General features: G+C 71.5%; 46 protein-coding genes. 21 read left to right on the plus strand and 25 right to left on the minus strand.

Going from position 1 to position 43,901, the window contains the following annotated elements; genetic code table 11:
• The coding region (locus ACWGQ1_RS17145; RefSeq protein WP_452313436.1) for a putative immunity protein at positions 1 to 159 on the minus strand (159 nt) is incomplete at its 3' end.
• A 20-nt stretch (positions 160 to 179) separates the two neighbouring features.
• Complete coding sequence (locus ACWGQ1_RS17150) at positions 180 to 620, minus strand: DUF6194 family protein (protein WP_136036230.1); 441 nt, start codon at positions 618 to 620, stop codon at positions 180 to 182.
• A gap of 61 nt (positions 621 to 681) precedes the next feature.
• Here ACWGQ1_RS17150 and ACWGQ1_RS17155 point away from each other — a divergent pair, with 61 nt between their 5' ends.
• Positions 682 to 1,485: a MerR family transcriptional regulator gene (locus ACWGQ1_RS17155; protein ID WP_452313421.1), complete on the plus strand. Its 804-nt coding sequence runs from the start codon at positions 682 to 684 to the stop codon at positions 1,483 to 1,485.
• Positions 1,482 to 1,658: a hypothetical protein gene (locus tag ACWGQ1_RS17160; RefSeq protein WP_168387206.1), complete on the plus strand. Its 177-nt coding sequence runs from the start codon at positions 1,482 to 1,484 to the stop codon at positions 1,656 to 1,658. Before ACWGQ1_RS17155 ends, ACWGQ1_RS17160 begins: the two co-directional genes overlap by 4 nt.
• A gap of 6 nt (positions 1,659 to 1,664) precedes the next feature.
• Here ACWGQ1_RS17160 and ACWGQ1_RS17165 read toward each other — a convergent pair whose 3' ends face one another.
• The 8 genes from ACWGQ1_RS17165 to ACWGQ1_RS17200 form a co-directional block, all read right to left on the minus strand.
• A complete protein-coding gene (locus tag ACWGQ1_RS17165) occupies positions 1,665 to 3,047 on the minus strand; it encodes an NtaA/DmoA family FMN-dependent monooxygenase (protein ID WP_452313422.1) in 1,383 nt (460 codons plus the stop codon).
• Between the two features lie 83 nt (positions 3,048 to 3,130).
• Positions 3,131 to 3,388: a type II toxin-antitoxin system RelE family toxin gene (locus ACWGQ1_RS17170; protein WP_247982426.1), complete on the minus strand. Its 258-nt coding sequence runs from the start codon at positions 3,386 to 3,388 to the stop codon at positions 3,131 to 3,133.
• Positions 3,385 to 3,633 (minus strand): type II toxin-antitoxin system Phd/YefM family antitoxin, encoded by a 249-nt coding sequence (locus ACWGQ1_RS17175; RefSeq protein WP_247982425.1) that lies wholly within the window; start codon positions 3,631 to 3,633, stop codon positions 3,385 to 3,387. Before ACWGQ1_RS17175 ends, ACWGQ1_RS17170 begins: the two co-directional genes overlap by 4 nt.
• Before the next feature lie 47 nt (positions 3,634 to 3,680).
• Positions 3,681 to 4,391 (minus strand): nicotinamide riboside transporter PnuC, encoded by a 711-nt coding sequence (pnuC, locus tag ACWGQ1_RS17180; RefSeq protein WP_452313423.1) that lies wholly within the window; start codon positions 4,389 to 4,391, stop codon positions 3,681 to 3,683.
• A 5-nt stretch (positions 4,392 to 4,396) separates the two neighbouring features.
• Positions 4,397 to 4,936 carry a GNAT family N-acetyltransferase gene (locus ACWGQ1_RS17185; RefSeq protein ID WP_452313424.1) on the minus strand — a complete coding sequence of 180 codons (540 nt, stop codon included), beginning with the start codon at positions 4,934 to 4,936 and terminating at the stop codon, positions 4,397 to 4,399.
• A gap of 192 nt (positions 4,937 to 5,128) precedes the next feature.
• On the minus strand, positions 5,129 to 6,334 hold the full coding sequence (locus tag ACWGQ1_RS17190; RefSeq protein WP_452313425.1) for a hypothetical protein: 1,206 nt from the start codon (positions 6,332 to 6,334) through the stop codon (positions 5,129 to 5,131).
• A 66-nt stretch (positions 6,335 to 6,400) separates the two neighbouring features.
• Positions 6,401 to 7,318 (minus strand): DUF808 domain-containing protein, encoded by a 918-nt coding sequence (locus ACWGQ1_RS17195; protein WP_136031943.1) that lies wholly within the window; start codon positions 7,316 to 7,318, stop codon positions 6,401 to 6,403.
• Positions 7,319 to 7,367: 49 nt separating this feature from the next.
• Complete coding sequence (locus ACWGQ1_RS17200) at positions 7,368 to 8,090, minus strand: FadR/GntR family transcriptional regulator (protein WP_240745299.1); 723 nt, start codon at positions 8,088 to 8,090, stop codon at positions 7,368 to 7,370.
• Positions 8,091 to 8,226: 136 nt separating this feature from the next.
• On the opposite strand from ACWGQ1_RS17200, the gene ACWGQ1_RS17205 reads away from it, so the two are divergent.
• The 10 genes from ACWGQ1_RS17205 to msrA all read left to right on the plus strand — a co-directional run bounded on the left by ACWGQ1_RS17205 (position 8,227) and on the right by msrA (position 18,350).
• Positions 8,227 to 9,825 (plus strand): ABC transporter substrate-binding protein, encoded by a 1,599-nt coding sequence (locus tag ACWGQ1_RS17205; RefSeq protein WP_136031946.1) that lies wholly within the window; start codon positions 8,227 to 8,229, stop codon positions 9,823 to 9,825.
• Positions 9,826 to 9,903: 78 nt separating this feature from the next.
• Positions 9,904 to 10,860 (plus strand): ABC transporter permease, encoded by a 957-nt coding sequence (locus ACWGQ1_RS17210; protein WP_136031948.1) that lies wholly within the window; start codon positions 9,904 to 9,906, stop codon positions 10,858 to 10,860.
• Between the two features lies 1 nt (position 10,861).
• Positions 10,862 to 12,913, plus strand: coding sequence for an oligopeptide/dipeptide ABC transporter ATP-binding protein (locus ACWGQ1_RS17215; RefSeq protein WP_452313426.1), 2,052 nt, complete (start codon positions 10,862 to 10,864; stop codon positions 12,911 to 12,913).
• A complete protein-coding gene (locus ACWGQ1_RS17220) occupies positions 12,910 to 13,710 on the plus strand; it encodes an ABC transporter ATP-binding protein (protein WP_136035577.1) in 801 nt (266 codons plus the stop codon). Before ACWGQ1_RS17215 ends, ACWGQ1_RS17220 begins: the two co-directional genes overlap by 4 nt.
• A gap of 18 nt (positions 13,711 to 13,728) precedes the next feature.
• Positions 13,729 to 14,673 carry a dihydrodipicolinate synthase family protein gene (locus ACWGQ1_RS17225; protein WP_452313427.1) on the plus strand — a complete coding sequence of 315 codons (945 nt, stop codon included), beginning with the start codon at positions 13,729 to 13,731 and terminating at the stop codon, positions 14,671 to 14,673.
• Positions 14,673 to 15,605, plus strand: coding sequence for an ROK family protein (locus ACWGQ1_RS17230; RefSeq protein ID WP_452313428.1), 933 nt, complete (start codon positions 14,673 to 14,675; stop codon positions 15,603 to 15,605). The genes ACWGQ1_RS17225 and ACWGQ1_RS17230 overlap by 1 nt, the downstream gene beginning before the upstream one ends.
• A complete protein-coding gene (locus tag ACWGQ1_RS17235) occupies positions 15,602 to 16,288 on the plus strand; it encodes a putative N-acetylmannosamine-6-phosphate 2-epimerase (protein WP_452313429.1) in 687 nt (228 codons plus the stop codon). Before ACWGQ1_RS17230 ends, ACWGQ1_RS17235 begins: the two co-directional genes overlap by 4 nt.
• A complete protein-coding gene (locus tag ACWGQ1_RS17240; RefSeq protein ID WP_168442759.1) occupies positions 16,285 to 17,205 on the plus strand; it encodes a DUF4862 family protein in 921 nt (306 codons plus the stop codon). The genes ACWGQ1_RS17235 and ACWGQ1_RS17240 overlap by 4 nt, the downstream gene beginning before the upstream one ends.
• Positions 17,206 to 17,313: 108 nt before the next feature.
• Positions 17,314 to 17,808, plus strand: coding sequence for a peptide-methionine (R)-S-oxide reductase MsrB (msrB, locus tag ACWGQ1_RS17245; protein ID WP_136028559.1), 495 nt, complete (start codon positions 17,314 to 17,316; stop codon positions 17,806 to 17,808).
• Entirely contained in the window at positions 17,805 to 18,350 is a 546-nt protein-coding gene (msrA, locus tag ACWGQ1_RS17250; RefSeq protein WP_136028560.1) for a peptide-methionine (S)-S-oxide reductase MsrA, read from the plus strand. Before msrB ends, msrA begins: the two co-directional genes overlap by 4 nt.
• A 6-nt stretch (positions 18,351 to 18,356) precedes the next feature.
• Here the strand turns inward: msrA and ACWGQ1_RS17255 are convergent, their stop codons facing one another.
• The 11 genes from ACWGQ1_RS17255 to ACWGQ1_RS17305 all read right to left on the minus strand — a co-directional run bounded on the left by ACWGQ1_RS17255 (position 18,357) and on the right by ACWGQ1_RS17305 (position 30,158).
• Complete coding sequence (locus ACWGQ1_RS17255; protein ID WP_452313430.1) at positions 18,357 to 19,157, minus strand: alpha/beta fold hydrolase; 801 nt, start codon at positions 19,155 to 19,157, stop codon at positions 18,357 to 18,359.
• A 146-nt stretch (positions 19,158 to 19,303) separates the two neighbouring features.
• A complete protein-coding gene (locus tag ACWGQ1_RS17260) occupies positions 19,304 to 20,773 on the minus strand; it encodes a catalase (RefSeq protein ID WP_136028562.1) in 1,470 nt (489 codons plus the stop codon).
• Positions 20,774 to 20,840: 67 nt separating this feature from the next.
• A complete protein-coding gene (locus ACWGQ1_RS17265) occupies positions 20,841 to 21,260 on the minus strand; it encodes a Fur family transcriptional regulator (protein ID WP_136028563.1) in 420 nt (139 codons plus the stop codon).
• A gap of 79 nt (positions 21,261 to 21,339) precedes the next feature.
• Positions 21,340 to 23,370: a hypothetical protein gene (locus tag ACWGQ1_RS17270; protein WP_452313431.1), complete on the minus strand. Its 2,031-nt coding sequence runs from the start codon at positions 23,368 to 23,370 to the stop codon at positions 21,340 to 21,342.
• A gap of 4 nt (positions 23,371 to 23,374) precedes the next feature.
• A complete protein-coding gene (locus tag ACWGQ1_RS17275) occupies positions 23,375 to 24,361 on the minus strand; it encodes a glycoside hydrolase family 130 protein (RefSeq protein WP_452313432.1) in 987 nt (328 codons plus the stop codon).
• A gap of 15 nt (positions 24,362 to 24,376) precedes the next feature.
• Complete coding sequence (locus ACWGQ1_RS17280; protein WP_136028565.1) at positions 24,377 to 25,219, minus strand: carbohydrate ABC transporter permease; 843 nt, start codon at positions 25,217 to 25,219, stop codon at positions 24,377 to 24,379.
• Positions 25,216 to 26,115 (minus strand): carbohydrate ABC transporter permease, encoded by a 900-nt coding sequence (locus ACWGQ1_RS17285; RefSeq protein ID WP_136028566.1) that lies wholly within the window; start codon positions 26,113 to 26,115, stop codon positions 25,216 to 25,218. The genes ACWGQ1_RS17280 and ACWGQ1_RS17285 overlap by 4 nt, the downstream gene beginning before the upstream one ends.
• Position 26,116: 1 nt before the next feature.
• Positions 26,117 to 27,382 (minus strand): ABC transporter substrate-binding protein, encoded by a 1,266-nt coding sequence (locus ACWGQ1_RS17290; protein WP_136035998.1) that lies wholly within the window; start codon positions 27,380 to 27,382, stop codon positions 26,117 to 26,119.
• A 36-nt stretch (positions 27,383 to 27,418) separates the two neighbouring features.
• A complete protein-coding gene (locus ACWGQ1_RS17295) occupies positions 27,419 to 28,411 on the minus strand; it encodes a LacI family DNA-binding transcriptional regulator (protein ID WP_247637968.1) in 993 nt (330 codons plus the stop codon).
• Positions 28,412 to 28,519: 108 nt separating this feature from the next.
• Positions 28,520 to 29,437, minus strand: a complete 918-nt coding sequence (locus tag ACWGQ1_RS17300) for a J domain-containing protein (RefSeq protein WP_136028569.1) — start codon at positions 29,435 to 29,437, stop codon at positions 28,520 to 28,522.
• 67 nt (positions 29,438 to 29,504) lie between these two features.
• Positions 29,505 to 30,158: an IMPACT family protein gene (locus tag ACWGQ1_RS17305; RefSeq protein WP_447653374.1), complete on the minus strand. Its 654-nt coding sequence runs from the start codon at positions 30,156 to 30,158 to the stop codon at positions 29,505 to 29,507.
• Positions 30,159 to 30,238: 80 nt separating this feature from the next.
• Here ACWGQ1_RS17305 and ACWGQ1_RS17310 point away from each other — a divergent pair, with 80 nt between their 5' ends.
• From ACWGQ1_RS17310 to ACWGQ1_RS17320, 3 genes are all read left to right on the plus strand, one after another.
• Positions 30,239 to 31,504, plus strand: a complete 1,266-nt coding sequence (locus ACWGQ1_RS17310; protein WP_447653373.1) for a sensor histidine kinase — start codon at positions 30,239 to 30,241, stop codon at positions 31,502 to 31,504.
• A complete protein-coding gene (locus tag ACWGQ1_RS17315; protein WP_136028572.1) occupies positions 31,501 to 32,124 on the plus strand; it encodes a response regulator in 624 nt (207 codons plus the stop codon). The genes ACWGQ1_RS17310 and ACWGQ1_RS17315 overlap by 4 nt, the downstream gene beginning before the upstream one ends.
• Before the next feature lie 78 nt (positions 32,125 to 32,202).
• Positions 32,203 to 32,652, plus strand: coding sequence for a DUF2871 domain-containing protein (locus tag ACWGQ1_RS17320; RefSeq protein WP_136028573.1), 450 nt, complete (start codon positions 32,203 to 32,205; stop codon positions 32,650 to 32,652).
• A gap of 91 nt (positions 32,653 to 32,743) precedes the next feature.
• Here ACWGQ1_RS17320 and cycA read toward each other — a convergent pair whose 3' ends face one another.
• Complete coding sequence (gene cycA, locus ACWGQ1_RS17325) at positions 32,744 to 34,189, minus strand: D-serine/D-alanine/glycine transporter (protein ID WP_378803841.1); 1,446 nt, start codon at positions 34,187 to 34,189, stop codon at positions 32,744 to 32,746.
• 224 nt (positions 34,190 to 34,413) lie between these two features.
• Between cycA and ACWGQ1_RS17330 the strand changes: the two genes are divergently transcribed.
• Both ACWGQ1_RS17330 and ACWGQ1_RS17335 read left to right on the plus strand, forming a co-directional pair.
• Positions 34,414 to 35,886 carry an MATE family efflux transporter gene (locus ACWGQ1_RS17330; protein ID WP_136028574.1) on the plus strand — a complete coding sequence of 491 codons (1,473 nt, stop codon included), beginning with the start codon at positions 34,414 to 34,416 and terminating at the stop codon, positions 35,884 to 35,886.
• Positions 35,887 to 36,066: 180 nt separating this feature from the next.
• Positions 36,067 to 36,492, plus strand: coding sequence for a hypothetical protein (locus ACWGQ1_RS17335; RefSeq protein WP_136029013.1), 426 nt, complete (start codon positions 36,067 to 36,069; stop codon positions 36,490 to 36,492).
• A gap of 4 nt (positions 36,493 to 36,496) precedes the next feature.
• Here ACWGQ1_RS17335 and ACWGQ1_RS17340 read toward each other — a convergent pair whose 3' ends face one another.
• Positions 36,497 to 38,200: an AMP-binding protein gene (locus tag ACWGQ1_RS17340; RefSeq protein ID WP_247982410.1), complete on the minus strand. Its 1,704-nt coding sequence runs from the start codon at positions 38,198 to 38,200 to the stop codon at positions 36,497 to 36,499.
• A 423-nt stretch (positions 38,201 to 38,623) separates the two neighbouring features.
• Positions 38,624 to 39,091 carry an Lrp/AsnC family transcriptional regulator gene (locus ACWGQ1_RS17345; RefSeq protein WP_136029008.1) on the minus strand — a complete coding sequence of 156 codons (468 nt, stop codon included), beginning with the start codon at positions 39,089 to 39,091 and terminating at the stop codon, positions 38,624 to 38,626.
• Positions 39,092 to 39,203: 112 nt separating this feature from the next.
• On the opposite strand from ACWGQ1_RS17345, the gene ACWGQ1_RS17350 reads away from it, so the two are divergent.
• The gene (locus ACWGQ1_RS17350) at positions 39,204 to 40,445 is read left to right on the plus strand and encodes an aminotransferase class I/II-fold pyridoxal phosphate-dependent enzyme (protein ID WP_452313433.1); all 1,242 of its coding nucleotides are present in this window, start codon (positions 39,204 to 39,206) and stop codon (positions 40,443 to 40,445) included.
• A 184-nt stretch (positions 40,446 to 40,629) separates the two neighbouring features.
• On the plus strand, positions 40,630 to 42,057 hold the full coding sequence (locus ACWGQ1_RS17355) for a hypothetical protein (RefSeq protein WP_452313434.1): 1,428 nt from the start codon (positions 40,630 to 40,632) through the stop codon (positions 42,055 to 42,057).
• A 53-nt stretch (positions 42,058 to 42,110) separates the two neighbouring features.
• Here the strand turns inward: ACWGQ1_RS17355 and ACWGQ1_RS17360 are convergent, their stop codons facing one another.
• Positions 42,111 to 42,584, minus strand: coding sequence for an acyl-CoA thioesterase (locus ACWGQ1_RS17360; protein WP_136029001.1), 474 nt, complete (start codon positions 42,582 to 42,584; stop codon positions 42,111 to 42,113).
• 137 nt (positions 42,585 to 42,721) lie between these two features.
• Here ACWGQ1_RS17360 and ACWGQ1_RS17365 point away from each other — a divergent pair, with 137 nt between their 5' ends.
• Complete coding sequence (locus ACWGQ1_RS17365; RefSeq protein WP_136029000.1) at positions 42,722 to 43,336, plus strand: ClpP family protease; 615 nt, start codon at positions 42,722 to 42,724, stop codon at positions 43,334 to 43,336.
• The coding region (locus ACWGQ1_RS17370; RefSeq protein ID WP_452313435.1) for an ATP-dependent Clp protease proteolytic subunit at positions 43,333 to 43,901 on the plus strand (569 nt) is incomplete at its 3' end. The genes ACWGQ1_RS17365 and ACWGQ1_RS17370, both read left to right, overlap by 4 nt.

Here is a 43,901-nt window from a genome sequence, read left to right on the forward strand (position 1 = left end):
ACCCGCGGCGGAGAGCTCCCCCCGTGCGAAGGCCCTGGTCCTGGCGATGGCGTCGCGCGGGCGGTCATCGCCGGGGGCCTCCGCCTCGAACAGCGGCAGCACGCGGTCGGCGCAGTCCGCGGCCCACACGGCGACGGTCCGGCGCTGCCCCTCGGTCATGCCCTGAGCGGTACCCACCGTCACCGCCCTCGGCGCTCGGCCCGGCGGCGGGCGGTGTCGTGTGCTTCGCGGAGCAGGTCGAGCACGGTGTCGGCGGTCCGCTCGCCCGGTTCGATCACGCAGACCCACCCCGCGTCGCCGTACAGCGGATGGCGGCGGAACACGTCGGACGCTGTCGGCTCGGGGTCGGACGGCACCAGGGCCGCGGCGCGCTCCCGGCCGACGTGGATGTTGACGCGGAACCGTCCGGTCGCGGTGAGGTCCGACGACGCGTCGTCCGGGTAGTCCTTCGTGATGATGGTGCCGAAGGGCTGCGTGCGCTCGGGCATCCGTCCGTCGGGGGCGAAGAAGAAGTAGGCGTCGCCCCACGACAGCTCAGGGAACTCGCTCCCCGGCTGCGGTGTCATGGCGAGCGCGCCGTCGAACGATCGCACGGCCTCGATGATCTGCTGTCTGTCCATGCTTCAATAGTCCGGTTGCAGTGCTTATGGAGACTTAGCTGCGGAGAACAGGGGGTTATGGGTGAGCAACCCTCCAGAGCGGGTCAGGAGCACGGCGGAGATCGGCCGGAGCGTCGGCTATTCGGTGCAGCAGGTCCGCGACCTGGAGCGGCTCGGCATCATTCCCCCGGCGGTCCGCGCGGCGAACGGCTACCGGCGCTACGGTGCACGGCACGAGACCGCGGCGCGGGCGTACCGGCAGCTCGCCGCGGCTATCGGTCCGGTGGCGGCCCGCGCGCTCATGCCGATGCTCATCCGGTCGTCGGTCGAACGGGCCGCCGAGCGCATCGATGCCCTCCACGCCGACCTCGCCGACGAGCGCAGCCGGCTGCGGGAGGCGCTGCGCGGTCTGGAGGTCGCGGTGTCCGACGCCGACGACGTGTTCGACGACGCCGACGAGATGACCGTCGGTGAGCTCGCCCAGGCTCTCGGCGTGCGGACCTCGGCGCTGCGCCACTGGGAGCGCGAGGGGCTCATCCGCCCGATGCGCGACGGCAGGAGCGCCCGCCGCTACGGCTCGGGCGCGATCACCGAGGCCCGCGTGGTCGCCGCACTCCGGTCGGGCGGCTACGGGATCCCGGCCATCACCCGGATCCTGGAGGAGCTACGGGCGCACGGCGAGAGCGGAGGGCTGCAGAGCATCCTCGCCGCCCGACTCGACGCCCTCACCCGCCGCAGCGTCGCGCTGCTGGCGGCGGCGGGCAGCCTGCATGCACTGCTCGCCGACACCGAGCGCGCGGGCGGCACGGACACCGCGACGCCCGCCGGAGCCGGCGGTCCGGGAGGGGAGGATCCCGCGGCCCGCGCCCCTAGGCTGGACGTATGACCAAGAACATCTGGACCGTGCTCGGCGTGATCCTCGCTGTCGTGATCGCGTGGTGGATCGTCAGCGCCCTGTTCTCGGTGCTGTGGTTCATCGCGAAGCTCGCGATCGTCGCGGTCGTGGCCGTCGTGGTGTTCCTCGTGCTGCGGAACCTGTTCGCCCGCGACGCCGACTGACGCCGCTCAGGCCCGCGCCGCCGCCCCCACGCGGTACTGCGCGGCGCGGTGCGTGTCCTGCACGCGGTCGCCGCGCCCGTGGAGCTTGTGGCGCAGCGTGCCGGGCGTGTACTCCTCGGGGTACGCGCCGCGCTCGCGCAGCACCGGGATCACGTGCTCGATCACGTCCTGCCACGTGCCGGGCGTGACCGCGTAGGCGAGGTTGAAGCCGTCGATGTCGGTCTGCTCCACCCACGACTGCAGCTCGTCGGCGATCTCCTCGCCCGAGCCGACGACCGTGGGTCCGAGTCCGCCGATGGCGTTGTGCCGCCCGAAGTCGCCGACCGTCCACTCCCGGCCGAGATCCGCCTCCTCCTTCAGGTGCTGGAGCACCGACTGGATCGCGTTGGACTCCACGTTCCCCACGGGTTCGTCTTCGCCGTACTGCGACAGGTCGACGCCCATCCAGCCCGACATGAACGTGAGGGCCCCCTCGGGACTCGCATACGACAGGTACTCCGCGTGCTTCGCGGTCGCCTCCTCGCTCGTTGCCGCCGTGATCACGGTCAGCAGCGTGTAGATGCGGGCGTCGTAGCGGTCGCGTCCCGCCGCCTCGAGGGCGTCGCGGATGCGCTTCACGATGCCGGCCAGCACCTCCTTCGACGGGGCGGCGACGAAGATCGCCTCGGCGTTCTCGGCCGCGAACCGCACGCCGCGGGGGCTCGCACCGGCCTGGTAGATGACGGGGGTGCGCTGCGGCGACGGCTCGGAGATGTGAATGCCCGGCACACGGAAGTGGGTGCCCTCGTGCCGGATCGGGTGCACCTTGGCGGGGTCGGTGAAGATGCCGCGCTCGCGGTCCTCGACCACGGCGTCGTCCTCCCACGACCCCTCCCACAGCTTGTACAGCACCTCGACGTACTCGTCGGCGTGGTCGTAGCGGTCGTCGTGACCGAGCTGATCCTCCTGGCCCATGTTGCGGGCGGCGCTGGGCAGGTAGCCGGTGACGACGTTCCAGCCGATGCGGCCCTGCGTGAGGTGGTCGAGCGTGCTGAGCCGCCGTGCGAACGGGTAGGGGTGCTCGAACGCCGTGCCGGCCGTGATGCCGAAGCCGAGGTGCTCGGTCACGGCGGCCATCGCGCTCACGAGCAGGATCGGGTCGTTCACCGGCACCTGGGCGCCATTACGGATGGCGGCCTCGTTGGTGCCGCCGTACACGTCGTAGGTGCCGAGCACGTCGGCGATGAAGATGCCGTCGAAGGTCGCGCTCTCCAGCAGTGTCGCCAGCTCGGTCCAGTACGAGATCGTGTTGTACTGCCGCGACCGGTCGTCGGGGTGCCGCCACAGCCCGGACGACTGGTGGGCGACGCAGTTCATGTCGAAGGCGTTGAAGCGGATCTGTCGGGTCATGCGACCCATGAAACGGGACACACGGGGCCGCGGTCGAGCACCGCCGACACGCACCGAAACAATCGCGAGGGCGGCGGTCAGGGTCAGCGGTCGTAGACGTCGCGGCGGTGCCCGAGGGTCACGACCGCGACGATCAGCACCTCGTCATGCACGGTGTAAATGATGCGGTAGTCGCCGACGCGGACGCGGAGGCCGTCGCGGCCCTGCAGCGCCTTCGCGCCCGGCGGCCGCGGATTCTCACCGAGGAGGGCGATCGCACCGCGGATCCGATCGCGGTGCTGGTGATCGATCTTCTTCAGGGCGCGGACGGCAGCGGGGCGCAGTTCGATGCGGTAGCTCACGACCAGCCCAGGTCGGCCTTCACCTGGGACCACGGGATGCTCGGGCCCTCCTCGGCCATGGCCTCGTCGAAGGCGGCCACGTCCTCCGCGTCCTCGAGCGCCTCCATCATGCGTTCGTACTGCTCGGGACTGATCACGACGGCGGCGAGCTGCCCGCGACGTTCGATGAACACCGCCTCCTTCTGGGAGTCGGTGATGACCGTGGAGAGGTTGCTGCGCGCATCGGCGACGCTGATCGTGGACATAAGGCCATTGTACGTTTCGGGGGCTGAAATGTACATCCGCAACGAGGTCAGAGGGCGTCCTCGTCGAGGCGTCGGGGGCTGGGGTCGGGAGGCAGGATCTCGATCCCGTGGTCGGCACGGCGCTGCGCCCGCCACCAGATCACGAACCCGACCGCGGTGAACACGCCGTAGAACACGTACATGAGGCCGGTCGCGTAGTAGCCGGAGCTGAACAGCAGCGGCACGCCGACCACGTCCACGGCGATCCAGATGAGCCAGAACTCCGTCCACCCCTTCGCCATGCCGTACGTGGCCAGGAGCGAGCCGACGAACGTCCAGGCGTCGGCCCACACCGGCTCCCACGACCCGAGCGCGCGGAACACGGGGGTGAGCGCGACCGTGCCGACGATCATCACCAGCACGATTCCGACGCGGGCCCTCGTCGGCGCCCACCGCGGCACCACGCGGCCGCCCTCGGCGTTGCGCCAGCGGATCCAGCCGTACACCGCGACGGCGATGAACATGACCTGCCGGCCGGCCTGGCCGAGCAGGTGGGGGAGCGAGGGGTCGGGGCTGAGCGCCGAACCGAGGAACACGGTCAGCAGCAGCAGGTTGCCGACGATGCCGACCGGCCACGCCCACACCTTGCGCCGCATGCCGCCGAGCGCGCTCGCCAGTCCGAACGCGTTGCCCACCACTTCGCGCACCAGCAGGGTCTGCCCGCCCGGCAGCAGCCACTGCGAATCGAAGGCGTCGACGAGCCACTGCAGCAGGTCCACCGGCGTCAGTCCTCGGTGCCGGGGCGCGCGTCGGGCGAGGGGCGGTCGTCGAGCACGAGCTGCAGCATGCTGAGGTCGAGCCAGCGGCCGAACTTCGTGCCCACCTGCGGCATGCGTCCGACCTCGCGGAAGCCGAGGCGCTCGTGCAGCGCGATCGACGCCGCGTTCCCGCTCTCCACCCCGCCAATCATCACGTGCATCCCGGCGGTGCGCGCGTGAGCGATGAGCTCCTCCATGAGCGCTCGGCCGATGCCGCGGCCGCGCTGATCACCCCGCACGTAGACGGAGTGCTCGACCGTGAGCCGGTAGCCGCTGTGCGGCCGCCACTGCGCGTACGACGCGTAGCCGAGCACGCCGGTGTCGTCGGCGGCGACGATCACCGGGTACCCGCGGGCGGTCCGGTCGGCGAGCCACGCGGCGCGGTCGGCGCGGTCCACCGCCTCCTCGTTCCAGATCGCCGTGGTGTGCACGACGGCGTGGTTGTGGATCTCGGTGATCGTGTCGAGGTCGGCATCGTGGGCTGGCCTGAGCTGCACGGCGGTCATGGGGCGCTCACCAGCAGGGTCGAGACGGGGATGCAGTCACGTTCCGCACTCTATCGGGGGTGACCAGCGCGTCGCGTCATGGACAGGGTGGGGAACAGGCCCGCGGGGTCGAGGCCGACCGATTCGGCGCGGCCCGCCGGGGGTGAAGCGCAGCGCCCGGGCTGGTCGGGCGACCCGCCGTGGCCCCGGCGGTCAGCCGATGCGCTCGGAGTCGGACAGCGCAGCGCGGACGAGGATCGCGCGCCGCATGTCGGCCACGATCGGTTCCGAGAAGCGGGCGCGGTAGCGGCTCTCGCTCACGGCCGAGAACACGAACGGCAGCGCCGAGACGATGGCGACCAGCGTCGCCGCCTTGAGGAGGTTGACCGTGAGCGGAAGTGCCACGCCCTGCACCACGAGCGGCTGCACCACGAGCGCGTGCACCGACATGGGATCACCCAGCCAGGTCTGCGCGAGATCCGGAGGAACGGCGATCGCCCCGATGAGAACGAGCAGCACGGCGAGCAGCAGAGCAAAGACGGCCGCCTGGACGAGGTGCGCGAGGGTCATCGCGAGCAGCATGTTGATCCGCTGGGGACGGCCGACGGTCGACGCTGGATCCGTCGACGCCGGGCGACCCTCGGCCGGTGTGCCCCGCAGCAGGTCGCGCTCCTCGTCGACGGTGAGCGCGAGCGTCGCCGGGTCGACCTCGGTCGCGCTCACCTGCAGCACGACCGCGCCGGCGAGCGCGGCCACCACCAGTGCCAGGAGCCCGAGCGCGGACCACGACAGCACGGATGCCATCTGCCAGACCTCGACCGAGAAGAACGCGAACAGCACGAGCATGAGGATGACGGGAAGTGCGATGGTCGCCATGTGCCCGATCGCGGCGAGGTTGCGGGCTGCGAGCCTCGTGGCCCACGACAGCAGCGCGCCGCCGCCGAACGCGACCAGCAGCACGCTCCCCGCGACGATCGAGAGGGATTCCGCGACCGGCGCTGCGGGCGCGCCCTCGGTGACGCCTCCTTCGAGCATCACGCCGGCAGCGCAGAGAGCGATGACCACCATCGCGGCCGCCGTGCGTCGAACCCCGCGCAGGTGGCGGAGCGTGACGCGCACCACGGCGAACCCGGCCCAGGCGAGGACGAGACTGGTCAGCAGCGCGGCGAGGATCGCGAACGCGAGGCCCGTGCCGTCCTTGGTCTCCACGAGCAGGTGCAGGGCGAACGAGAAGTCGTCGATCCCGTCGCCCGCGAGGGTCCAGTAGACGGACGTGGCGGCGATGAGCGGCGCCGACCGCGGCACGATGTCATGGAACCAGCGACGCCAGGGCACGAAGGTCGGGAGCCCCTGCGCCCGGAACCACCGGTCTGCAGCGAAGGAGGTGACGGTGATCGGCGACGGCGGACGTGGGCGCATCGGTGAAATCTAACATTTCACCCCGAACATCCCCTGGTGCGACCGGTCTCCCCGGGTGCGACGCGCTCAGGCGTGGACGTCGGCGGGGGAGGTCTCGCCCTCGTGGAAGCTCGGCTTCTTGCCGAAGAGGCGCGCGATGCCCAGCACGATCCCGACGATCACGAGGCCCCACACGAGGCCGGCGATCGCGGAGATGAGGGTGTCGACGATCCACACCACGACGCCGCCGAGGGGTTCGAGCGCGTGCTCGACCGCGTGCAGCACGTCGGCCGGGGCGTGCAGGCCGACCTCACCGAGGTTGATCAGCACCAGGTGACCGCCGACCCAGAGCATCGCGACCGTGCCCAGCACGCTGATGAAGCGGAACACGGCCGGCATCGACCGCACGATCCGGGTGCCGGTGTGGCGCACCCGCTGCACCGGGTTCTTCGCCATCTTCAGCCCGATGTCGTCGATCTTCACCAGCAGCGCGACCACGCCGTACACCGCCACCGTCATCAGCAGCGCGATCACGGCGAGGATCGCCAGTGTCGACCAGACGTCGAGGCCCTTGTCGAGGCTGGCCAGCGAGATGAGCATGATCTCGGTCGACAGGATGAGGTCGGTGCGGATGGCGCCGAACACGAGCTTGCGCTCGTCGCGCGCGCCCTCGTCGGCATGACCGTGCTGCACCCCGAACCACTCGAGCACCTTCTCGGCGCCCTCGAAGCACAGGTACGAGCCGCCCAGGATCAGCAGGTACGGGAGCACCCACGGGGCGAATGCCGTGAGCAGCAGCGCGATCGGGATGATGATGACGAACTTGTTCACCAGCGACCCGAGCGCGATCTTCCCCACCACCGGGAGCTCACGCGCCGGCGTGATGCCCTGCACGTACTGCGGGGTGACGGCGGCGTCGTCGATCACGACGCCGGCGGCCTTGGCGGAGGCCTTCATGGCCGCGCTCAGGATGTCGTCGACGACGGCGAGCAGTCCAACGGACATGGCAGTCCTCTTTCCGGTGGGGGGAAGGTCAGACTACCGACTCCCGGGGTCAGGCCCGTGCGTCCTCCGCGGTGGCGAGCACGCGCTGCAGCGGCTGGTAGTGCTCGATCACGGCCCGGCGGTACCGCTCCACGTCGCCGGCGCGTGCCGCGTCGAGCATGTCGCCGTGCGCCTGGGCGGTCTGAGTGATGTCGTCGGGCTGGGCGATGCCGAGCTGCGGGAGCACCGCGGTGTGCACGTCCCAGAATGCGCCGACGAGCTGTCCGACCAGGCGGTTGTCGATCGCGCCGAACAGCCGCGTGTGGAAGGCCCTGTCCTCTTCGAGGAAGTACTCGCCGCGCCCGGCCTTGTCGACCATGTCGGCCACGAGCTCGTCCAGCTCCGGATCCTCCTGTGCCTGGGCGGCCTCGACCACGCGCTCGGCCATCGACAGGTCGAGGGCGAGGCGCACCTCCACCACCTCGCGCAGCGCCTGCAGCGACCCCTCGGGCGAGAGCACGCCGCGGAACACGAGCGCCTCCACCATCGGGTCGAGCGACATCGGGCCGACGTAGGTGCCGTGGCCGTGGCGGACGTCGACGATGTCGAGGGTGGAGAGCGTGCGGATGGCCTCGCGGACGGAGGAGCGCGACACGTCGAGCTCCTCGCACAGCTCGGCCTCGGTGGGCAGCGGGTCGCCGGGGGTGAGCCCGCGCGTGAGGATGAGCTGCTTGATCTGGTCGGCCGTCGTGGCACGGCGCATGCGCGATGCCCTCCCCGTGGTGGACTTCATGGGGCCCCTCTCGTGCCTGACAGAAAACGCTCCGATCATCTCACTCTTGTGATCTGATCGAACGTGTGTTTAGAGTACATCAGACATCAGACATCAGATGTCCTTAAGATGTCCCCCCCTTCACCCTGGAGCACACATGAACCGACACATCACCCGCCGCCGCGCGGGTCGATTCGCGATGGCGGTCGCCGGCACGGTCGCCGCGTCCCTCGCCCTCGCCGGCTGCGGCGGCGGCGCCGCCAGCACGCCGGACGAGAGCCCCGCCGCGAGCGAGGTCGACCCCGACGGCATCATCGAGGCCGGCATCTCCTACACGCTCAACGGCAGCTTCGACCCGATGGTCGCCTCCGGCGCCGTCACGGTCTCCGCCAACTGGCACATCTTCGAGGGCCTCGTCGACCTCGACCCGGTCACGCAGGAGGCCGCCCCCGCGCTCGCCGCCGACTTCCCGACCAAGGTCGACGACACCACCTACGAGATCGACCTCCGCGAGGGCGCCACGTTCCAGAACGGCGACCCGGTCACCGCCGACGACGTGGTCTTCAGCTACGAGCGCGTGCTCGACCCGGCCAACAACTCGCTGTTCCGCTCGTTCGTCGACTTCATCGACACCGTCACCGCCGTCGACGAGGACACGGTCCGCATCACCACCGACTACCCGTTCTCGCTGATCGACGACCGCCTCGGCGTCGTCAAGATCGTGCCGAAGGCCGTGGTCGAGGCCGACCCCGAGGACTTCGGTGCGAACCCCGTCGGATCCGGCCCGTACTCCCTGGTCTCCGCGGTGCCCGAGGACAAGCTCGTCTTCGAGCGCTACGACGACTACAACGGCCCGCGCCCCGCCCTCGCCGCCGGCATGAACTGGAACCTGCTCGCCGACGCCTCCGCCCGCGTCACCGCGATGTCGACCGGCACCGTGCAGGCCATCGAGGACGTGCCCTACATCGACGCCGACGCGCTCGCCGCCTCCGCCGACGTGGAGAGCGTGCAGTCGTTCGGCCTGCTGTTCATGATGTTCAACACGAAGGCCGCGCCCTTCGACGACGTGCGCGTGCGCCAGGCGCTGCACTACGCGCTCGACATGGACAAGATCATCGAGACCGGCATGCTCGGCAACGCCACCCCCGCCACCTCGTTCCTGCCCGAGGACTACCCGAACTACCACGAGGCGTCCACCGTCTACACCTACGACCCCGACAAGGCGAAGGAGCTGCTCGACGAGGCCGGGGTCTCCGACCTCGCCATCACGCTCCGCATGACCGACACCGGCTGGGTCAAGGAGGTCGCCCCGCTCATCAAGGAGTCGCTCGACGCGATCGGCATCGACACCACGCTCGACATCAGCCAGTCCGCGTCGATGTACGAGAAGATCGACTCCGGCGACTACACCGTCGCCATCGCCCCCGGTGACCCGTCGGTGTTCGGCGTCGACCCCGACCTGCTCATGAACTGGTGGTACGGCGAGAACGTCTGGACCCAGACGCGCACCGCCTGGGCCGACTCGCCCGAGTACGCCGAGCTGCGCACGCTCCTCGACACCGCCGTGACCCAGGAGGGCGACGAGCAGCAGAAGACCTGGGACCAGGCGTTCGACCTGATCTCCGACCAGGCCGTGCTGTACCCGCTGTTCCACCGCAAGCTGCCCACCGCCTGGAGCAGCCAGGAGCTCGTCGGCTTCCAGCCCGTCCCCACCACCGGCCTGTCGTTCCTCGACGTCGGCGTGGCGGCGAAGTAGCCCCGGCCCCACCCCGCGGGGGCGCGCTCGCCCGAAGAGCGCGTCCCCGCCACCACCCCCACCCGGAAGGAGCGGCACGTGTCCAACACGCTCCGCCTCATCGGCCGGCGACTGCTGCAGCTGCCGCTGATGATCCTCGGCATCACGTTCCTGGTCTTCTTCGTGATGTCGTTCTCGCCCGTCGACCCGGCGCGCACCGCGCTCGGTGAGACCGCGTCCCCCGAAGCCCTCGAGGCCTACCGCGAAGAGCACGGACTGAACCTTCCGCTGTTCGTGCGCTACGTGAACTTCCTGTTCGGCCTCGTGCAGGGCGACCTCGGCACCTACTCCGCCCGCAGCCTGCCCGTGATCGACGAGGTGGCCCGCGCGTTCCCCGTGACCCTGGCGCTGACCTTCCTCGGCCTGCTCATCGCCGTGATCGTGGCGTTCGCGATCGGTGTGCTCGCCGCCGTCTACCGCGACCGCTGGCCCGACCAGGTCATCCGCGTGTTCGGCGTCGCCGCCCTCTCCACGCCCTCGTTCTGGCTCGCGATCCTGCTCATCCAGCTCTTCACGCTCGGGCTCGGACTGCTGCCGGCGTCCGGCCCCCTGCCCGACTTCTGGACCGATCCGTCGGGCTGGCTCGCCCGCATGACGCTCCCCGCCGTCGCCCTCGCCGTCCCCGTGATCGGCCAGCTCTCGCGCGTCGTACGCACCTCGATGGTCGAGGAGCTCGACCGCGACTACGTGCGCACCGCGCTCGGCGCCGGGATCCCCCGCGTGATCGTGGTCGGCCGCAACGTGCTGCGCAACGCCCTCATCACCCCCGTCACCGTGCTCGGCCTGCGCATCGGCTACCTGCTCGGCGGGGCCGTGGTGATCGAGATCATCTTCGCGATCCCCGGCATGGGAACGCTGATCCTCAACGGCGTCACCAACAACGAACCCAACCTCGTGCAGGGAGTGACGCTCGCGGTCGCCCTCGCGTTCGTCGTGATCAACATCATCGTCGACCTCCTGTACGTGCTCATCAATCCTCGAATCCGGGCGGTGTGACATGCGACGCAGACTCACGGAACGACTCTCCGTCCCCGGCCTCCGCTGGGGCCGCCTCTCCCTCGGCTCGATCATCTGCCTGACGGTGCTCGCGCTCATCGCGCTGGCCGCCGTCCTGGCCCCGCTGATCTCGCCCTACGACCCGCTGGCCTCGGGCACCCCCGTGCAGCCGCCGAGCCCCGAGCACTGGTTCGGCACCGACCGTCAGGGCCGCGACATCTTCTCGCGCCTGGTCTACGGCGCCCGCTACTCGCTCGTGATCGGCCTGGGCGCGACCCTCGTGGCCCTCGCCGTCGCCTGTGTGCTCGGCACGATCGCCGCGACCGCGCCCAAGTGGATCTCCGAGACGCTGATGCGCGTCATGGACGTCATCATGTCGTTCCCCGGCATCGCGCTCGCCGCCGTGTTCGTGGCCGTGTTCGGCAAGTCCCTCCCTGTGCTGGTCCTCACCATCGCGTTCCTCTACGTGCCCCAGCTGACCCGCATCGTTCGCGCCAACATCCTCGACCAGTACGGCGAGGACTACGTCTCCGCCGTGCGGGTGATGGGAGCGGGCACCCCGCGCATCATCGTGCGGCACGTCGCCCGCAACGCGATGGCCCCCGTGCTCGTGTTCGCCACGGTGCTCGTCGCCGACGCGATCGTGTTCGAGGCATCGCTGTCGTTCCTCCAGGCCGGGGTGCCCGACCCCGAGCCGTCCTGGGGCAACGTGATCGCCGCCGGCCGCAACCTCCTCATGAGCGGTGCGTGGTGGGCGACCTTCTTCCCCGGCATCCTCATCATGATCACGGTCCTGTGCCTCAACATCCTGTCCGAGGGCATGACCGACGCGATGGTGTCGCCGCGCGCCCGCAAGGTCACCGCGGACGCCGCGAACACCGAGGAGTCGACGCAGGAGCTGGAGGCCGCGACCGCCCCCGACGACACGCACGTGATCCCCACCGTCGACACGTCCGTGAACCTGTCCGTACCCAGCGGCGTGCCCGACGTGCTCGTGCCCACCGCCGAGGCCGTGCCGCTCGCCGCGCGCCTGGCCGAGCTGCGCGCCCGCGAGCTCGACCGCACCGACCGCCTCGTCTACGCGGGCGACCGGGCCCCGCTGCTCGAGGTGCAGGACCTGTGCATCTCCTTCCCGCGCCACGGCGACGTGAACGTGGTCGACCACGTCAGCTTCACCGTGCGCCCCGGCGAGACCATGTCGCTCGTGGGCGAGTCGGGCTGCGGCAAGTCCATCACCTCGCTCGCGATCATGGGCCTGCTCGACCCGAAGGCCGACATCCGCGGACGCATCCTGTTCGACGGCAAGGACCTGCTGCAGATGTCCCCGAGGGAGCGCAACGCCCTCCGCGGACACGACATCGCGATGGTCTACCAGGACGCACTGAGCTCGCTGAACCCGGCGATGCTGATCCGCTCGCAGATGAAGCAGCTGACCTCGCGCGGCGGCACCCGCACCGCCGAGGAGCTGCTGGAGCTGGTCGGGCTCGACCCGCAGCGCACCCTCGCCTCGTACCCGCACGAGCTGTCGGGCGGTCAGCGGCAGCGCGTGCTGATCGCCATGGCCCTCACGCGCGACCCGCGCCTGGTGATCGCCGACGAGCCCACCACGGCCCTCGACGTGACCGTGCAGGCGCAGGTCGTGGAACTGCTGATGCGGCTGCAGCGCGAGCTCGGCTTCGCCCTCGTGTTCGTGTCGCACGACCTCGCCCTGGTCGCGGAGCTGTCGCACCGCATCACCGTCATGTACGCGGGGCAGGTGGTCGAGCAGGGCACCACGCGCGAGGTGCTCACGCAGCCGGTGCACGAGTACACGCAGGGCCTCCTGGGGGCCGTGCTGTCGATCGAGGCCGGATCCGACCGGCTGCACCAGGTGTCGGGCGTCGTGCCGTCGCCGCGCGACTTCCCCGCGGGCGACCGCTTCGCGCCGCGCTCGTCCGACCCCGCCCGGTACGCGGGTGTGGAGCCCGTGCGGCGGCACATCGAGGGCACAGAGCACTACTACTCCGCGCATCCCGACGATGCGCCCGTCGAGGCGATCGGAGCAGGACGATGAGCGACCCCGTCATCCAGCTGCAGGACGTGCACGTCCGTTACAAGACCCGGGCGTCGTCGCTGTTCCGGCCCCGCTACGTCGACGCGCTCGACGGCGTCTCCCTCACGGTGCGCCGCGGCCAGACCCTCGGCATCGTGGGCGAGTCCGGATCGGGCAAGTCGACCTCGGCCAAGGTGCTGATCGGACTCGAGAAGCCCACCAGCGGGCAGGTCGTGTTCGACGGCGAGCCCGTGCGCTCGTTCACCCCCGCCGTGCGCAAGCGCCTCGGACGCATCCTCTCGGTGGTGTTCCAAGACCCCGCGACCGCGCTGAACGCCCGCATGACGGTGCGCGACGCGCTGCTCGACCCGCTGCAGGTCCACCGCCTCGGCACCGCCGCGACCCGGTCGCGGAAGGTGCGCGACCTGGTCGGGCTCGTCGGGCTCCCCGCCTCCGCGCTCGACGCCCTGCCCAGTCAGCTCTCGGGCGGGCAGCGGCAGCGCGTCGCGATCGCCCGCGCGCTGGTGCTCGACCCGCAGGTGATCGTCGCGGACGAGCCCACCTCCGCGCTCGACGTGTCGGTGCGCGCGCAGATCCTGAACCTGCTCACCGACCTGAAGGAGCAGCTCGGCCTCGGCATGGTCTTCATCTCCCACGACATCCAGACCGTGCGCTACCTCTCCGACGAGATCGCCGTGATGAACAGGGGGAAGGTCGTCGAGTTCGGCGACGCGGCCCGCGTGTTCGACGATCCCGCCGATCCCTACACCAGAACGCTGCTGGGCGCCGCGCCCTCGCTGCTCGAACCCCACCACTGAAACGACCGGAACACACACATGTCCTCTGCTTCCCCCGCCCCTTCGTTCTCCGGCGTCGTCCCTCCCGTCGCCACCCCGCTCCTCCCGGACGGCACGATCGACCACGCCTCCCTCACCCGGCTCGTCGAACGGCTGATCGACGAGGGCGTCTCCGGCCTCTTCGCGCTCGGCTCGACCGGGGAGACCGCGTACTTCACCGACGACCAGCGCGTCGAGCTGCTGCGCACGATCGTCGCCGCGAACGCCGGCCGGGTGCCGGTGATCGCGGGCGCCATCGAGCTGACCGCCCCGCGCATCATCGAGACCGCCCGCCGCCTGGTCGAGGCGGGTGCGCAGGCCATCGTCACCACCGCCCCGCTGTACACGCTCAACTCGGCCGCCGAGGTCGCCGACCACTTCCGCACCATCGCCGCCGCGATCGACGCCCCGCTGTGGGCCTATGACGTGCCCGTCCGGGTGCACACGAAGCTCGGGGTCGACCTGCTCGTGCAGCTGGGCACCGAGGGCGTGATCCAGGGCGTGAAGGACTCCTCGGGCGACGATGTGTCGTTCCGCCGCCTGGTCGCCGCGAACGAGGCGGCCGCCCGCCCGCTGCAGCTGCTCACCGGGCACGAGGTCGTGGTCGACGCGATGGCCCTGGTCGGCGCGGCCGGCGTGGTCCCGGGCCTCGCGAACGTCGAGGCTGCGGGCTACGTGCGCCTGTGGAACGCCGCGCAGCAGGGCGACTGGACGGCCGCCCGCGCCGAGCAGGAGCGCATCAACCGCCTGTTCGACATCGTGTTCCAGCCGCGGGGCCTCTCCGGCGACGCGACCGGGGTCGGCGCGTTCAAGGCGGCCATGCACGCCCGCGGCATCATCGACCACGCGACCATGGCCGACACGGTGCAGGCGCTCGACGCCGACGCGGTCGCCGGCATCCGCGCCATCCTCGACGAGCTCGGGCTGCTCCCGGTCGCGGTGTGATGGGCGAGGTCGTCCTCGCCGTCGACATTGGCGGCACCAAGACGGCCGCGGCGGTCGCCGACCGTTCGGACGTGCTGCTGCGCACCGAGGTGGCCCCCACGCCCGCCGCCGAGGGGCCGGCCGCGGTCGTCGCGACCGTGGCCGCGCTGGCCGAGCGGCTGCTCCCCGATGGCACGACGCTCGCGGGTGTCGGCATCGGCACGGCCGGGGTCGTCGACGCGTCGACGGGCACCATCGTGTCGGCCACCGACACATTCGCCGACTGGACGGGCACCCCGCTCGCCGCCCTCGTGCGCGCGGCCCTCGGTCCGCGGCTGCAGCCCGACGCCGTGGTCGCCGTGCAGAACGACGTCGACGCCCATGCCGCCGGGGAGCACCGCCACGGCGCGGCGTCCGGGGCCGCGAGCGCCCTGATCGTCGCGGTCGGCACGGGCGTCGGCGCCGGGCTGATACTCGACGGCCGCGCGGCGCGCGGCGCCCATCACGTGGCGGGAGAGATCGCGCACCTCCCGACAGCCGGGGCCGAGCATCTGCGCTGCCCCTGCGGTCGCCGCGGTCACCTGGAGGCGATCGGCTCCGGCATCGGCATGCACCGGCACTTCCTGTCGCTCGGTGGCGACCCCACGATCCGCGACGCCCGCGGTGTCGCGACCGCGGCCGCCGCCGGAGACCCCGTGGCCCGGCGCGCGCTCGAGGAGTCCGCGGCCGCCGTGGGCCGTGCGCTCGCGGGTGCCGCCACGATCCTCGACCCGGAGCGCTTCGTCGTCACCGGGGGCGTGCCGAACATCGGCGAGGCGTGGTGGGGTCCGATGCGCGCCGCGTACCGCGCCGAGGCCATCGACGCGCTGCAGTCCACCCCGATCCTGCCGGGTGCGCTCGGCGATGACGCACCGCTGCGGGGAGCCGCCGCATCGGCCTGGAGGAACTCATGAGATTCACCGACACCATCGACCGGCTGCGCGGCCGCCTGATCGTCTCGTGTCAGGCCTACCCCGGCGAGGCCATGCGCGACCCGCGCACCATGGCGCAGGTCGCCGCGGCCGCCCTCGCCGGCGGTGCTGCGGGCATCCGGGTGCAGGGCATCGACGACATCCGCGCGGTCGCCGACCTCCCGGTGCCGGTCGTCGGCCTGTGGAAGGACGGCGAGTCCGACGTCTTCATCACCCCGACCCTGGCACACGCGCGGGCCGTGGCGGATGCCGGGGCCGACATCGTCGCGATCGACGGCACCCGTCGACCGCGGCCGGACGGCCTCACGCTCGCGCAGACGATCGCCGGGCTCCGCGCCCACACCGACGCGCTGATCATGGCCGACTGCGGCTCGCTCGACGACGCGGTCGCCGCGGAGGAGGCGGGGGCGGACCTGCTCGGCACCACGCTCTCCGGGTACACGGGCGAGCGGCCGAAGACCGACGGGCCCGACCTGGAGCTGATCGAGCTGATCGCCGCGCGCTGCACCCGTCCGATCGTGGCGGAGGGCCGCGTGCACCGCCCGGAGCACGCCGCCGCGGCCCTCCGCGCCGGTGCCGCCTCCGTGTGCGTGGGCACCGCGATCACGCACCCGTCCACCCTCACGTCGTGGTTCGTCGACGGCATCGCGGAGGCCAGGGCGTGACCGCACCGCTGCTCGTCAGCGCCTACCCGCTCTCGCCCGCTCACGCCCAGTGGGATCCGGCGTTGGAGGCCGAGCTGCTGCCGGCGCTCTGCGCCCTCCCCGGGGTCGCGGGGCTCGAGGTGCCGTGGATGGGCGGCCTCCACCCGCACGACGACGACTGGTTCCTCGCGCACGTGCCCGGGGTGCCGCTCGCGGTCACGCCCGTGCCGTTCGTGATGCGCCGCGTGGGGGAGGACCCCCGCTACGGTCTCGCGTCGCCCGACGCCGAGGGCCGTGCGGCCGCGGTCGCCGATCTGCGCCGGGTGGCCGCCGACGTCGTCCGGCTCCGCGACGAGAGCGCCGCCCACGTGGCGGTGGTCACGCTGCACACCGCGCCGCGCGCGACCGGAGACGCCGCCGCCCTCGCCCGGTCGCTCGACGAGGTGACCGCGCTCGACTGGTCCGGCGCCGTCCTGGCGATCGAGCACTGCGACGCGCACGTGCCGGACCGGACGCCCGAGAAGGGGTTCCTGCCCCTCGCGGACGAGATCGCCGCGATCCGCCTGGCCGACGTCCCGGTGGGGCTGTGGCTGAACTGGGGGCGCTCCGCGATCGAGCTCCGCGATGCCGACGCGGTCACCGCGCAGATCGCCGACGCCGCGGCGTCCGGCCTGCTGACCGGGCTCGCCCTCTCCGGCGCCGCCCCCGTGGAGAGCCCCTACGGGTACCCGTGGATCGACGCGCACCTCCCGATCGCGGACACCCACCCCGCGTCGCGCTCTCTGCTCGACCGCGCCCACGTCGCGGCGGCCCTCACCGCCGCCGGCGACGTCGCGTGGCTCGGCCTGAAGGTCGCGCGCCGCCCCGACGACCGCACGGTCGCCGACATCCTCCGCACCGCCACCGCGAACCTGGACCTCGTGCGCGCCTCCGCCTGAGCCGTCGAAAACTCACAGCCCGCTCCCAGCCCCGCGGGACCAAAACGGGGACGGTACGGGTTCTCCTCTATGACGCCGCAGCCAGCGGCGCCGGACAAGGAGCCACTCATGTCGAACGACTACGGCAAGACCCCCGAGGCGGTCAGCGCCCTGACGAACCTGCAGTACGAGGTGACGCAGCAGGACGCCACCGAGCCGCCCTTCCGCAACGCCTACTGGAACACCCACGACGACGGCATCTACGTCGACGTGGTCTCCGGACAGCCGCTGTTCTCGTCCCGCGACAAGTACGACAGCGGCACCGGCTGGCCGAGCTTCACGCGCCCGATCGACGCCGAGGCCGTGACCACCAAGACCGACCGCACGCTGTGGATGACCCGCACCGAGGCCCGCTCGACCGGAGCCGACAGCCACCTGGGTCACGTGTTCGACGACGGACCGGCGGCCGAGGGCGGCCTGCGCTACTGCATGAACTCCGCGGCCCTGCGCTTCATCCCGGCTGACAGGCTGGAGGAGGAGGGGTACGGTCGCTACAGCCGCCTCTTCGCCGCGGACCCCACCACGACACCCGACACCCCCGACACCGCTGAGGAGCAGTCATGACCGACACCGGAACCATCACCCGCACCCCCGGGACCGAGACCGCCGTGCTGGCGGGCGGCTGCTTCTGGGGCATGGAAGACCTGATCCGCCGCCAGCCCGGGGTGCTCGACACCCGCGTGGGCTACACCGGTGGCGAGAACGACCACGCCACCTACCGCAACCACCCCGGTCACGCGGAGGCGGTCGAGATCGTGTTCGACCCGACCCAGACGACCTACCGCGACATCCTCGCGTTCTTCTTCCAGATCCACGACCCGTCGACGCTGAACCGTCAGGGCAACGACATCGGGTCGAGCTACCGCTCCGCGATCTTCCCGCTCACCCCCGAGCAGGAGCAGGTCGCGCGCGACACGATCGCCGACGTCGACGCCTCCGGGCTGTGGCCGGCGAAGGCCGTCACCACCATCGAGCCCGCCGGGCCGTTCTGGCAGGCCGAGGAGGAGCACCAGGACTACCTGATCAAGTACCCGAACGGCTACACGTGCCACTTCCCGCGCGCGGGCTGGGTGCTGCCGAAGCGTGAGGACGCCACCGCGAGCTGACCGCGGTCAGCCTTCGGCGAAGAAGGCGAGCGCGGCTTCCTTGAAGTCGCGCGAGCCCGGCGCGTTGAAGTGATGCCGGTTCGGGATCTCCACGAACCGGCCGTCGGGGGCCGCGGCCGCCAGTGCCCGCGAGCCCTCGATGATCGCGTCTTTCGACCCGGTCGCGAACAGGATCGGCCGGGTCGGGGCGTCGGCCGGGTCGGGGTCGATCGTGCCGGAGCCGCGCAGCCCCTTCGCCAGCGCGACCAGGGCCCGCAGGTCGTTGCCGGGCACGCGCTCGGTCAGGGCGATGTAGTTCTGGGTGGTGCGGTCGGTCACCGGCGTGCCGTCGGCGAGATACGCCCGCACCTCGTCCAGGTCGAGCCGGGCCAGGGGGATGCCGTCGGGAACCCCTCCGAGCACCGCCCGGCCGATCCGGTGCGGGAGCTCCCGCACGACCTCCCAGCCGACGCGCGCACCCAGCGAGTAGCCCAGGTAGAAGGCGTCGTCGACGAGGTAGGTGTCCATCACCGTCTCCACGTCGGTCGCCAGGGCGCGGATCGCGTAGGCGTCGGCCTCGTGCGGCTTGTCGCTCTGGCCGTGCCCCCGCTGGTCCAGAGCCAGCACGCGGTAGCCGGCCGCGGTGAGCTCGCGCACCCAGCCCGTGAGCACCCAGTTGTCGCGCGCGCTCGACGCGAAGCCGTGCACCGCCACCACGACCGGGGCATCGAGCTCACCCCACGTGTAGGTCGCCAGCCGGGTGCCGTCGGGGGCGTACACGTGCTGGGGAGCGGGCATCGCGGTCAGGTCGGAGAGGGGAACGGCCACCCCTCCATCCTGCTCCCTCTCGCGCGGCAACGGCCGCACCGACGACGAACCCCCTCCTGCGGGCACGGTGCAGAAGGGGGCGTTCGTCGGGGTCCCCGCCGGCGGCGCCCCTCCCCGGATGACGGAGGGAGGGGCGCCGACCCGGGTCAGACCCGGTCGCGGAGCGCGGCGCCGAGCTCGGCGTCCACGTTCGTCCAGTACTGGAAGAAGCGCTCGCGGATCGCGTCGATCGTGATCGAGCGGCCCTGGCCGGTCAGCGTCTCCAGGAAGCGGGCGCGCTGCTCCCCGTCGAACACCTCGCGGTAGAGCGTGCCGGCCTGGCCGAAGTCGTCGTCCTCGGCGTGCAGGGTCGCGGCGGAGCGCGTCAGCTCGCCGTCGGCCGCCCAGTTCGCCTCGACACCCTTCGCCGGGTCGGCCTCGGGGCCGCCGGCGGGGCCAAACGAGTTCGGCTGGTAGGTGCGGTGCGCGGCGTCGTTGTACTGGTACCGCATCGAGCCCTCGTGCTGGTAGTTGCGCACCTCGGCCGCGTGCGGCTGGTTGACCGGCAGCTGGTTGTAGTTCGCGCCGATGCGGTGACGCTGCGCGTCGGGGTACGCGAAGATGCGGCCCATCAGCATCTTGTCGGGGGAGATGCCCGTGCCGGGCACCTGGTTGCCGGGCGCGAAGCCCGCCTGCTCGATCTGCGCGAAGAAGTTCTCCGGGTTGCGATTCAGGGTCAGCGTGCCGACCTTGATGCGCGGGTAGTCCTTCTTCGAGATCGTCTTGGTCAGGTCGAACGGGTTGAAGCGGTAGTCCTTCGCCTCGTCGTACGGCATGATCTGCACGTACAGGTCCCACTTCGGGAAGTCGCCCTGGGCGATCGACTGGAACAGGTCGCGGCGGTAGTGGTCGGCGTCGGTGCCGGCGAGCTTCTCGGCCTCCTCCGGGCTCATCGCCTCGACACCCTGGTGCGCCAGGAAGTGGTACTTCACCCAGAACAGCTCGCCCGCGGCGTTCACCCACGAGTAGGTGTGCGAGCCGTAGCCGTTCATGTGGCGCCAGCTGCGGGGGAGGCCGCGGTCGCCCATGAGGTACGTGACCTGGTGGGCGGACTCGGGCGAGAGCGTCCAGAAGTCCCACTGCATGTCGGCGTCGCGCAGCCCGGAGTCGCCCAGGCGCTTCTGCGAGTGGATGAAGTCGGGGAACTTGATGGCGTCGCGCAGGAAGAACGTGGGGGTGTTGTTGCCCACGATGTCGAGGTTGCCCTCGGTCGTGTAGAACCGCAGCGAGAAGCCGCGCACGTCGCGCCAGGTGTCGGGGGAGCCCTGCTCGCCCGCGACGGAGGAGAAGCGGATCAGCGTCTCGGACGTGGCACCGGGCTGGAACACCGCGGCCCTGGTGTACTGCGACACGTCCTCCGTGACGACGAACTCGCCGAACGCGCCACCGCCCTTGGCGTGCGGGTTGCGCTCCGGCACCCGCTCGCGGTTGAACGAGGCGATCTTCTCGACCAGGTGCTGGTCGTGCAGCACGGTGGGGCCGTCGGCACCGACCGTGAGGGAGTGGGTGTCGCTCGCGATGGGCGTACCCGTCTGCGTCGTGGTGGCCGGACGGTTCGACCCGGTGGGGTTCGACATGGTGTTCTCCTTCTGCGCGCGGGCACGCCGAACAGCGCCGTCGGGGGACGGGCGGTCGGAGGCGGGCCTACGCGGCGTTCTGGCAGCTGGGGCACAGGCCCCAGAAGGTGACTTCGGCTGTCTGGACGGTGAATCCCCCCGTGGAGGAGGGGGTGAGGCACGGCGCCTCGCCGACGACGCAGTCCACATCGCCGATCGCACCGCAGGAGGTGCACACGACGTGGTGGTGGTTGTCGCCGATGCGCCGTTCGTAGAGCGCCGCGGATCCTGCCGGTTCGATCCGGCGGATGAGCCCCGCCGTCGTCAGGTCCGCGAGGATGTTGTGCACCGACTGGATCGACGTGGTCGGCAGCGACTCGGAGACCGCGCGGTAGACGCGCTCCGCATCCGTGTGGGCCATGGAGCCGAGAGCCTCGAGAACGGCGACGCGGCCCGCGGTCGCACGCAGCCCGGCGCCTCGCAGCGCCGAGTCGAGGTCTGTCTCCATGTCCTCGACTCTACACGTTCTTTTGAGTGACTCAAAAAGAGCATGCCGGCATGGCGAGTCGCCCCGGCGGCCGCGGGCCTCAGCGCCGCGTCACCGTGAAGCCCCGCCCCCGGACGCGCACGCGGCCGCCCGGGGTGCCGTTCCCGCGCGGTGCTCCGCTCTCGTCGTAGGCCGTGCCCGCTCCGGGTGCCAGGGGTGCCACGCGCTGCTGCTCCGCGGTCGCGTTGGCGTACAGCACCGCCGCGCCGCCCGTGGTCGCGTACACCGCCGTGGTCACGCGGGGTTGCACCACCAGCGCGTCCAGGCGCAGGTCGCCGCGGCTGGTGCAGCGCACGGTCACGGGGCCGTCCGGGAGTCCGCCGCCGAGAAGCTGCGGCACGAGCATGCCGTCCGCCTCCGTGAGTCCGCGGTCGCCCGTGCCTCCGGCCTCTGTCTCGGTGCTCCACAGCCGCCGTCCGCCGCGCCGCGCCTCCCACACCGCGGTCCCGGCGTCCGCGGCCTGCCGCCACACGAGCCCGTGCAGCACCCCGCCGGGCTCGGTGAGGTCGAACTCGACCCACTCGCCCTCGGGCACCCGCACGAACGCGCCGCCCGCCAGGTTGCCCTCACCGGTCCACGCGCCGTCCGCGGGACGCTCGACCGTGCACCCGGGCGAGAGCCGTGCGGCCTCGGCGTCGAGCGCCCGCAGTCCCGCGAACGACGACAGCCCCGTGATCGAGGTCGCCAGCCGCGCCACGTCGGGGTTCGCGTCGAGCAGCTGCATCGTGAGCAGGCCGTGGATCGTCGACTCCGCGCCCGAGTTGCGGTTCACGCGGCCGTCGGTCTCGACGCCGTCGAAGGTCACGCCGGTCGCGGGGTCGTACACCGGCACGCCCGCGGTGTTGGCGCCGAAGAACCATCCCGCCGCGAGCCCCGCGATCACCCGCAGTCCCTCGCCGCCCGCGCTCGCCGCCTGCAGCGCCCCGGCCACGCGGCCGTGTGCGCCGTAGGCGATCTGCGCCTCGGCGGGCAGCGGCGCCCACGCGTTGTGCGGTCCGCCCGAGGTCAGCACCTGCGGCGTGAAGCGGGCCGCGTCTGCCACGGCGGCGGCGGAGAGGTCGGGGCGTCGCAGCACGCCGCCCGCCCTGGCCAGCGCCTCGGGAGCCGCCGCGCCCCACGCGTGCCAGAACCCCAGCGAGCCCGTCCACGGCAGCACGGCCCCGAACGGCCAGCCCTGATCGGGGTCGGTCGCCATGGCCGCCACGCCCTCGGCGTACGTCTGCAGGGCCGTGCGACTGCGGTCGTCTCCGGCCTCCGCGGCGGCGGCGAGCCCGAGCATCGCCTCCGCGGTGGCGTCGGCGCCGCCCGCGATGAGCCACGCCGGCAGGTCGCGTCCGTCGCTGCGGACCCACTGCCCTGCACGGCCGAGCGACTCGCGCGCCAGCGCGTCCAGGCACAGGTGCAGCCGCGCTCGCAGGAACTCCGCGAAGGCGGGATCCTCCGTGCGGTACGCGGCGTATCCCTCTCCGAAGGCCCACACGGTGCGGGCCAGCCAGTACGACTCCGCCGAGTCCGAGGGGTCGGGCAGCTCCACCGGGATCGCGCTCGGCGTGAGTGTGCCGTCCTCCTGCTGCCACAGCACCACGCGTCCGGCGTTCGGCCCCGACACGGTCTGGAGGAACGCGAGGGAGCGGAGCACGTCGCGGGCGTCGTCGCGGCTCTGCGGGTCGCCCGTGGCGCGCCAGTCCCGCAGGAACACCACCGCGGCGCGGGCGATGTCGTCGGCGTTGTACGCGCCCTGCGACCAGTAGCCGGTGGCGGCGTCGCGCGTGCCGCCGCCGACGGGACGGTAGCCGCCCGCGCCGTCGGTGTCGGCGTAGGTCCACGGCGCCCGCACGACGGGGCGCTCCGCGATGCCCTCGGTGGTGTGCGTGTCGCTCGCGACCACCGGCACGTCGGCCAGCAGGAACCGCAGGTGCGCGAGGTTCGTGAGGCGGCGACCGCGGGCGCTGGCCGGGCGGAGGGCCGATCCGGCCGCGGTGCCCTGGGCCACCGCGGCGTCGACGGGCAGCAGCGCCAGGGCGGACGTGGTCGCGGCGAGCGTCAGGAAGGTGCGGCGCGTGGTCTCCATGGCCTCACTCCTCGCCCTCGGCCTCGCGCAGCGCGCGGCCCCACGGCTCCGCGGGGTCGTGGATCGCGACGGCCAGGGTCGTGTCGGACTGGCCGTAGTACGCGAACCACTTCCCGTGGAACTTCACCAGTCCCTCCACGAAGGTCACGTTCGACACCAGGCCGTGCAGATCCTCGAAGCTCTGCGGGCGCAGCCACGGCTCCTGCATCCGGGCGATGACCTTCGTCGGCTCGTCCGGGTCGATGGCGATCTGCCCGCAGCGGTAGTCGACGTCGACCGTGCCGTCGTCGTGCACCGTGCGTGTGGCGCCGTTGGTGAGCATCACCAGCAGCCCGTTGTCGGTGACCACGGGCGAGGTGCCGATCTCCACCAGCGCCTCGTCCCAGGTGCCGGGCGTGGGCGTGTACATCGGCTCGGTGTCGGGGGTGCCGGGTGTCCAGTGGATGAGGTCGTCGCTGGTCGCCCAGTAGATGCCGCCCTCGCCGAAGTACATCCACCACTTGCCGTGCATCTTCTGCGGGACGATCACCCCGGCCTTCGACCAGTTGAACCCGCGCGGGTCCATGGTCTTGAAGGTGTCGAAGTCGTCGAACAGCGGGCCGTGCCTGGTCCAGGTGCGCAGATCGGTCGAGGTCGCCAGGCACAGCTGCGCGCTGTGACGGTCCCAGCCGGTGTAGGTGAGGTAGTAGGTGCCGTCGATCAGTGCGATGCGCGGATCCTCGCAGCCGTAGCGCTCGTAGTCCTCGACGGGGGAGAGGATCGGCGCGTCCTCGCGCGTGAACGTGACCCCGTCGCGGGAGCGGGCGAGCCCGATGTGCGACACGATGTCGTCGGCGTGCGCGCGGTACAGCAGCAGCACCTCGTCGCCGTCGACCAGGGCCGCCGGGTTGTAGAGGTTCGCCGACTCCCAGCTGTCGCCGCGCGGACGCAGGATCGGGTTCCCCTCGTAGGGGGCGAACGGACCGAGGGGGAAGGATGCTCCGGTGAACATGGATGCCCTTTCTGGCTAGCCCTTGACGGCCGCGCCGAGGTCGGTGGCCTTGAAGAAGCGCTGGAAGACGATGAACAGGATGACGACGGGGAATGCGAGTGCCGTGGCGCCCGCGAGGATCGCCCCGTTCGGGTTGGCGGTGGACTGCGCGACGTTGGAGATGTAGTTCGCGAGCGACACGGCGAGCGGCTGCAGCGACGCGTCCTTCGTGATGAGGAACGGCCACAGGAACTCGTTCCACGGGCCGATGAAGGTGACCAGCACCACGGTCACCAGCACGGGGCGGATCAGCGGGATCGCGACCGAGGTGAGCAGGCGGATCTCGCCCGCGCCGTCGATGCGCGCGGCCTCGAAGATCTCCGTGGGCAGCGCCCGGAAGAACTGCACGAAGATGAACACCGCGGTCGTGTTGATGAGGAACGGCAGGATCATGCCCAGGTACGAGTCGCCCAGACCGTAGTTGCGCGTGATCTGCACGTACAGCGGGATCATCAGCAGCTGGAACGGCACCATCTGCACGAGCAGCATCAGCACCCAGATCACGCCGCGGCCGCGGAAGTCGAGCCGGGCGATCGCATAGCCGGCGAGCAGCCCGAACACGACCGTGCCCAGCAGCACGCCGAGCGTGAAGATCATCGAGTTGACGAGCGAGCCGACCAGGTCGATGCGCGAGTCGATCGCGACGAAGTTGTCGACCGTCCACCCGCCCGTGGGGATGAGCTGGCTGGGCGAGTTCGTCGGGTTCTCCTGGAACGCGCCGACCAGCATGAAGTAGAACGGGAAGGCGAAGCCGATCGCCGCGATCGTGAGCGCGATCACGCTCAGCACGCGGGGCAGGGTGTTCTTCCGGCGCATCATCGCTCCCTCGTCGCGCGGTTGGCGGCCAGCGACAGCATCCCCACGAGCACCACCAGGATCATGCCGATCGCGGCCGCGGTGTCGGGGTTCTGCTGCTGGATGCCCAGCTGGTAGATGAGCAGCACCGGCGTGGTGGACGCGCCGTCCGGCCCGCCGCCGTTGGTGAGCAGGTACGGCTCGGTGAAGAGGTTCGCCCCGGTGATGATCGAGAGGATCAGCACGAGCGTGGTCGCACTGCGCACGCCGGGGACGGTCACGTTCCAGAACCGCGCGAGGGCGCCGGCGCCGTCGGTCTCCGCCGACTCGTACAGCTCCTTCGGCACGTTCTGCAGCGCCGCCAGGTACAGCAGGATGTAGAAGCCGAGCTGCTTCCAGGTGACGTAGAGCGCGATCATCGGCATGGCCAGCGCGCTGTTCACGAGCCACGACGGGTCGGGCGCGAGCGGCCCCAGGATCGTGTTGACGAGCCCGTTGCCCGAGAACAGCAGCATCCACACGCCCACCAGCGAGACGCTCGCGGTGAGGTACGGCACGTAGAAGGCCACGCGGTACGCGGCCACCCAGCGGATGCCGGTGTTCAGGGCGGCTGCGAGCACGAGCGCCAGCACCGCCGTGAGCGGCACGTTGATCACCAGGAACACGAGGGTGTTGCGGAACGCTCCGAGCACGCGCGGGTCGGTGAGCACCGTGACGAAGTTGTCGAAGCCGACGAAGGGCCGGTCGACCTCGGCGCCCGGCGCGGTGAAGAAGTAGTCGTGGAAGGCGATGTAGACCGCGAAACCGAGCGGATACGCGAAGATCGCGATCACGAACACGAGGTACGGCAGCGCGAAGAGGCCGCCGATCGGCTGCGCACCCAGCCACCGGGTGCGCAGCCGTCGGTTGTCGGTGGTCATGTCACTCGGCGACGAGCTCGTCGACCTTCGCGGCGGCGTTCTTCAGGAAGTCGGAGGTCGACTCCTTCGCGAAGATCACCGCGGACGAGTACTCGTCGCGGAACGCCTGCCAGGCCTCCACCGAGTTCGGGATGCTGGGCACGTCGGCCGTGTTCTCCGCCTGCTCCGCGAACGCCACATAGTCCGGGTTGGCGGAGAAGTAGTCGGCGTACGTGTCGGTGAGGTCCGTGCGCATCGGCATCTGGCCGGTCGCCTCGAGCAGCTGGCCGTCGGCCTCCTCGCTCGTGGAGAACTTCAGGAACTCCCACGCGGTCGCCTGGTTCTCGCAGGCGGTGAACATCGACACGCTCTTGGAGTCGGCGAACGTGGTGGGGTTCTCCCGGCCGTCGCTGGTCGGCACGGGCATGAAGCCCACGTCGACCGTCTCGGCGTACGACGGGATGGCCCAGGGGCCGGCGAGCTGCATGGCCGTGGTGCCGGCGGACATCGCGTCGTCGGTCGCCGCCTCGTTCGGCGCGAGCTTCTCCTCGTACACGGTGGCCCAGAAGTCGGCCACGGTCTTGCCGTCGTCCGAGTCGAACGTGGCCTTGCCGTCCTCCACGAGCATGGTGCCGTCGGTCTCGGCGAGGTACAGCGGATAGAAGTCGAACCACGGCTGGTAGAACTCGCTCGTCGGCGCGGGCCAGATGGCGCTCTGCACGCCCGAGTCGACGATGGCGCGCGCCCCCTCCAGGAACGCGTCGTACGTGTTCATCTGCGGGTCCTCGGGGTCGAGCCCGGCGGCCTGGAACAGGGTCTTGTTGTACATGACCATGACCGGGTTCGACTTCCACGGCAGCTGGTAGTACTTGCCGTCCGTGGCGTAGGGCTCGACGTCGCCGCTGCGCTCGGTGATGTAGTCGCTGCCGCCGTCCATCGAGCTGAGGTCGACCAGGCCGCCCTGCTTGACCCAGCCCGACACGGCCGCCGGCGCGACGTTGTAGACCAGGCACGGGGCGGTCCCGGCGGTGATCGCCGCGGTGATGGCCTCCTCCGAGGACGAGCCTGCCGGGATCTCCTGCGCGGTGACCTTCTCGTCGGGGTGCTCCTCGTTCCAAGCGTCGACGACCGCCTGACCCCAGGCGACCTCCTGCTCGTTGTTCGACAGCCAGATGTCGATGGGGCCGGTGCCCTCGGCGGAGCCTTCGCCGCCTCCGCCGCCGGACGAGCATCCGGTGACGACGAGCGCGACGGCGCCCACGAGTGCTGCTGCGCGGATCTTCTTCATGGTGTCCTCCTTGACGCGATGGGTGGTGCGGGGGGCTCAGGAGCCGGTGCTCTCCCGGAAGTGCACGACGTTGCAGTCCACGACCTCGGTGCGCGGTTCGGCGCCGAGGATGCTCTCCTGCAGCAGCCGGGCGGCCGCGCGGCCCCGGGCGGCCGGATCGGACGACACGCTCGTGAGCGCGGGGGAGAGGTGGGCGGAGAGGTGGTCGTCGTCGAAGCCGGAGATGGCCAGGTCGCGGGGGATGGCGAGACCCTGCGAGCGGGCGAGGGAGAGCCCGGCGATGGCCATGGTGTCGTTCGAGTAGAGGATCGCCGTGGGGCGGTCGGGCAGCGCGAGCAGTTCCTCGGTCACGTCGCGCCCGCTCGCGGCGGTGAAGTCGCCCTCGCGCAGCAGCTCGTCGGAGCCCGCGGCCTCGGTGTAGGCGGCGGCACGGGCGGCCGAGTGCACGTAATCGAGCGGGCCGGACACGTGGGCGATGCGGGTGTGCCCTGCGGCGCGGAGCCGGTCGAGGATCTCGCGCATCGGCGCGGCGTCGTCGGTGCGCACGCACGAGAACGGACTGGGCTGGTCGTAGGCGCCGACCAGCACGGTGGGCAGCCCGAGCTCGTCGAGGAAGGGCACGCGCCAGTCGTCGGTGCGCAGGTCGAGCAGCAGCGCGCCGTCGGCCCGGCCGCGGGCGAGCGTGCGGTATGCGCGCTCCTCGGCCTCGCGACCCTGCACCACCTGGAGCACGAGCGCGGTCTCGGTCTCGGCGAGCACCGACTCGACCCCGGCGATGAACGCGGGGAAGAACGAGTCGTTCGCGATGACCTCGGGGTCGCGCGCGAGGACGACGGCGATCGCGTTGGCGCGGCGCGTGGCGAGGGCTCTGGCGCTCTGGCTCGGAGCCCAGTCGAGCTTGCGGGCCGCGGCGAGCACCTTCGCCCTGGTCTCCTCGGAGATGGGGCGGTTGCCGCTGAGCGCGTGCGACACGGTGGCCTTGGTGACGCCGGCCTCGCGGGCGACGTCGGCGATCGTGGTGCGGCCCATGCCGCCTCCTCGCGGGTGTCGGGCTCACTCGGGTGCGTGAACCGGTTTGACGAGTGTAAACCGGTTTGACGACAAGCGTCAAGAGCGGGATCGCGGACCAGCGGAGGGTCAGACGAACCGGACGGTCTGCTGCAGGCGCGTGCGCACGTCGAACAGCTCGTTGCCGCCGATCGCCCTGGCCCCCGGCACCCCCTGGCGCAGCACCATCGCCAGCGCACTGCGCCGCACCACCACGACCGGAACCCCGCGGCTGCTGCCGAGCGGGGTCACCGCCTGCGCCAGATCGTCGTCCGGCAGCACCACGATCGCGCCGCCGAACCTGACCTTCGCGGCCTTCGCCACCTGACGCATCCGGCCGAGCGCCGCCGTCACCGGAGCCCTGGTGCCCAGGCTCGGGCCGGTGATCTCGCCGCGGCGGAAGCCCACCACCCCGCCGAAGTCCTCCGACATGATGCCGTACAGGCCCGAGGGACTGAGCACCACGTGGTCGAGCTTGTCGTCGGGCGTCTGCCCGGCCGCGACGTCGTGCCACACGGTGAAGCCCATCCCGAGGTCGGACACCGTGCGCGCGGTCGCCTCCTCCGCGAGCGCGTCGGCCAGCATGCGCCGCAGCTCCCGCGGCGCGGCCCGCACGAGAGCCGGCGCGTACGGGTCGGGCACCTCCACCCCGTGGCCCGCCCACTCCCGGATGAGCGTGAGGTAGCGCTCGCGGCGCCAGCCGCCGGGCTGTCCGTACGACCGCGCCCGCGGACGGGTGTCGGTGCGCGCGGTCTGCGGTCGCCAGCCGCTCCACTCGGCGCCGTCGTCGGTCACGCCCGTGCGGCGGTCGTAGGCCGCGCGACCCTCCGCCGTGCCGATCAGCTCCCACGCCCGCTGCACCTGGATGAACACCGCGGCGTCGCCGCCCGTGTCGGGGTGCGTCTGGCGGAGGCGGAGGCGGTAGGCCCGGCGCAGCTCCGCGTCGTCGACGGACGGGTCGACCTCGAGGATCTCGTACGGCGAGGCCGAGAGCGGACTGTCGAACATCGCTCTCCTTCCGCGACCGCGGCGTCCAGGATAGCCGCCGCGCGTATGCGCCCGCCGGGAGTGCCGGTCAGGCGGGCACGTCGACCACGCGCTCGACGCCGGTCTCGAGGCGCACGGCTCCGGCCGACGCGGCGGCGAGGTCGTCGGACAGTCGCGGCAGCTCCTCCGCAGGAACCCACAGCTCCAGGCGCGCGGCCTCTCCGTAGTGCGGCGTGCCGAGGGTCGCGCCGTGCTGCAGCGCCCACTCCCGCAGCAGGTTGTCGTAGCGCCCGGCGTCGGCGTGGGGCACCTCGACCGTGGTCTGGGTCAACGCCCGTCGGTGCACGAGCGCCGCGCGGTCGAGGGTCTCCGACACCGCGGAGCCGTACGCGCGCACGAGCCCGCCCGCCCCGAGCTTCACCCCGCCGAAGTAGCGCGTCACGACCGCGACCACGTCGGTCAGTTCCCGCCGGCGCAGCACCTCCAGCATCGGCACTCCCGCGGTGCCCGACGGCTCGCCGTCGTCGGAGGAGCGGGCCTGATCGCCGCGCAGTCCCGTGACCATGGCCGTGCAGTTGTGGTTCGCGTCCCACGCGCGCTTGCGCACGGCCGCGATCACGGTCTCCGCGTCGGCCACCGAGGCCACGGGCGCGACCAGTGTGAGGAAGCGCGACTTGCGGATCACGAGCTCGTGCTCCACCGGGGCCGCGATCGTCGCGGGGTAGGGGTGGGCGGCGGTCACGGCCTCACGATACCGAGGTCGTCCGCCGCCTCCGTCGAACGATGGACGCACGGGCGGGCCGTCGGGGGAAGAATGTGAGCATGTCGTCGCCAGAGCCCGCACCGCGCCCCGGCACCGGTCGGTGGTCGTGGGCGACACTGGTGGGCTCGATCCGCGTGGGTCAGGCGGTCATCACCGCGGTGCTGCTCGCGGTCGGCGTGGTCAGGGCGACGATCGACGGCGTGCCGCTGCCGTGGGTGCTCGCCCTCGGACTGGTGTTCCTCGGGTGGTACGGCGGCGGGCTGCTGCTCGGCGAGCGCACGGCCGACCGGCGCCTCGCCACCTGGTGGCTGCTCGGCCTCGCCCTCATCTGGCTCGGGGCCGTGGTCGTGTCGCCGGAGTTCGTGTGGCTGGCGTTCGCGCTGTGGCTGCTCGCCGGGTTCATCCTGCCGCTGCGGTGGGCGGTGCCCCTCAGCGTGCTCGTGCTCGCGGTGGTGATCCTCGCCCCGGTCGTGCACACCGGAGAGACGACGTACGCCAACGTGATCGGTCCTCTCGTGGGCGGGGTCTTCGCGCTCGGCATCTCCCGGGGCTACCTCGTGCTGGTGCGCGACGGCCGGGAGCGACGGCGGCTGATCGCCTCGCTCGTGGCCACGCAGGAGGAGATGGCCGCGGTGCAGGACGAGCTCGCCCGCATGCAGCGCGAGTCGGGGGCGAGCGCCGAACGCACCAGGGTGTCGCGCGACCTGCACGACACCGTCGCGCAGAGCCTGTCGTCGGTGGGGATGCTGTCGCGCGCGGCGCTCGCGGGCGACGACCAGGAACAGCGCACCAGGGCGCTCGAGCAGATCGGCGCGCTCGCAGCAGAAGGGCTGGCCGACGCGCGGCGCATCGTGAACGACCTGATGCCCGCGGAGCTGGAGTCCACCGCGCTCGCCGACGCCCTCGCGCGGATGCTCGACCGCCTGTCGGACGAGACCGGCATCGACACGACCCTGCACGCCGACGACGAGCTGCCGCCGCTGGGCATCGACGCCGAGATCGCGCTGCTGCGGACGGCGCAGTCGGCCCTCGCGAACGTCCGCACGCACGCCGGCGCCTCCCGCGTCGTGGTGACCCTGGCGGATGCGGGCGACGCCGTGCGGCTCGACATCGTCGACGACGGGGCGGGTTTCGACGCGTCCCGGTGGGATGCGCGCGGCACGACGGGGGCGGGCGGCGGCTACGGGTTGCGCTCGATGCGGGCGCGGCTGCGGGAGCTCGGCGGAGGCCTCGACGTGGAGAGCGCCCCGGGCGACGGGACGGCCCTCTCGGCGCACGTGCCGCTGCGGACCGCGGGCCCCCGGGAGACGGGAGCGCTGCGGTGACCGCGGTGCGGGTGCTGCTCGTCGACGACCACCCCATCGTCCGCGCGGGGGTGCGGTCGCTGTTCGACCACCGCGACGACGTGGAGGTCGTGGGCGAGGCGGCGTCGGGGGAGGAGGCGGTCGCCCTCGCGCGGCACCTGCACCCCGACGTGGTGCTGTGCGACCTGCGGCTGGGCGCGGGCATGGACGGCGTGCAGACCACGGCGGCTTTGCGTGCGCAGGACCCCGCCCCCGCCGTGCTCATCCTGACCACGTTCGACCGCGACGCCGAGATCCTCGGGGCGGTCGAGGCGGGCGCCGCGGGCTACCTGCTGAAGGACATCGCCCCGGACGACATCGTGCGTGCGGTGCGTGCGGCCGCGTCGGGCGGGCTCGTCCTCACGCCGGAGCTCAGCGAGCGCGTCGGCCAGGTGCTGCGGGCACCCCGGGTGCGTCTGACCGACCGGGAGCTCGACGTGCTGCGGCTGCTCGCCACGGGCGCCTCGAACCGCGAGATCGCGAAGACCCTGTTCGTGACGGAGGCCACGGTCAAGACCCACCTCGTGCACGTGTTCGAGAAGCTCGGCGCGGACAGTCGCGCCAGGGCCGTGGCGATCGCGCGCGAGACGGGCGTGATCTGAGCCCCGCATCTCCACCGTTCGATGGATCCGCGGATTCCCGGCCCGACGGAGGCTGGGGGTGACCCGAAAGGAACACCCATGCGCCGACTCTTCTACGCCGCGTTCGCCTCCATGCTCGCCGGGGTCGCCTCCGGCCTCTTCTACCGCGAGTTCACCAAGCTCAACGACTTCCCCGAGGGCGCCCCGACGCAGCTCGGGCTCGTGCACACCCACCTGCTGGTGCTGGGCTTCGTGGTCTACCTGATCGTGCTGCTGCTGGAGCGGGCGTTCACGCTCTCCGCGAGCCGCCTGTTCGGCTGGTTCTTCTGGCTCTACACCGCCGGACTCGTGCTCACCTCGGCCATGCTGCTGTGGCACGGCTCCCTGACGGTGCTCGGCCTGGAGTCGTCCAAGATGATCGCCGGCATCGCCGGACTGGGCCACATGCTGCTCACGGCCGGGATGGTGCTGCTGTTCCTCGCTCTGCGCAAGCGCCTGCCCGCCGCGCGACCCGTCGCAGCACCCGTGTCCGCCACCGCGAGCGTCTGACCTCGCCGCAACTCCTCAGAACCGCGGCGTCACACGCGAATCGGCGGGCTCCCCTCCCGGGGGCCCGCCGATTCTGCGCAGTCGCGTGCGTCTAGTGTGCGTCGATGGTCTCGTCGCGCAGGTAGGCGATGTGCGCCTCGTGCCGGGCGATGTGATGGGGCGACTTGCGCACGAACACCCACGCGACGATGAGGATCGCGAACCAGATCGGCGTGACCAGGAGGGCCGTCAGCGTGTCGGGCTGGGTGGTGAGCGCCCACAGGATGAAGACGAAGAAGGCGAGCACCACGAACACCATGAACACGCCGCCGGGCATCTTGAACGCCGAGGCCGCGGCCTTCTCCGGACGAGTGCGCCGGTACTTCAGGTAGCTGCACAGGAAGATCGTCCACACGAACATGAAGCACACCGCCGACACCGTGGTCACCATGTCGAACGCGGTGCCGATGTCCTTGCCCGCGTAGAGCAGCACCACGCCCGACAGCAGCAGGATGCAGGAGAGGAACAGGGCGTTCTGCGGCACGCGACGCTTCGACAGGCGGGCGAACATTTGCGGCGCATCGCCGTCCTGCGCGAGGCCGAACACCATGCGCGAGGTCGAGTAGATGCCCGAGTTCGCGCTCGACATGGCCGAGGTGAGCACCACGAGGTTGACGACGGTCGCGGCGATGCCGAGGCCGGCGAGGGCGAACATCGCGATGAAGGGGCTCTCCCCGGCCACGTACTCGGTCCACGGGGTGACCGCCATCAGCACGATCAGCGCGCCGACGTAGAACAGCAGCACGCGGATCGGGATCGCGTTGATCGCCTTCGGGAGGTTGCGCTTCGGGTCTTTGGTCTCGGCGGCGGCGGTGCCCACGAGCTCGATCCCGACGAACGCGAACACCGCGATCTGGAAGCCCGCGACGAAGCCCATGAAGCCGTGCGGGAACATGCCGCCGTGCTCCCACAGGTTCGAGAAGCTCGCGGTGCCGGCGTCGTGCTGGAAGCCGGTGAACACCATCACCAGACCCGTCGCGATGAGAGCCACGATCGCCACGATCTTGATGAGCGCGAACCAGAACTCCATCTCGCCGAACGCGGCGACGGTCGGCAGGTTCAGCGCGAGCAGGATCACCACGACCAGCAGGCCGGGGATCCACAGCGGGACACCGGGGATGAGCGCATCCGTGTATCCGGCGATCGCGATCACGTCGGCGACACCGGTGACCACCCAGCAGAACCAGTAGGTCCAGCCGGTGAAGAACCCGGCCCAGGGCCCGAGCAGATCGCTCGCGAAGTCGCTGAACGACTTGTACTTGAGGTTCGACAGCAGCAGCTCGCCCATCGCCCGCATGACGAAGAACAGCATGAACCCGATGATCATGTAGACGAAGATCACCGAGGGCCCGGCGACCGAGATCGTCTTGCCGCTTCCCATGAACAGGCCGGTGCCGATGGCGCCGCCGATGGCCAGCAGCTGGATGTGCCGGTTGCTCAGTGCCCGCCGCAGGTGCTGCTCGCTCCCCGCATCGGCGGTGGCCCCCGTGCTGTTGATCGCCCCCGTGTCTTCCTTCGTCACGCTGTCTCCTCCGGTCTTCGTCGACACGCCGCGACACTCGCGTGCCGGCGACTGATGCAGAGTAACCACCGCGGTGCGCTCGCCCGAAATCGGCAGAGAAGCTCCGGCATTCCGCCCCCCCCGGTGTTCCCTCGTCCCGAAACGATTCGATAAACTGGTCGCTCCCCGATCCGCCCTTCGTCTTCTGCGAGCCGCTCTTCATGGCCACCACCCTCACCACGGGCCGTCCGTGGCGTGTCATCCTCGCCTTCTCGATCCCCCTCCTGCTCGGCAACGTCGTGCAGCAGCTGTACCAGTTCGCCGACGCGATCGTGGTCGGGCGCCACCTCGGCGTCCAGTCGCTCGCGGCGGTCGGCGCGACCGGCAGCCTCCTGTTCCTGCTGCTCGGGTTCGCGTGGGGCCTGACGAGCGGTTTCGCGATCCCGGTCGCCCAGGCCTTCGGCGCCCGAGACGATGCCGCCGTGCGCCGCTCGGTCGCGACCGGGGTGCTGCTGAGCGGCATCACCAGCGTCATCCTCACCGTGGTCGCGCCGCTCATCGCCGGGCCGATCCTGGCGCTGCTGCAGACCCCGTCCGAGCTCATGCCCGAGGCGACGGTGTTCACGCAGATCAGCTTCCTCGGCGCGGGCGCGACCATGTTCTTCAACTACCTCTCCGCGATCATCCGCGCGATCGGCGACTCCAAGACCCCGCTGGTGTTCCTCACGGTGTCGTGCGCGCTCAACGTGGGGCTCGTCGTCCTGATGGTGGGGCCGCTGGAGTGGGGCGTCGCGGGGGCCGCCCTGGCGACCGTGGTCGCGCAGGCCGTGTCGGTGATCCTGTGCCTGGAGTTCGTGCGGCGCCGCCTGCCGATGCTGCACCTGCGCCGCGCCGACTGGCGCATCACCGGCTCCGACATCGCGGAGCATCTGCGTCTCGGCCTGCCGATGGGCTTCCAGGCGTCGATCATCGCGATCGGGACGCTCACGGTGCAGGTGGCACTGAACACCCTCGGCGCCGACGCGGTGGCGGCGTACACCACGGCCTCGCGCGTGGACAGCCTCGCGGTCGCCCTGCTCTCGTCGCTCGGGCTCGCCGTGTCGATGTATGCGGCGCAGAACCACGGCGGACGGCGGCCCGACCGCATCCGCCGCGGCGTGGTCGAGGCGACGTGGATGGCGGTGGCCGCCGCGATCGTGCTCGGCGGACTGCTCATCGCGTTCGGCGCTCCCATGGTGCGGCTGTTCGTCGGAGAGGGCTCCGACGGCGTGGTCGACATGGCGCACCGGATGCTCATCATCAACGGCTGCGGCTACTGGGCACTGGGCATGCTGTTCGTGCTCCGCGGTGCGCTCCAGGGGCTCGGGCACACGCTCGTGCCGACCGTGACGGGCGTGATCGAGCTGGTGATGCGCGTCGGGGCGGCCGTGGTGCTCGGGGCCATGATCGGCTTCGACGGCGTCGCGCTCAGCAACCCGCTCGCCTGGGTCGGGGCGATCCTGCTGCTGGTGCCCGCGTACGTCCGTGCCCACCGCGGTCTCGCGAAGCTCCCGGTCGCTCCGGCCGAGGCGACCGAGACCTCGGCGATCGCGATCGTCGGGCCCACCGACGGCTCGATGGTCGTCGACGCCGTGGTCACGCAACCGGTGCGGGTCGTGCGCCCTCGGCGCCTGCGCTGGCCCGTTCGCCGCTGACCGCATGCCTCCGGAGCGCCCCGCGGTCCTCGCCAGGGCCGCGGGGCGTTCGTGTGCGTTGCCGATCCAGCCGATATATCCCTCTGGAGGATGATGCGGATCGGACTTGAGACGGATGGCCCGGAGGGGACACACTTCTAGTGTCGAGAATGCGGGAATTCCGCAGACCGGGGGGTCAACATGACGACATTGAGGGTGGCCAGCGAGCTGGCAGCGGTCCTGATTCCGATCGGATACGTGGGCGCGGCGATCGCCGTGATCTGCGCGATCGTCGCCGGGATCGCGATCGCGCGGGGTGCCGGTGGTCTCACCGGCGGGGCCGTCGGGGTCTGGATCGTCGGGGCGCTGCTGAGCGTCACCGCGTCTTTCGGCAGCCAGTGGCTGCCGCTGATCATCTCGGGCTCCGCGCTCGTGCTGATGCTCACGATCGGCGGCGTCGTGCGCGGCATGGTGGGCGCCGCGGGGCTGACGCGCCGCAGCGAGGCGCCGGCCGAGGCGCTTCCGGTGGCCGCGGCTCCCGCGAAGACCGGGACGCCGAAGGTCGCCGCGGTCGTCAAGGCGGCGACGTCGTCGACGCCCACGTCGCCCGTCGCCGTCGTCTCCTGAGCGCTCAGCGGTAGTCGCGGTCGCGGTGCTGCCGTGAGTCGTCGCCCGACGCGACGCGCTCGGCCTCGCGCGCCCGCAGCTCCACGCGACGGATCTTGCCCGAGATGGTCTTCGGCAGCTCCGGCACGAACTCGATGATCCGCACCCACAGGTGCGACGACAGGCGCTCGTGCGCGTACGCGAACACGGATCGCGCCGCGGCCGTCTCGTCCGCCGCATCCGCGGTCAGGCACACGTACGCCTTCGGCACCGCGAGCCGCGTCGGGTCGGGGCTGGGGATCACGGCCGCCTCGACCACGAGCTCGTGCTCCAGGAGCACCGACTCGAGCTCGAACGGCGAGATCTTGTAGTCCGAGGCCTTGAACACGTCGTCGGAGCGCCCGATGTAGGTGAGGTAGCCGTCGTCGTCGCGCACCGCGATGTCGCCCGTGTGGTGGTAGCCGCCGGCGCGTGACTCCGCCGTCTTCTCCGGGTCGTCGTAGTACCCCGCCATGAGTCCGAGCGGCGCGCGCGACAGGTCGAGCGCGATTTCGCCCTCCCGCTCGACCACCGCGCCCGTGGCGGGGTCGAGCAGCACCACCGGGTATCCCGGCAACGGGCGGCCCATCGAGCCGATCTTCACCGGCTGCCCGGGGGAGTTGCCGATGCACGCCGTCATCTCGGTCTGGCCGAAACCGTCGCGGATGGTGCCGCCCCACGCCTCCCGCACCCGGTCGATGACCTCGGGGTTCAAGGGCTCGCCGGCGCCCACCAGCTCGCGCGGAGGGTGCGTCAGGCGGCCCAGGTCGGCCTGGATGAGCATGCGCCACACGGTCGGCGGGGCGCAGAAGGTCGACACGTGGTGGGTGTCCATGACCTGCATGAGCGTGTTCGCGTCGAACCGGGCGTAGTCGTAGACGAACACGGTGGCCTCGGCCAGGAACGGCGAGTAGAAGCTCGACCACGCGTGCTTCGCCCACCCGGGCGATGAGATGTTGAGGTGCACGTCGTCGGGGCGGACCCCGAGCCACCACATGGTCGACAGGTGCCCGACCGGATACGAGACGTGGGTGTGCTGCACGAGCTTCGGCCGGTTCGTGGTGCCCGAGGTGAAGTACAGCAGTGCGGTGTCGGACGCGGGGGTCGGGCCGTCCGGCTCGAACGCGGCGGGCGCGGCGGCGGAGTCGGCGTAGCGGGCCCAGGCGGGCGGGGCCTCGCCGACGCCGATGCGGAGGATGTCGGGGCCGAGACCGTCGACCCGTTCGGCGAGAGTCCCGAGGGTGACGACGGCGCTGGCGCGGCCGTGCTCCACGCGGTAGGCGAGGTCGGTGGCCGACAGCAGCGTGGACGTCGGGATCGACACCGCCCCGATCTTGGTGATCGCCAGCATCACCTCCCACAGCTCGATCGTGTTGTTGAGCATCACGATCACGTGGTCGCCGCGGCGGATGCCGAGCCCCGCGAGCCAGGACGCGACCTGGTCGGAGCGGGCGGAGAGCTCGCCGTACGTCCACGACCGCAGGCGAAGGTCGGCGTCGACGATCTGCACGGCGGGGCGCTGCGGATTCTCGGCGGCCACCACGTCGAACCACTCCAGGGCGAAGTTGAATTCGTCGACCTGCGGCCACGCGAATCCCGCCCGCGCGGCGGCATAGTCCGTGGCGTGCTCGAACAGGAAGTCGCGCATCTCGCGGACGGCGTTCGTGGCGGCGGTGGCACTGCGGCTCATGGTGCTCCTTTGCTGGCGTGCACTCCATCTTTCCGCGTCGGCCCGCCGGACGGCACGCCCCGCGCCGCTTCTCATGTCCTCCCATCGACCGGAGAGAAGGTATACCAGTGTCCTCATTTGACGACGCTAGTCTGGTGGGAGCTCCAGTCAGGCGAGCCAGAGGAGGGCGATGGTGGAGGCGACGAAGAGGACTCCACGCCCGCGCATGAGTACCAATGCGCCCCCTGCCGTGTTCGTCGTCGGGATGCTGATGCTCCCCGTGGCATTCCTCGCGGCGGCCCTGTTCCTGCCGTCGCCCCTCGGTGTCCCGGTTGGGATCGGGGCAGCGATCGTTGTCGGCATCACGACCAACCGGCTCACTGCGACACAAGTGCGGAGAGAGGCAGAACGGGTAAGAGCGGTCGGTGACGGGAAGGGGATGAGCTAGCGGGGGAGCAGGCCGGTGCCGTCGCGGAGCTCGAACACGAGCTGGGTCTCGGTGCCGCGCACGACCGGGTGGATCGTGATGTGTTCCAGCACGATGTCGCGCAGCGCCGTCGCATCCTCCACCGCGACGTGCACCAGGAAGTCGTCGACGCCCGCGACGTGGAACACCTGCAGCACGCGGGGCACCGCGACGAGGGCGTCGAAGAGCGCCGTCACCTTCGGCCCGGTGTGATTGGCGAGGCGCACCTTGATGATCGCCTGCAGCGGGTATCCGAGCGCCGCGCCGTCGACCCGCACACGGGTGTCGCGGATGATGCCGCGCTCGCGCAGTGCCCGCACGCGGTGCGCGCACGTGGACTCGGCCAACCCCAGCCGATGCGCGAGAGCCTTGTTCGTGATCTCCGCGTCGCGGGTCAGCGCCGCGAGCAGCTCCAGATCGGTCTCGTCGAGTTGCGCTTTCGCCAAGGTGCCGCCCTCCCACCCGCCGGATGTTGCACAGAATATCGAATGAGGCCTCCGTTCCCGCGGATGCTGTCGAATTCCGGCGATTCTCTCACGTTTCCGGCAACGTGGAGGCATGACCGCACCGCTGCATCCCGACACGATCGCCGTCCACAGCGGCCGCTCCGACCTGGAGGGGCTCGGCGTCCACGCGCTGCCGATCGACCTGTCCACCACCAACCCGCTGCCCGATGTCGAGCGCGGGGGCGACTCGTACGAGGCCATGGCCACCGGGGGCCGTCCGCCCGCCGACGGCAGCATGGTCTACGCCCGACTCTGGAACCCCACGGTCGCGCGCTTCGAGGAGGCCCTCGCCGAGCTCGAGCACGCGGAGGCCGCGGTCGCGTTCGCGTCGGGCATGGCCGCCATGACCGCGGTGATCCTCGCCCGCACCGGTGCGACGGGCACCCGCCACGTGGTCGCGGTCCGTCCGCTGTACGGCGGCACCGACCACCTGCTGGGCTCGGGGCTGCTCGGCGTCGACACCACGTACTGCTGCCCCGAGGAGGTCGCCGCGTCGATCCGTCCCGACACCGGGCTCGTGGTCGTCGAGACGCCCGCCAACCCCACGCTCGACATCGCCGACATCGCCGACGTGGTGCGCCAGGCCGGCGGCGTCCCGGTCGTGGTCGACAACACGTTCGCCACCCCGGTGCTGCAGAACCCGATCGACCTGGGCGCGGCGATGTCGCTGCACAGCGCCACCAAGTACCTCGGCGGCCACGGCGACGTCATCGCCGGTGTCGTCGCCTGCGACGAGGAGACCGCAGAAGCGCTGCGCCGAGTGCGTGCGGTGACCGGGGGGCTGCTGCACCCGCTCGGCGCATATCTCCTCCACCGCGGGCTCACGACGCTGCCCGTGCGCGTGCGGCAGCAGCAGGACACTGCTCGCCGCCTCGTGCAGTGGCTGATCGACCGACCAGAGGTCGCCGAGGTCTTCTACCCGGGGCTCGACGGGGATCCCCGCGGGATCCTCGGCCGGCAGATGCGCGGCACGGGCGCCATGATCGCGATGCGGATGCGGGGCGGGTACGCGGCGGCGTCGGCGGTGGCGTCGGCGACCTCGCTGTTCACGCACGCCGTGTCGCTCGGGGGCGTGGACTCGCTGATCCAGCACCCTGCCGCTCTCACGCACCGTCCGGTGCCCCCGGAGGCACGACCCGCCGCCGACGTGCTGCGGCTGTCGATCGGCCTCGAGAACGCGGACGACCTGATCGCCGACCTGGACCGCGCGTTCGCGGTGCTCGCCGAGCGCTCGACGGGCGACGGCTCCGGCACGGTCGCGGTGGCCGGCCGCGGCGCCTCCCTGCCGGGCTAGCGGCGACGGCGCGGGGCGGCGTTCGCGGGATGGGGGCGCGGGCGCCGCTTTGTGCATCCACCACAAGAAACTGAGTCCCGCGTGCGCTGGGACTTGGTATCGTCCGGCAATTCCGGTGCGGCGAGGGACCGGGGCCCTACAGTCGCCCGTGGCAACGACGCCACACACCACCCGGGAGTCCTCAATGACGAGTGCAACACCCCACGCGCACGGCCTCGGCATGCGCATCGCCGTGATCGTGCTCAGCCTGCTGCTGGCCGCCATGATCCTGCTGTTCTTCGCCACCACGAGCAAGATCGCCGCCGGTGCCGCGGAGCTCGCCGACGGCACCACCGCCGCGGAAGACGGGTCGGCGCAGCTCGCGGCCGGTGCCGCCGAACTGTCCGACGGCGCGCAGACCCTCGCCGACGGGACGCAGGACCTCGCCGCGGGTGCCGCGAGCGCCGAGGACGGCTCGCAGAAGCTGAGCGATGGTGCCACCACCGCGGCGGCGGGAGCCACGGCCCTCGCTGCGGGTGCGGGCGACCTCGCCGCGGGCGCCGCGAACGCCGAGGCCGGTGCGAGCCGCCTGAGCGGTGGCGCGCAGACCGCGCTCGCCGGATCGCAGGACCTCGCGGCCGGTGCCGCCGCAGCCGATGCGGGCGCGCAGCAGCTCGTCGCGGGCGCCACCCGGCTGTCGGCGGGCGTGACGGGCGCGCACCAGTACACGACCGGCGTGCTGGCGGGTGCCACCACGCTGAGCGACACCCTCCGCGCCGGAGTGACGACCTCGGTGCAGACGCTCGCCCATCCCGACACGAAGACCGCGCTGCAGAACGCCGCGACGGCCGCCCCCGGTCGGTCGCAGCAGCTCGCGGACAGCCTCGCCGGGATGCTCGCCGCCGACCCGACCAACGTGCAGCTGCAGCAGCTCGCGCAGCTCGCGGCCGGTGTCGATCAGGCCGTCGACGCCCTCGCGGCCCCGGCCGCCGCCGCACCCTCGCTCGCGCAGGGACTCATCGGCGCGGCCGACGGTGCCGCGCGCGTGACGGCCGGGGTCAACGCCATCGCCAACGGCGACCCCGGACTCGGCTGGCCAGGAACGGTCGCCCTGGTCGCCCCGGAGGGTGCCCCCGCGCTCGTCGCCGGCACGCAGGCGCTCCAGGCCGGAACCGCCCAGCTCAGCGCCGGAGCCACGAAGCTCACGCAGGGCCTCGGCACGCTCTCGACCGGTGCCTCCACGCTGCACGCCGGCACCGTGCGACTCGACGACGGCGCCGGCCGGCTCGACGAGGGCGCCAGCACCCTGGCCACCGGCATCGGCACGCTGCAGTCCGGCGCGAGTGCCCTCCACACGGGCATGGGCGAGCTGAGCGCCGGAGCCGACGCGGTCGCGGACGGATCGGGCGACCTGGCCGCGGGCGGCGGGACGCTCGAAGCGGGCGCGGCCGACCTCGCCTCCGGCAACGGGCGCATCGCCGACGGCTCCGGCACGCTCGCCACTGCCACCGCGGGCGCCGCGCCGTCGATGCTCCCGTGGATCCTCGGGGTCGCGCTCGCCGGGCTCATCGCGATCGGGTTCTGGGTGGGGCACCGGATCACCCACCGCCGCGCGCTCGCCCTGGTCGCCTGACCCCTGACCCCTTCTCTTCTGAGCGGACGCCGTTCCCCCCCGGCGGCGTCCGCTCAGAGCTTCGGCAGCCGGACCGTCCCGGTGGCGATGCGCTCCGTGGGCATGCGATCGCGGTTGTAGGTGATCTCGCGATAGCCGTGCGGGGTCGGCATCCCGTCCTCGTCCAGGCTCACGAACACGATCTCGTCGATCGTGAGGATGCGCTTGCGGGTGATCATGTTGCGGGCGACCGCGCGCATCGTCAGCGACGTGGTGCCGAACCGCGTCGCCTGCAGGCCGATCTCGATCAGGTCGCCCTGCACCGCCGACGCTTCGAACGTGATCGCGGAGATGTGCTTCGTCACGGCGCGGTAGTTGCCCAGCTGCACGATCGCGTAGATCGCCGCCTCTTCATCGATCCACTTCAGCAGGCTGCCGCCGAACAGCGTGCCGTTCGCGTTGAGGTCTTCGGGGCGCACCCACTTGCGGGTGCGGAAGTTGATCCCGTCTTCCGACCACTGCCATTCCGGTGCCTTCTGTCTCGCCATGTGCTCGAGGCTAGGAGCGTCGTGAGTCGGGGGTGTTACGCGCGGCTTTCGGGCAGCGCACACGCCCTCTGCCCACGGCGGATCCGCCCACGGCGGAGACCGACCCACCGGCTCCCGGAGCGGCGGAGGCTGGGGTCATGAGCGACGAGAAACCCATACCCCAGTTCAGCCAGGAAGCCCGGCGCGCGCTCTTCCACGAGCGCGTGCTCGTGCTCGACGGCGCCCTCGACGACGACAACGGCACGCTGCTGATGACGCAGCTGCTCAGCCTCTCGGCAGAAGACCCCGTCGCCGACATCGCCCTGTGGATCCACTCTCCCGGCGGGTCCGTGCCGTCGATGCTCGCGATCCGCGACCTCATGCGGCTCGTGCCCAACGACGTCTCGACCCTCGCGCTCGGCCTCGCGTGCAGCGCCGGACAGTTCCTGCTGTCGGCTGGCACACCGGGCAAGCGTCGGGCGCTGCCGCACGCGCGCATCCTCATGCATCAGGGTTCGGCGGGCATCGGCGGATCCGCGGTCGAGATCGAAGCGCAGGCGGACGACCTCCGTCACATGCGCGACACCGTGCTCGGACTCATCGCCCACGACACCGGTCAGCCCGTGGAGCGGATCTTCGAGGACTCCCTGCACGACCGCTGGTACACCGCCACGCAGGCGCAGGAGTACGGCTTCATCGACCGGATCGTGGAGTCGACGGCCGACATCATGCCGCGACGCCGCGCGCGCGTGGGACTGGGGGCGGACGCATGAGCAGCTACACGATCCCCAACGTGATCGCCCAGCACCCCCGCGGCGAGCGGGTCATGGACGTGTACTCGCACCTGCTGGCCGAACGCGTCATCTACCTCGGCACCGGCATCGACGCGGGCGTGGCGAACGCGCTCATCGCACAGCTGCTGCACCTCGACGCCGACAGCCCCGACTCCGCGGTGCAGTTCTACATCAACAGCGAGGGCGGCGATCCCGGGGCGGCGCTCGCGATCTACGACACGATGCAGCACATCCGTCCCCGCATCGCCACGACCTGCGTCGGCCAGGCCATCGGTCCGGCGGCGCTGCTCGTCGCGGCAGGGGCGCCGGGGGAGCGGGCCGCTCTCGCGCACGCGCGCATCGTGCTGCATCAGCCCGCCGGGCAGTCGCGGGGTGCGATCCCCGACCTCATCCTCGCGGCCGACGAGGTGGTGCGGGTGCGGTCCGACATGGAGGCGATCCTGGCCAGGCACAGCGGTCGCACCCTCGAGGAGCTCCGCGTCGACACCGACCGCGACCGGGTGTTCACGGCCGTGGCGGCGAAGGAGTACGGCCTGATCGACAC

The sequence above is a fragment of the Microbacterium sp. NPDC055599 genome (assembly GCF_053618975.1).

What these genes read in the sequence shown, in the direction of transcription:
- ACWGQ1_RS17150 (WP_136036230.1), bottom strand. Translation starts at nt 620, where the DNA reads ATGGACAGACAGCAGATCATCGAGGCCGTGCGATCGTTCGACGGCGCG.
- ACWGQ1_RS17160 (WP_168387206.1), top strand. Translation starts at nt 1,482, where the DNA reads ATGACCAAGAACATCTGGACCGTGCTCGGCGTGATCCTCGCTGTCGTG.
- ACWGQ1_RS17165 (WP_452313422.1), bottom strand. Translation starts at nt 3,047, where the DNA reads ATGACCCGACAGATCCGCTTCAACGCCTTCGACATGAACTGCGTCGCC.
- ACWGQ1_RS17175 (WP_247982425.1), bottom strand. Translation starts at nt 3,633, where the DNA reads ATGTCCACGATCAGCGTCGCCGATGCGCGCAGCAACCTCTCCACGGTC.
- ACWGQ1_RS17185 (WP_452313424.1), bottom strand. Translation starts at nt 4,936, where the DNA reads ATGACCGCCGTGCAGCTCAGGCCAGCCCACGATGCCGACCTCGACACG.
- ACWGQ1_RS17190 (WP_452313425.1), bottom strand. Translation starts at nt 6,334, where the DNA reads ATGCGCCCACGTCCGCCGTCGCCGATCACCGTCACCTCCTTCGCTGCA.
- ACWGQ1_RS17195 (WP_136031943.1), bottom strand. Translation starts at nt 7,318, where the DNA reads ATGTCCGTTGGACTGCTCGCCGTCGTCGACGACATCCTGAGCGCGGCC.
- ACWGQ1_RS17200 (WP_240745299.1), bottom strand. Translation starts at nt 8,090, where the DNA reads ATGAAGTCCACCACGGGGAGGGCATCGCGCATGCGCCGTGCCACGACG.
- ACWGQ1_RS17205 (WP_136031946.1), top strand. Translation starts at nt 8,227, where the DNA reads ATGAACCGACACATCACCCGCCGCCGCGCGGGTCGATTCGCGATGGCG.
- ACWGQ1_RS17215 (WP_452313426.1), top strand. Translation starts at nt 10,862, where the DNA reads ATGCGACGCAGACTCACGGAACGACTCTCCGTCCCCGGCCTCCGCTGG.
- ACWGQ1_RS17220 (WP_136035577.1), top strand. Translation starts at nt 12,910, where the DNA reads ATGAGCGACCCCGTCATCCAGCTGCAGGACGTGCACGTCCGTTACAAG.
- ACWGQ1_RS17225 (WP_452313427.1), top strand. Translation starts at nt 13,729, where the DNA reads ATGTCCTCTGCTTCCCCCGCCCCTTCGTTCTCCGGCGTCGTCCCTCCC.
- ACWGQ1_RS17230 (WP_452313428.1), top strand. Translation starts at nt 14,673, where the DNA reads ATGGGCGAGGTCGTCCTCGCCGTCGACATTGGCGGCACCAAGACGGCC.
- ACWGQ1_RS17235 (WP_452313429.1), top strand. Translation starts at nt 15,602, where the DNA reads ATGAGATTCACCGACACCATCGACCGGCTGCGCGGCCGCCTGATCGTC.
- msrB (WP_136028559.1), top strand. Translation starts at nt 17,314, where the DNA reads ATGTCGAACGACTACGGCAAGACCCCCGAGGCGGTCAGCGCCCTGACG.
- msrA (WP_136028560.1), top strand. Translation starts at nt 17,805, where the DNA reads ATGACCGACACCGGAACCATCACCCGCACCCCCGGGACCGAGACCGCC.
- ACWGQ1_RS17260 (WP_136028562.1), bottom strand. Translation starts at nt 20,773, where the DNA reads ATGTCGAACCCCACCGGGTCGAACCGTCCGGCCACCACGACGCAGACG.
- ACWGQ1_RS17265 (WP_136028563.1), bottom strand. Translation starts at nt 21,260, where the DNA reads ATGGAGACAGACCTCGACTCGGCGCTGCGAGGCGCCGGGCTGCGTGCG.
- ACWGQ1_RS17270 (WP_452313431.1), bottom strand. Translation starts at nt 23,370, where the DNA reads ATGGAGACCACGCGCCGCACCTTCCTGACGCTCGCCGCGACCACGTCC.
- ACWGQ1_RS17275 (WP_452313432.1), bottom strand. Translation starts at nt 24,361, where the DNA reads ATGTTCACCGGAGCATCCTTCCCCCTCGGTCCGTTCGCCCCCTACGAG.
- ACWGQ1_RS17280 (WP_136028565.1), bottom strand. Translation starts at nt 25,219, where the DNA reads ATGATGCGCCGGAAGAACACCCTGCCCCGCGTGCTGAGCGTGATCGCG.
- ACWGQ1_RS17285 (WP_136028566.1), bottom strand. Translation starts at nt 26,115, where the DNA reads ATGACCACCGACAACCGACGGCTGCGCACCCGGTGGCTGGGTGCGCAG.
- ACWGQ1_RS17290 (WP_136035998.1), bottom strand. Translation starts at nt 27,382, where the DNA reads ATGAAGAAGATCCGCGCAGCAGCACTCGTGGGCGCCGTCGCGCTCGTC.
- ACWGQ1_RS17295 (WP_247637968.1), bottom strand. Translation starts at nt 28,411, where the DNA reads ATGGGCCGCACCACGATCGCCGACGTCGCCCGCGAGGCCGGCGTCACC.
- ACWGQ1_RS17300 (WP_136028569.1), bottom strand. Translation starts at nt 29,437, where the DNA reads ATGTTCGACAGTCCGCTCTCGGCCTCGCCGTACGAGATCCTCGAGGTC.
- ACWGQ1_RS17310 (WP_447653373.1), top strand. Translation starts at nt 30,239, where the DNA reads ATGTCGTCGCCAGAGCCCGCACCGCGCCCCGGCACCGGTCGGTGGTCG.
- ACWGQ1_RS17320 (WP_136028573.1), top strand. Translation starts at nt 32,203, where the DNA reads ATGCGCCGACTCTTCTACGCCGCGTTCGCCTCCATGCTCGCCGGGGTC.
- ACWGQ1_RS17330 (WP_136028574.1), top strand. Translation starts at nt 34,414, where the DNA reads ATGGCCACCACCCTCACCACGGGCCGTCCGTGGCGTGTCATCCTCGCC.
- ACWGQ1_RS17335 (WP_136029013.1), top strand. Translation starts at nt 36,067, where the DNA reads ATGACGACATTGAGGGTGGCCAGCGAGCTGGCAGCGGTCCTGATTCCG.
- ACWGQ1_RS17340 (WP_247982410.1), bottom strand. Translation starts at nt 38,200, where the DNA reads ATGAGCCGCAGTGCCACCGCCGCCACGAACGCCGTCCGCGAGATGCGC.
- ACWGQ1_RS17350 (WP_452313433.1), top strand. Translation starts at nt 39,204, where the DNA reads ATGACCGCACCGCTGCATCCCGACACGATCGCCGTCCACAGCGGCCGC.
- ACWGQ1_RS17355 (WP_452313434.1), top strand. Translation starts at nt 40,630, where the DNA reads ATGACGAGTGCAACACCCCACGCGCACGGCCTCGGCATGCGCATCGCC.
- ACWGQ1_RS17360 (WP_136029001.1), bottom strand. Translation starts at nt 42,584, where the DNA reads ATGGCGAGACAGAAGGCACCGGAATGGCAGTGGTCGGAAGACGGGATC.
- ACWGQ1_RS17365 (WP_136029000.1), top strand. Translation starts at nt 42,722, where the DNA reads ATGAGCGACGAGAAACCCATACCCCAGTTCAGCCAGGAAGCCCGGCGC.